This is a genomic window from Vibrio sp. bablab_jr001 (genome assembly GCF_016464285.1).
GTDB lineage: Bacteria > Pseudomonadota > Gammaproteobacteria > Enterobacterales > Vibrionaceae > Vibrio > Vibrio fluvialis.
Window position 1 is genome coordinate 1 of the sequence record NZ_JACDWZ010000102.1, and the last position, 57,671, is coordinate 57,671.

Sequence of the window (57,671 nt, forward strand, 5' to 3'; positions counted from 1 at the left end):
CACTAAAACGGCGATTGAGAACAGGGTCACTGCACAGCGTTGACAGCAGAGGCCTTGCCATAACATGCGCCGGGATCAATATGGTTAGATTGGGCAGCGCTGGGTCGGCGTGTTTTGTTGCCTTAACCGCAGAACAGGATAACTGATTAAAAGTGAGAGTTTGGGGCATGGTGAGTATTGGTGCTTGCAACCAAGCCATCAACCCAACGAACAAGATCAGGCCCATCAGGGTGTAACAGCGCGGCGCAGCTGGATGGTGCCAGAGCCGCGTCATGACGTCATTCATAACGGCGATACGTTCCTTCGTTTTGTGAAGAAACTACGCCAATGTTATGAAGTTAATATGACAATTTTGAACGATTACTGCTGTTCGGTGCATTTGACCACCTATTTAGCGATCATCGTTTTGCAGACATTTTACGACGCATTTGTCCCGGTGTTTCACCGAAAAAGCGCCGAAACGCATGCGTTAACGCGCTCTGGCTGGAAAATCCGACCTTTTCGGCAATTTCGATCAGCGGCAAGCGAGTATCACGAATCATCTGATGCGCACGTTTCATCCGCGCGGTAAACAGGTATTGCCCCGGCGTCATGCCTGCCGCTTCGCGAAACAGCTCATGGAAGTGCCCGGCGCTGACATTACTGACCGACGCTAAGCGCGAGGTTGGCAGCGCTTCATCAATGTGCTGCTGAATGTATTCGTCGATCGCAACCAAATCGAGACGGCCACGATGAAGGTAATTGACTTCCTGCTTGTGGAACATGCGTTGATGCAGGCTGGATAAAAAGGTGGTGGTGATCCCCTCCGCCGCCTCCGGATAGCTGTCCCACACTTTGTTTTCCCGGTGCATGTAGGCCAGCAGATAACGCAGGCCGGAATCGATATCAAAATACTGCGCCGATTCGAACAGACGCTCAACCTTAAAACCGACATTCTCAGTCGGAATATCGAGGATAATGTGGCTATTATCGCCGATCCCCTGATAAAAGTGGACATCTCCACCTGGTACCAAACAACCATGAAACGGGTCAACCTGACCGCCTCTGCCCTGCACTTCAAACGCTGCGCCGCCACGATACGCAATCACAATCTGATGGTAATCGTGGTCATGATGTAAGCAACTATTTTGCAGAGTTTGTGTTCGAATTCGAATACCCATGATGAGTGTGGAAACATGTCCGACCAGGTTAATAAGAATTATTCTCTTATAACAAAGGTGTCATTAAAAACACAAGCAATATTTCAAAAGCGTTTCAAATGTTAAACAAGTGCTGCAATTTGCGCAAAAAATCAGGAGTTTTAAACAAGAATCCAACATGAGTAGCTGCTTAAATGCAAAACAACGCAAGGACACCATGCGGCAAACACAGCTCTCAATCAGGAAGAAAAATAACAATGACAGCAACGATCACTTTTATTGGTGCGGGAAACATGGCCAGCGCAATTGTCGGCGGCTTGGTCAGTCAGGGATACCCAGCCGATAGTATTACCGCAACGTCGCCGGACACAGCCATGCTTGACGCCGTCAGCACGCGCTTCGGTATTCAGGTCACCAGCGACAACTGCTCCGCCATCGCACAAGCCGACATTGTGGTACTGGCCGTCAAACCGCAGATTCTGCGTGTGGTATGTGAGGAACTACGCCCTAGCTTAGATGCTCGCGAGGTGCCCCCACTGGTACTTTCCATCGCCGCGGGGATTCCGCTCGGTTCGTTACAAGTCTGGTTGGGTGAGCACGTACCTGTGGTGCGCGCCATGCCAAATACGCCAGCCATGATCGGCTGTGGAGCCACTGCGCTTAAAGCGAATACTCTGGTCAGCGAAGCCCAATGTCAGCAGATCGAAAAACTGCTATCGAGTACCGGCATTGTCGAATGGCTGGCTGATGAAGAGCTGATGGATGCCACCACTGCCGTCGCGGGCAGCGCACCTGCATATTTCTTTCTGTTTTTCAAAGCGATGGAAGATGCCGCCGTGGCACAAGGACTTCCCCGCTCCACAGCACGCAAACTGGCGCTGCAAACCGGCTTTGGCGCCGCATCCATGGCACTAACCGGTGAGGATGAACCGGAGCAACTGATGCGCAATGTGATGTCTCCACAAGGTTCAACCGAGCGTGCCATTGCCTCATTCGAAGCCGCCGGGCTTCGCAACATCGTTGCACAGGCCATGCAGGACTGTGCCGATCGCGCCCGAGAGATGCAGTCACTCTTTGGCGAAAAATAACGAAATAGCTCACAGCACAATATTCCAATAACCGACGTACCCGACCCAGTCGGAAGGCGGTCATCCGTTGCGCCCGCGCGTAGTGGCGTTGTATGCGCGTGGGTGGATGCCGCCTGAATACGGCGACCTCAGGTAACCGAGGTAAACCTACAACCCGTAAAAGGACTCAGTAAAGATGAAAGGAAATCTTCGTAAAATCATGAAAACCGCCGCTCTGGCTGCGTGTGTTTCACTGGCAACGTCAGCCGCTCAAGCCGATGAATGGCGCATGGCCACCCCTTGGTCTGGTGGCCCTTGGCTGGAACGCGACGCCAAGTTTTTTGCCGACAACGTCAGCGAACTGACTCACGGTGACATCAGCGTGAAAGTGTTTCCGGGTGGTACACTCGGCAGCGCGCTGAAAGTTACGGACACCGTAAAATCGGGCGTGGCGACGGTCAGCCATAACTACATCAACTACGACTACGGTAAAGATCCAACGACCGCGCTGCTGGCCGGTCACTCAAGCGGTCTGACACCGGAAGAGTTCATGCTGTGGATGTACAAAGGCGGCGGTATCGAACTGTACGAACAGTACCGTAAAGAGAAATTCGGTGTGGTCGCTTTCCCTTGTTCCATTCTTGGCACCGAAATTTTCCTTCATTCCAACAAGCCCGTTCGCACGCTGGAAGACTTCAAAGGTTTGCGCATCCGCACCTCTGGCGCATGGGCAGAAATCGCCTCTCGTCTTGGCGCGTCAACCGTGGTGATGGCGGGTAGCGATATCTACTCCGCGCTGGAACGTGGCGTGATTGACGCAGCCGAATGGGGCAGCCCGGAAATGAACCGTCCAACCGGTTTTCAGGAAGTGGCGAAATACGTGATTCTACCGGGGATTCACCAGTCGGGTGGCGTACTGGAGTGTCAGGTGAACCAAAAAGCGTGGAACAAACTGCCTGCCGAAGAACAAACCCTGGTTCGCCAAGCCGCCAAACTGTCTCTGTTTGATTCATGGCTGGCTTCTTCTTATGCCGACTTAGATGCTTACAAAGAGCTGGTCAACGGCAGCAACGAAATCGTTCGTTTGGATCCGACATTCATCAGCCAGATCATGGCAGAAACTAAGAAGTGGGAAGATGAACACGCGGCAGACAACGCTTGGTTCAAGCGCGTGCTGACCTCTCAGCGCGAGTTCAAAGAGAAGATCAAACTGTGGCCGGAATACCGTCTGCAAATCGGCGCGACCGAAGGCTAATCTTCTTTGCCACAGCCGCCGCAAGGCGGCTGTCTGGTCTCTTTTCCGATCGTAATTAGGTTAACACTATGAAGTTGATTACCAGTATCGAGGCCATTACCCGCTTTGCCGGGCTGATCGCCGCTCTGTTGGTATTGCCGCTGATCGGTGCACTTGTCACCGAAGTTTTCAGCCGCTATATGTTTGATTCCCCGACCCTATGGGCTTTTGAAATCAGTTATATGGTCATGGGCGCCATTTTCATGCTTGGCCTCGCCAATGCACTGCGTCTTGGCCAGCACGTCAGTGTCGATGTGATGACTCTGAAACTCAAACCGCGCGTCAACGCAACGGTGCGCAGCCTTTGCTATCTGATGTTCCTGCCTATCGTGTGTTGGATCAGTCTGGATTTGTACCACTACTTCTACGAAGCGTTTGAAAGTGGTGAACGCTCCGGCCGTTCGGCATGGAACCCGGTGATGTGGCCAATCTATGGCGTCTGGTTTATTGGCCTGGCGGCTCTGAGCCTGCAAATTCTGGCAGAACTGCTGAAATCGGCGCAAATCGCCCTTGGCCGCGAGGTGAATGTATGAGTGATTATTTATCCCTGTTGATGTTCCCGCTATTGATCTTGTTTATCTTTGCGGGATTTCAGGTCGCATTCTCCATGATTCTGGTCGCGACCATTTTCGGCCTGATGCAGTTTGGCGACGTGACCGCTTATCAATTGCTGAGCAAAATTGAAGAAACCGCCACCAACTCGATACTTGCCGCCGTCCCGCTGTTCATTTTCATGGGGGCGATGTTGGAGAAATCCGGTATCGCCGAGCGGCTGTTTAAAGCCATCCATATGTGGACGCACGGCATGCCCGGCGGACTTGGCGTCGGCGCCATTCTGCTCGGCACCATTTTCGCTGCCGCGAGCGGCGTGGTCGGCGCAACCGAAGCGGTGATTGGCATGCTCGCCATTCCAATCATGATGAAACACGCTTACGACAAACGCCTGCTGTCCGGCGTGATCTGCGCCAGTGGCTCGCTCGGTACCGCGATTCCGCCTTCGATTACCGTGATTGTACTTGGTCCGGTGGCGGGCGTGTCGGTCGGTCAGCTATTCAGTGGCTTGCTGCTGCCGGGCCTGATGATGGCGACGCTGTTTATTTTGTACGTGATTGTGCTCTCGTGGCTGAAACCGGCGGTGGCACCTCGCCAGGTTGAAGATGGCGAAGGCTACAGCCTGAAAGAGCGACTGGTCGCGACGTTCACTGCGCTGCTGCCAGCGGCTATTCTGATTTTTGCCGTGCTGGGCACCATCCTGATGGGTTTAGCCACACCGACCGAAGCCGCCGCCTGTGGTGCACTTGGCTCCATCATTCTGGCCGCCTGTTACCGTAACCTGAAACTGCAGGTGATGTGGAGCTCGCTGATGAGCACCGTCAACATCTCTGCCATGATCTTACTGATTGTGCTCGGCGGGAACATGTTTGCGGGCGTATTCTTTGCCGCAGGTGGTATGGCGACCGTGCAATCGGTACTACTCGGCACTGGCCTTGAAGCGTGGGCAATTCTGGCGCTGATCCTCATCATCGCATTTCTGGCAGGGTTTGTGCTCGACATGATGTCAGTGGTATTGATCGTGATTCCGGTTGCAATGCCCGTAGTGCGCATTCTCGGCTTTGATGAAGTGTGGTTCTGCGTGGCGTTCCTGGTGGTACTGCAAACCAGCTACCTGACTCCGCCGCTGGCACCGTCGATTTTCTATCTGCGTGCCATTACGCCGCCGGATATTTCGCTACGTCATATGTATGCGGGCGTGGTGCCGTTTATTGTAATTCAGCTTCTGGTGCTGACGGCAGTGCTCGCCTTCCCCGAAACCGCGTTGTGGTTACCCGATGTGATGGGTGGCCCGGCCTGGGAATAATAGTGACTCCGACTGGCGGCACTGGCTGCCAGTCTTGCAAACTCTGTGAGGTTTTATGAAGTTTCTCTCAGCCGACGTTGTTGCCCGCCATCTGCCTTGGACAACGCTCATCGACAAACTGGACGATACCTTTCGCACGGGTGTGAATGCCCCCGCGCGTCACCACCACACCATTGAACGCCCAGACGGCGAAGCCACCATGCTGCTGATGCCCGCATGGGAGCAACATGGCTATATTGGCATGAAAATGCTCAACGTATTTCCGCAGAACTCGTCCGTGGGCTTACCTGCGATTTCCGGCCTGTATCTGTTATCGGAAGGCCAACATGGCCAAACGCTGGCGTGCATTGCCGGCAACGAACTGACTCGTCGTCGCACCGCCGCAGCCTCTGCGCTGGCCGCGCGTTATCTGGCTAAAACAAATGCGCAGACGCTACTTATCGTCGGCACCGGACAGGTGGCGCCGATGCTAATTGAAGCGCACGCCGCTGTGCGGCCGATTCAGCGCGTGCTGGTCTGGGGGCGTAATCCCGACAAAGTGAAAGCAATGGTTGATGAGTATCAGGATTATCAAGGCGCCTTTACCACCATCACGCAGATTGAAGCCGTCAGCGATCTGGCCAAAGCCTGCGCTCAGGCCGACATCATCAGTTGCGCGACGCTCTCCAAAGAACCCATTGTGCGGGGTGAATGGTTACAACCCGGCTGCCACCTCGATTTGGTCGGGGCGTTTCGCAAAGATATGCGCGAATGTGATGGTGAAGCCGTTGCACGCAGTCAGGTGTTTGTCGATACCTGGGCAGGCGCAAAAGGCGAAGCAGGCGATCTACATCAGGCGATGGCCGAAGGTCAGTTTTCAATGGAAGACATTCATGGCGACTTGGAACAGCTGACTCGCCACGAGGTGTTTGGCCGCCGCTCCGATGACGACATCACGCTGTTTAAATCGGTCGGCGCATCGCTGGAAGATCTCGCCGCCGCAATTGTACTGTGGGAAGGTTTACCCCAAGACTGATTATCCTTCCGTCTCTTTCCTCACATGCGCCGACGTACATGTCTGTTGTGACACTTTTTGCTCAGGTCAGGTTTGCACTCACCTAACCTGAACACCCTGGTTTAGTAATCTTTTGTGCCTTGCAGCACATTTGTAATACCATAGCCCTCCTCCGTATGGTACCTAGACTGGGAGACAACTTATGGACAACAGAAAAAACAGGTATCGTCAGGCGCATCGTGAGGCTTTTTTAGCCATTGCGCTGGCAGTGGGCTACTTCATCTGGTGGTACGTTTCCGCCTATGGGTTTTCGGCACCGCCGCAAGACACCAGCATGCCTGAACTCTATTTCGGCATGCCGCTCTGGTTCCTGCTTTCGTGTGTGATTGGCCCGATCATTTTCACTGTGCTGTGCGCGGTGATGGTGAAAGTGTTTTATCGCGATATTCCCTTAGATGTAAATCCTGACGAATCCAATGAATAGTCAACTTCTCATACCTTTAGTTATTTATCTGATTGGCGTATTCGCGGTCGCTTTTCTGACTCGCCGCCACTACAAAAACGGCAGTTTCCTCAGCGAATACTTCGTGGGTAGCCGCAGCATGGGTGGCTTCGTATTAGCCATGACGTTGGCCGCCACGTATGCCAGCGCCAGTAGCTTTATCGGCGGCCCCGGAGCGGCATACAAAATGGGCCTCGGATGGGTATTGCTGGCCATGATCCAGTTACCGGCGACCTGGCTGACACTGGGGGTTCTGGGTAAAAAGTTTGCGATTGAAGCGCGCAAACATAACGCCCTGACACTCAATGACATTTTGTATGCACGCTTTAAAAGTCGCGCGGTCGTCATTCTGGCTTCGTTCTCCTTGCTGCTCGCCTTTTTCGGCACCATGGTTGTGCAGTTTGTCGGCGGCGCACGCCTGCTGCAAACCGTCACCGGATTGCCGTATGAACAGGGCTTGTTGCTGTTTGCCTGCACCGTCGGTTTGTATACCACCATCGGCGGTTTTCGCGCTGTGGTTCTGACCGACACCATTCAGGGCATCATGATGCTCATCGGCACCATTATTCTGTTGGTTGGCGTGGTGCACGCGGGCGGCAGCGTCGGTGAACTGATCACCAGCTTGCATGCGATTGATCCCGCGTTGGTCACTCCGTATGGACCAAATCACTTCCTCAGCCAACCGTTTATTCTCAGTTTCTGGGTGTTGGTCTGTTTCGGCGTGATTGGTCTGCCGCATGCGGCGGTGCGTTGTATGTCGTACAAAGACAGTCCTTCGCTGCACAAAGGCATGGTGATCAGCACCATCATGATGGCGCTGCTGATGTTTGGTACCCACATGGCAGGCGCATTGGGGCGCGCGATTGTGCCGGATGTTGGCAGCCCGGATCAGATCATGCCGACCCTGATGATGACGGTACTGCCACCCATGGTGGCCGGCATCTTTCTCGCAGGCCCGATGGCAGCCATCATGTCGACCATCGACTCACAGCTGATTCAGGCGTCAGCAACGCTGCTGAAAGATCTCTACATCAACTACATCAATCCGGGTGTGGTCAAAGAGGACAACGCGGAGAGTAAACTCAATCGCATGTCACTGTGGATCACCGGCATCTTTGCCCTATTGGTCTTCTTTGCTGCCACCAACCCACCAGACATGATTGTGTGGCTGAATCTGATTGCCCTCGGCGGCCTGCAAGCCGTGTTCTTGTGGCCGTTAGTACTTGGTTTGTACTGGGAAAAGGCATCGGCCACGGGGGCGTTGTGCTCCATGGTTTCCGGGCTGACCGTCTATATCGGCCTGATGTGGATAAAGCCAGACATGGGCGGCGTGCATCCGATTGTGCCGACACTGGTGGTTGGCCTGCTGTCATTTATCTCCGGCAGTTGGTTAAAACCCAAACCGCAGCCAGCGGCGATCCATTCCTGACAGAACCCGATTTGAACGAGACAAGAGCGGCCATCAGCCGCTCTTTTTGATTCTGACCAGCGACATAAATCTTCTCAATCCCGTTGCCTTTGGCATCATCTCTCCATAAGCTTGCTGTAAATTCATGAAAATTATCAGGATAGCGAATGGACAGGCTGCAATGCGACCGAATGTTTGTCGCGGTAATGGAACTCGGCAGTTTCGCCAAAGCCGCTGAGCGCTTGGCAATCAGCAGCGGTCAGGCCTCCAAACTGATTTCACGCCTTGAGCAAGAGCTCGGCGTACAACTGTTCAAACGCTCGACCCGCTCACTCGCCGCGACAGATGTCGGTCAGGCTTATTACGAGCGCATCAAACGCGTGTTGGACGATCTTGATGAGCTCGACGATTCGATTCGTAACGCCTCGCGCCTGCCGTCCGGCCGGCTGCGGATTTCCGCACCCGTCACGTTTGGCCAAAGCCAACTAGCCCCCAGCCTGATTGCCTTCTCCAGACAGTTTCCCGATATCGATCTCGACGTGAAATTCTCGGATCGCAGCGTCAATATTGTCGATGAAGGCTTTGATTTGGCGCTACGCATCGGCAAGTTAGACGACAGCAGTCTGATTGCCCGTAAACTGTGTGAAGTCCGCGTCGTGACCCTGGCTTCGCCGGAGTATCTGCAGCAGCACGGCATGCCCATTCACACTCGCGAACTTTCGCAGCACCATTGCATTATCGATACGAATTTTCGCGATCCCTACCACTGGCCGTATCTCAATGAGCAAGGCAAAGTACAGGATCTTGCCGTCAATGGCCGACTCAAATTTTCCAATGCCGATGTGTGTTTGGAAGCCGCGTGTGCCGGGCTCGGCATCGCGCGACTGCCAACGTTTGTTGCCGCTCAGGCACTGCAACAAAAACGGGTTATCGCGTTGCTGCAAGAGTACGAAGTACCGCCGCTCGGGCTCTATGCGCTCTACCCGCCTGCCAAACATCTCGCTCAGTCATCCCGAGCCTTCATCGATTTTCTGGTTAACCGTTTTGCCAACGGCGCAGATTGGGAATAGCGATCGGTCATGCGCGCTATTTCTTCCATATTGGAAGGAAATAACTTCACTCTCGCCATCTAATCATTCATTTGGAAGTAAGTTAAAGTTTCTTCATCGCAATCAAACAGAGATTCTGAGGTGAAACATGCTGGTTAATGGTCAATGGACAAAAGAGTGGCACCCTGTGCAGGCAACCGACGAGAAAGGTGGTTTTGTCCGCCAGACATCAAGTTTTCGTGATTGGGTGGTTGCTCCCGAATCACTGGCAGCAGGCGAAAGCGCCAAGTTTATCGCCGAATCAGGTCGTTACCATCTGTATGTAGCGCTGATCTGTCCGTGGGCCTCACGCACGCTGATTGCTCGTAAACTCAAAGGATTGGAAGACGTCGTGAGCGTTTCTGTGGTCGAACCTAAACTGCTTGATGAGGGCTGGCATTTTGGCGATTACCCGGGTGCCGACCGTGACGAACTGAACGGTTTTGAGTGGATGCATCAACTCTACACCCATGCCGATCCGCACTTTACTGGCCGTGCGACCGTGCCTGTCCTGTGGGATAAGAAAACCCGCACCATCGTCAACAACGAGTCAGCAGACATCGTACGCATGTTCAACAGCGGCTTTGGTGAGCTGGCCAATCAGGACTTTGACCTTTATCCGTCGTTGCTGCGTGAAGAGATTGATGCCCTGAATGCGGCGATCTATCCAAAGCTCAATAACGGTGTCTACCGCGCTGGTTTTGCTACCACGCAGGAAAGTTACGAAGAAGCATTCCATGACGTATTCACTATGCTGGACACTTTAGAAAATCGTTTGAGCGATGGACGTGATTACCTTTCCGGTCAACAAGTTACCGAGGCTGATATTCGTCTGTTCGTCACGTTAATTCGCTTCGACCCTGCGTATCATGGCATTTTTAAATGTAACTTACGCCAGCTGCGTGACTACCCTTACTTAAATGGGTACGTCAAACGCCTGCTGAATTTGCCGGGCGTGCGCAGCACCGTCAGCCTTGAGCACATCAAACAAGGCTATTATTCAATTAAAGCTCTGAATCCGAACGGGATTGTGCCGGTAGGTCCGGACATGTCGGATTATGGTTTGTAAGTACTGCGTGAACACGTGGTTCAGTAAGGAACGATGATGACAAAGAAAATTGTAATTCTGCTGCACGGAGTCGGCAGTTCTGGTGACGATCTGGAACGTCTGGGTGATTACTGGGCGCCATCAATGCCGGGCGTGAAGTTCCTCTCGCCGAATGCACCTTTTCCGTTTGATCACGGTGGCGGTTACCAATGGTTCAGCCTTGATGGCATTAATGAGATTAACCGCCCGAGCCGGGTTCAGGATGCACGTGTCGCGATGGATCAAACCATCACTGATATACTGCTGCAACATGGCGGCTCTTGGCAGACCGACGACATCATTCTGGTCGGCTTTTCCCAAGGCACAATCATGTCGATGGATGTACTGGCGAGCAGCCGCTTGCCCGTAAGAGCGATTGTGGGTTTCTCCGGCCGCCTTTCATCACCGCAACCTTACCATATCGACAACCAGATACCTGTGCTGCTGATTCACGGCAAAGGTGACCCTGTCATTCCTTATTCGGAAACCGAAAAGGCCGCCATTGCACTACAAGCAGCCGGCGTGGACGTCACCACTTTCCTTGAGCCTGGCATTCCGCACACGATTTCTCAGGCTGGTGCCGATAAAGCCGCAGAGTTTATTCGCCGCCAGTTTAATCTCGCCTGATCATCGTCAGCACTCAAAAACAGAACGGGCCTGAAATCTTCAGGCCCGTCGTTGTTGTTACTCTCTCATTGCGATTAGCTCAGACTGGCGAGTCGCGCAGCAAATCCCATGAAAAACATGCCGAGTAAGCCATTACCCAGCTGCGACAAACGTTTGTTGTTTTTAAACATTTGCGTCAGTGATGTGCCTAAGAAAATCAGCGCACTCAGGTAAACGATGCTGAAAATCTCCAGAATCGTGGCCAGGATCAGGTAAGAAATCCAGGTGTGATCGTAGGTGTAGTCGATAAACTGAATGAAAAATGATACGTAGAAAAGAATCGCTTTCGGATTGGTCAGACTCAGCGACAGTGATTTCGCAAACACGTTTTCGCTTTTCTTCGGACGCTCCACGCCCGACTCGTCATCCCCGCCTTTACGCAGCAGAGAATGAATGATCTTCAGGCCGAGATACAGCAGATACGCCGCGCCCAGATAACGAATGATGGTAAACAGCACAGGTGAAGTCTGAATCAAAGACGCCACGCCGAGGTAAGACAGCAGAATCAATACCGCATCGCCAATCAGCACGCCCGATGCCGCTTTATAGCCCGCTTTGACACCAAACGACGAACTGGATTTCAGTACATACAAAGAGTTCGGCCCGGGAGCGAGAATGATCATGGTCAGCCCGACCATATAGGTCCAAATATTAATGACACCAAAACTCTCTAACATGCTGTCCCTCGCTATACCCAAGCTCATTCTACGACTAAGGAGATCGTGTATAACGCAAATACTCAATGAAGTCGAGAACAGAAAATAACCGATCTGAAAAAACACCTTCCCGTAAGATGATTGTCTGGTCTTTGAAGACTGATGCAGAAAGAGGCTGCCTGTGAGCGAGGGGTTATGCAGAGATTTATCCTATCTTACGATTCAAAGCCAAGTAAACGTTTGCATTGCTACGCAAAGCAACAGAATCATATCTTGTGTTGCCTTTTTTAGAACAAATCGTTGGTTTTATATCATTAGTTCCAACAATTTATTTATGGTTAAATCATTGAGCACGGTTTTACTATGGAAATAAAAAATCAAATAAGGAAGCAAGCTATGGATAGTTTAAAAGGCCAGCTGGGAAACTGGCGGCTACATCTGACCGTCGTGGCAATATCGGTGGTTGCCGAACTGATCGGAATAATTAAAGTGCCACTGGGAAGCAGCAGCGTAGTGTTATTACCGCTGTTCTATGCTTTTATTTTTGGTCTGTTGCTCAACCCGAACGTGGTTAAAAAGGCCAAAGCGGTCATGAGTACAAAAGCCGCTGAAAAAGCCACGCCAATTATCATTATTTCCGTTTTACCTTTTCTGGCTAAATTCGGCACATTGATTGGACCATCACTGAATAAAATATTAGAAATTGGTCCAGCGATGATATTTCAGGAACTGGGAAACCTTGGCACGATATTAATTGCGATGCCGGTTGCGATTCTGGTATTGAAGATGGGACGTGAATCGGTCGGTGCCTGTTTCTCGATTGCCCGTGAACCGAATATCGCCCTGATTTCGGATAAATATGGCCTCAAAAGCCCGGAAGGTATCGGCGTCATGGGCGTCTATGTGATGGGTACCATGTTCGGCACGCTCTATTTTGGTCTGCTGGCTTCCTTGCTTGCTTCGACCAACTGGTTTGATCCGCGCGCCCTTGCCATGGCATGTGGGGTTGGCAGTGGCAGTATGACCGCCGCTTGCTCCGCCGCACTCGGTGCTTCTATTCCTGAAATGAAAGATGAAATCTTAGCACTGGCGGGAGCCAGTAACTTGCTGACCAATGCGACGGGTCTGTTTGTCGGCTTGTTTATCGCACTGCCGCTGACCGAGAAAATGTACCGTCTTCTGACCAAGAATCAGCCAGTCCGTTCATCCGCAGCTCAAGGGAGTGACCTCAATGTCTAATGCAGCTACCGCAAAAAACGTTAACGCAAACATCAACCTGATTGATTACGCGATGGTACTGGTCATTGTGTGTATTATCGCCCTGATCAGTAACTGGACCGGAACCGGAATTACACCACTCTCCGCCTTACCCGGTATGATCATTATATTTGGCATGGTTATGGCTGGTTTATTTCTGGCCAAAGTGATGCCGTTTTATTTACCATCGGTCGCCTGGTTGTCATTGGTCAGTGTAATACTGACCATGCCAGCCTCTCCGGTATCTGAATTTATTCTGACCTACGTAAAAGAAATTAATTTCTTAAGTTTGGTCAGCCCGGTATTAGCATACGCTGGTTTAGCCATCAGCAAACAAGAAGTCACGACGTTTAAGTCGGCCGGCGGTAAAGTCGTTATTATCGCTCTGCTAGTCTTTACCGGGACGTATTTAGGCTCCGCTATCATTGCGAATTTAGCTCTATAATTGATTATTCATCACCATGCTCAACGATTTGGCGCTGCAGTGCGATGGCGAATAAAAATAGCCAACGCCCTGCAACGTCAAATAAACAATCTATTTCAATACGTCAGCCACTGATCGAAGTGCACATAATCAAGATGTGAAAAATGATGACTCAATATATTGATCAGAACTCAAAAGAACACCAACAACTGATTGCCTGGAGACGCGATCTCCATGCCCACCCAGAAACGGCTTATGAAGAGTTTCGTACGTCCGATACCATCGCCTCCATCCTGAGCGAACTCGGTTTGCAAATCGAACGCAGGCTCGGAGGCACAGGTATTGTCGCGACACTGCATGGCAATCAAGGCGACGGTCCGACCATCGGCCTGAGAGCGGATATGGATGCGCTCGATGTCGTAGAAATGAATGCCTTTGATCACTGCTCTAAGCATCACGGCAAAATGCACGCGTGCGGTCATGACGGTCACACGACCATGCTGCTGGGTGCAGCCGTCTCCTTGTCCAAAAATCCCGATTTCAAAGGTACTGTCCACTTCATTTTCCAACCGGCGGAAGAGAATGAAGCAGGCGCTAAAGCGATGATTGAAGATGGCTTATTCGAACGTTTCCCGATGCAGGAAGTGTATGGCCTGCACAACTGGCCTGCACTGCCAGCGGGTCAGGCCGCGGTGCATTATGGCGCGGTGATGGCCGCTTTCGATACGTTTGATATCACCATTAAAGGCGTAGGCGGACATGGCGCCATGCCGCATGATACGGTCGATCCTGTTTACACTGCCAGCCTGATTATCAACGCGCTGCAAGGCATCATCAGCCGCAATCTTGACCCGCAAAAGTCCGGTGTGATCAGCGTGACTCAGGTTCATGGAGGCCACGCTTACAACGTGATTCCGGAAGAAGTGACTTTGAAAGGCACAACACGCTCTTTCTGCCCGAAGGTGCGAGACTTGATTGAAACACGCATGTTGGACGTCGTCAGAGGCATCGCAAAAGCGCAAGGCTGTAAAGCTGATATTCTCTATTCACGTCGCTACCCGGCGACCATCAATACTCAGCCGGAAGCGGAGAAATGTCAGCGCGTGCTTGAATCCATGCCTGAGATTCAGCAGGTCCATGTAAACCCACCCGCGAGCATGGGCGGCGAAGATTTTGCCTTTATGCTGGAAAAACTGCCCGGCGCTTACATTTGGCTCGGCAACGGCAGCGACAACCATTCGCACAATCTGCACAGCCCGAATTACGACTTTAATGATGAGGTACTACCTATCGGTGCCAACTTCTGGGTTAAACTGGTTCAACATTTGTTAGCCGATTAATCGTACTCAGCGAAGGAACGTATGGACGAAAGAGCACTGAAATATTTTGAAGTGGTCGCAAAAACGAAAAGTATTCGTGCAGCCTCAGAAGTGCTGCACGTTTCACCTTCTGCGATCAGTCGAAAAGTGTCGCAGCTTGAAGCTCAGCTTAACGTCCGTCTGATGGATCGGATTGGCCGTGGCGTCAATCTCACTCAGTCCGGCCTTCGCTTAGCCGAGTACATTCAGGACATCAACCAACGGAAAAATGATCTGGTGTCCGACCTGTCTGAAATCGAGCATCTGCAAACCGGAACGCTGCGCCTTTCTGTGGGAGGCGGTTTTATTCCGGACCTCATCAATCATGCCATCGCACAATTTTCTCACCGCCATCCGGGCGTCAAACTGATCCTGCAGGTCGGTGGCGGAGATGACGTCATTGAAGGGATTAAGAGTGAGGAAGCCGATATCGGCATTCTGCTGAACGCGCCTCAGGATACCAAGGTGGATGTCCTGTTCTCCTGTCCGTTTCAGGAGCTGAGCCTGCTTGTACCGCCGCAGAGTCCATGGGCAAACATTCAGCTCTGCTCGCCTGCACAGCTCGCGGAGATCCCGCTCGCGCTGCTCAATGAAAGTTTCAGTATAAGACGTGCCATCAATCTTTATGAGGCGCGGCAGGAAATTCGCCTCAAAGAGATTCTGCTGTGTAACTCGTTTGAAGCGCTCAAAAGCTACGTCGAAGCCGGGCTTGGCGGAACGTTACTGCCGAAAGTCTGTGTGACGAAAGAGCTGAAAAATCAGTCCTTTGTGGCTATCGATATTGAAGGTATGCACACTCTGGACACCTCCGTTGATCTGGTGATTCGAAAAGGCAGGCCGCTCAGTGCCTCCATTCGAGAGATGAGAGATTGTATCGTCACCAGTATGAGCGCGTTTAATGCCGGCCTATGAGCCTGCGTTAAACGCAAACTCACGCCAGTTCCGGCTCCGATCCCTGCTGCTTGCTGACCTGAACATACAGCCCGATACCGGACAACGCGCCGAGCACGGCGAAGGTCAGCCACAACCAACCGGATGGAAACTGCGGTAAATCCAGCAACCAACCCGCTCCCCAGTTTCCCGCAAATGCAAAAAAGCCGCCGATACAAGAATAGAGGCCGTAATAACTGGCCAATTTGGACGGCGTAGCGAAGCGTGGCACGTAGGCACCAATCAGCGGATAAACCATCATTGAACCGGAGCTGAGCAGTATCGCGCACAGCACAAACGGCAATGGTGGCCACGGCGCAAAGTGCAGATTCAGCGCCAGAAATGCACTGCCCATCAACGCCATGCCAATCCCCATCCCTTTGGCGATACCAAGCTGTTTGTCCACCCAGTGACTGACCGGCAGTTGCAACAACACGCCCATCAATGACGACACCATAAATACCCAAGTGATCACCGACGGATCGCCAGTCTGAACCCGAGCCTGATGCGGAATAGACAGGTACAACTGATGAAACAGGATTTGATAGACGCACGCAGCGAACACAAAACGCATGAAGGGTTTGTTTTTCAGCATCGCCCACCAATCTAGCAGGAACAGTTGTTTTTCTGTCGCCGCCGGGGCGTGAACGTCTTTCGGCAGGTAATACCATTGCAGCAGAAGCAGAATGAAGAACACGCCTGCCGCCGAGAGTCCGACCCACATAAAGCATACCGAGAACAACGTCAGACCAATCAGTGGGCCCAGCAACATCCCCGCTTCACTGGCCAGATTCTGCAAAGCAAACACTCGGTTACGCTCGCGAGCGTTCGGGTATTCCGAGGACAAATACGCCTGACTGCTGGGCGTAAACAGCGCGCCAGCAAAGCCGGTGCAGAACGCGCCAACAAGAATCGCCGCAAAGCTGTCGCTGATCCCAAGTAAAAAGAACCCCACAATGCGAACGGCGCAGCCACACAGGATCATCGGTTTATAGCCGAACTTGTCACCCAGCGTGCCGCCAATCAGAAACAACCCCTGCTGACTAAGCACACGCAGGCCGATGATTAAACCGATATACCAACCGCTAAAACCAAGGTTTTGCAAATGCTCGGCCAGATAAGGCAACAACATGTAAAACCCGAGGTTGAAACTGAAACTGTTAAACACCAGCACCCGGCCAGCGGCAGAGAGCAATCGCCAGTCCTTGACGAAATGATGCAGCTTCATTTACGCGACCTTTTTCGAACGCAGCGTACGCACAAAAGGCACACCGTGTTCATCGGTGATGACTTGCGCTTCGACGTTATAAATATCTTGCACCAGCTCAGAAGTCAGCACCTGCTTGGGATGCCCGCAGGTCACCAGCTCTCCCTGTTTCAGCACCAGCAGATTATCAGCATACTGCGCCGCCAGGTTGAGATCGTGCAGCACCATCAGCGTGATGTATTGCTGCTCGCGGGTTTGTGTCACCAGATGATCCAGCAGCACGTGCTGGTGATGAAGATCCAGCGCGCTGACCGGTTCGTCGAGCATCAGAATTTGTGGGTCACGCATCAGCGCCTGCGCAAACAGAATCATCTGACACTGACCACCACTGAGCGTGCGCACATCGCGGTTCGCCAGATGAGACAAGCCCATGCTTTCCAGAATTTCCAGCGCGCCGCGCAGCATGGTGTCGTCCACTCGCAGGCTCAGGGCATCCAACTTGCCCAGCAGCACCACTTCAATCACGGTGAGGTTGATGTCGAGGTGAATATCCTGCGGCATGTAGCCAAAACGCGAGCGCCAGTGCGGCAGTGATTTGATGCTCAGTTGATCGTGTTGATGCGAAATCGTGCCACTGTTGAGTTTGATATCGCCAAACAGCGTTTTCAGCAGTGTACTTTTACCCGTGCCATTCGGACCAAGGATCGCCGTCACCTGCCCCGGTTGCAACGTAAAGCTCATGTCACGCGCCAGCGTCAGCGAGCCAATCTGAATATTGAGTGTGTCAGCCTTCAGCATGATTAACCTCGCTTCGCCACGATCAGCCAGAAGAAGAATGGCACGCCGATAATTGCCGTCACGATCCCGATGGGAAACAGCGCGCCCGGCACAATCACTTTTGACAACACAGAAGCCGTTGAAAGCAAAAATGCACCGATTAGGAATGAAAGTGGCAGGAAGAAGCGTTGGTCTTCGCCCACCAGAATTTTAGCGATGTTGGGTGCCACAATGCCGATAAAGCCAATAATGCCGACAAAACTGGTTACGGTTGCCGTCATTACCGCCACGATAAACAGAATTTTAAGGCGCAGGCGCTGCACGTTCACACCGACGCTTTTTGCGCGCTCTTCGCCCAACCGCAGCGCCGTCAGTTTCCACGAATCCCGCATCAGCAGAGCAAAACCGCCCATCACCACCACAGCGGTGATGGTTAAGTTGCTCCACGTCGCTTTCGACAGACTGCCAAACAGCCAGAACAGAATTTGTTGGCTCAGCTCCGGTGAGGAGATGAACTGCACCAGCGACAACAGCGACTGAAACAGAAACAGCAACGCAATCCCCGCCAGAATCAACTGGCCTGAGGTAATGTGACGCATGGAGGCCAAAGCAAACAGAAAACAGGCCGACAACATACAACACAGGAATGCGCCCAGCGGCACCGCATAATGGCTGTCCATGCCCAGCGAACCGATGTAGAGCATCAGCGCCGCACCAAAGCCTGCCGCCGCAGCCATGCCCAGTGTGTACGGACTGGCCATCGGGTTATTGAGCAGCGTCTGCATTTCTGCGCCGCCAACCCCGAGCGAGCCACCGACAATGATCGCCATCAGCGCAATTGGCAAACGCAGGTTGGTAACAATCACGCGGGTTGAACCATCAACCTGAAATGGCAGGCCGATAAATTCCAGCAGCGCATTCAGCACGCGCGATGCATCCAGCATCGATGGGCCAGTCATGATATCGAGCACAAAGGAAGCCAATAAAATGGTGCCAAAAGCACAAAGCACCACCCAGCGGCGGCGCTCACTCTTTCGTTGTTGTTCAATCGCTTGTAAAAGTATCGCGGATTGCATGTCACATTACCTGATTACACAAAGAGCAAGCGGCACATGAAAGTGCCGCTAAGAATTATTCAGAAAGAGAAACCGCAAAGGTGCCGGTTGGTGTCACCGGTAGGTACTCTTTATAGAAGTTGATGTATTCCGCTTCCGGGTCGAGATCATTGAACAGATCCGGGTAGAGCGCTTTGGCGATGAACTGAATCATCGGGCCATCGAGAATACTGCGGCACGCACCGTGGTAGATACTGATCATGCGGTTGTTTTTCACCGCAGGCAGGCTATCCCATCCCAGGCGCTGTTTGTAACCTTTCAGGCGAGCCAGCGAGGTCGCGCGGTCAACGTCCTGACCAATCACCATCGCATCATCAGCACCGCCAAATTCATAGCCGGTGATCAGCAGTACATCCGGCTGAGCAGCCAGAACCTGCTCTGGGTTGAGGTGACCCCACCACTCGACAAACGGTTTAGAGATGTTTTCACCGCCTGCCATTTCCGACATCGCACCCCACATGTTTTTACCGAAGGTGTAGCCGTACTCTTTGGTGCCAGGAAAACCAAATTCTGCGTAAATGGTTGGTTTAGGCAGGTTCGCTTTGGCCAGACGATCCGCCACCAGCTGAACCATGTCCTGATATTGTTTCGCGATTTTCTCCGCGCGCGCTTCCTGACCGGTGATCTGGCCGATGATCAGGGTGCTTTGTACGTGACGTTCAACGGTCTGTGCGTTGTAGTCAATCACAATCACCGGAATGCCAGCGTCTTCAATGCGGTTGACATCGTTGCCAAGGCCTTTGAACTGCCAGTCAGCCAGGACCAGCAAATCCGGATTGAGGCTAATCACCTTCTCTACCGAGAACGTTTGTGTGTCCACTTTGCCAACGTCTGGCAGTGTTTCCAATGACGGACGGTGCGCAACATACATCGCCCAGTTAGCAGGACGCCACTTCTCCCAAATCCCTTTCGACATACCCACCACGTTATCAAAGGATTTTTCGGTACCGATCGCCATGTAGTCTTCCCCGTAGAAGCCCAGCACAACGCGTTTTGCCGGAAGATCCAGCGTCACTTGACGATCAAGGACGTCAGTCACCGTCGTCACTTGAGCAAATACCTGCGGTGCAAACGAAATCAGCAACAGGGTCAGCAGCCGTTTTATCATTGTTATTTCCTTATCAACGAAGAGGGTCAGAAAGTAGTCTGGAAGCTATCTTATTTATATTTCCAACAATATCAATAAAAATGAATTCGACAATCATTCTCATTTAACTAATCGTACAAATAACTAGCAATCTGAATCCTCTAGCCCAAATTCCACTGCCCTTTTTCACCTATATGGATGACCAAATTAAGGGCGAATGCAGAATTCTCGGCACACCTGAATGTAATTTAATTACAATAAAACGGCTATTCACCGTATTTCACTTCTGTTTTGATGGAAAATTACGCAAATTTATTGATCCACATCATAAACAGGAGTAAAGTGTGACCAAAATCTCATTTAGTTATGTCGATTAAGGTGACGTTATGTATGATAAAAAACAATCTTGGTCTATCAACCTTCGCGAGTTATTCGGCATGCTGGCAATGTTTTCAGCCACTTCATTGGTGGTTCTGATGCTGAGCCTGACCTGGGTTAATTTCTAAACCCGGGTGTAACGCGCAAAGAAAAGGCACTGCTGAGCAGTGCCTTTTTCGTTTCGGGTTTATGCCACCGTTTAGTGGATAGACTGAATCTGATCCAGTAGCGGAACCAAATCCGGGTTGTCCGTTTTGAACTTGTCGTACACAGGTTGCACCGCCGCCTGGAACTTAGCGATATCGCTTTCCACAAACGTGACGTTGTGCTGCTTCAGATCCTGCGTTGCTTTCTCAACGTATTTCGCCCAATTGTCTTCCTGCACTTTCACCGTTTCTTTCGCGGCTTTACGCACGCCTTCACGCTGCTCGTCAGTCAGTGAGTCCCATACGCTGGTTGAAATTACCAGTACGTCCGGCACCATAGTATGGTTGTCGCGCGAGAACACATTCTTCACTTCGTAGTGACGTGATGAATAATATGACGGCACGTTGTTCTCTGCCCCATCTACCACGCCTTGTTGCATCGCAGAATATAGCTCGCCGTATGGCAGTGGCACCGGTGTACCACCGAGCGCTTTGATGGTATCGATGGACAGTGCCGAGTTCTGCACGCGAATCTTCAAGCCTTTCAAATCGTCCGGCGTTTTGATGGGTTTGCTGGTGTAGAAGCTGCGTGAACCTGCATCCAGGAACGCAAGGCCGATAAAGCCAGCATCACGTGATGAGGCAAGAATCTCTTCGCCAATCGGGCCATTGAGCACCGCATCATATTGCGCGCGGTCTTTATACAGGTATGGCAGCGACAGCAGTTTGTAGTCAGGCGCAAAGGTGTTCAGCGTCGCCGCACTGGCTTTCGTGAACGCCACTGTACCGTTTTGCACCATCTGCAAGCCTTCAGACTCATCGCCCAACGTACCGTTCGGGTACACTTTCACGCGTAGATTGGCCTCTTTTTTCACCTGATCCGCAAAGTACTCCAGCGATTGGTGAACCGGGTGTTCGGTTGGCAGCGCATGTGACAATTTCAGGGTGGCAGCATACACGTTGCTGCCCAGCAAGGTTGATACCGTGCACGCCAAAAGTAGTTTGTTCATCGTTTTCATTTCACAGTCCTATATTGGTTTTAATAGTTATATCCAGCCAGATGCGGCAACCACAAAGATAGAGAAGGGATCAACGTAACAATCGCTAACGTAATGATCATAATGAAGAACAGTGGAATCAGTTTCGGTACCACTTGTCCTAATTTCGTGTCATACACACTACAACCGACGAACAGCGCCGTGCCGACCGGAGGCGTACAGATACCGATACACAGGTTGAACACCATGATGATGCCAAAGTGAATCGGGTCGATGCCCATCTGCGTTGCGATAGGCAGGAAGATCGGCGTAAAAATCAGCACCGCCGGTGTCATGTCCATAAAGGTGCCGATGATGAGCAGAATGACGTTCATCAGCAGAATGATCATGATTGGGTTATTCGACGCTTCCAGAATGAAATCGGAAATGAACGTCGGGATATCCGCATTCGCCATTGACCACGACATCGCCGATGACGTCGCCACCATCAGCAGTACGATGGAAGTCGTCACCACGCTGTCGACCAGAATCGGGAAGATGTCACCAGTTTTCAGCTCTTTATACGCAAAACCAAGTAGCAAGCTGTACACCACCGCAATCGCCGAGGCTTCCGTCGCGGTAAAAATACCCGCCAGAATACCCCCCATGATGATCACCACCAGACCAAGGCTTGGCAGCGCATCCAAAATGACTTTGCTGGCTTTTTCGTTGAACTCGTATTTTTCGCGCGGAATGTTGTACTTCGACCCGAGCAGGAAAATGCCCACCATGATGCCGAGCCCCATCAAAATGCCCGGCAGATAACCCGCAATAAACAGGTACTGCACCGAGGTCGAGCTGACCAAGGCGTACAGAATAAGAATGTTGGATGGCGGAATCAGCAAACCCGCCGGGCACGACGACACGTTAATCGCGGTCGAGAAGTCTGCCGGATATTTGTGCTTATCCTGCAACGGACGCATGATGCCACCGACGGCCGCAGCAGAAGCGGTAGCCGAGCCTGAAAGCGCACCAAACATCATGTTGGCAATCACGTTCACGTGCGACAGCGCCCCCGGCAGGCGGCCACCAAATAACATCGCAAAGTTGATCAGGCGGCTGGCCAGCCCTCCCCGGTTCATCAGGTTGCCGGCGACAATAAAGAACGGCAGCGCTAACAAACCAAAGTTGTTGAGGCCATTGGCCAGCTTTTGCGAAATCAGGATGGAGGTTTTGTCGATCGGGAAATCAACAAACACGGTCAGAAACGCTGCCAGGCCGATTGAGAAAGCAATCGGCACGCCAAGCACCAGCAATACCGCCAACGTTCCGAACAGAACGATCACCGGGAAAATATCGTAAAACATATCCGGCGCGTTCATCAGGAATTCTTGTGAAAATAACAAATCCGTTAATGTCATGATGTCTGTTCCTAACGCGAGACTTTATACGCGGTGATGACTGCGATTTTGGGTCAAAAAATAAATCGCTCTGAAAATATCCAGAACACCAAAATAGGTGATCAGCGCCCCGGAAATAGGCACGACCAAATACACGTAGCCAATTAATAAGTGTTTTCCGCCAATCACAATGCCCGGAGATATTTGTCCGTTTGCAATCGTTGAGCTCACCAACAAATAACCGCCGTAGATAAAGGCTATCGTTGATAACATCACCACAATCAGGTTGGTCAGAATGGATAGAACGTTTCTTCCTTTTTCACCGTATCTTGAGGAAAGAAGCTCCAGCGCCAGATGGCGTCGGATTGAGAAGGTATACGCCCCCCCCAGTACCCCAATCCAAATAAGCAGATAACGTGACAGTTCATCGGTGAAATTGGCCGGGTCATTTAACACAAAACGGGTAAAGACTTGCCAAACCACAGCGATGATCATCACAGCCATAAATAGAGTCAGCAGCAGGCGAAGCCCTCTGTTTATATACTCATTGATTAACTCAATTATCATTGCGTTTCTCTTCTGATAACGGCCACACAATATTTATTACTCAAACCAGGGTCTTATCTTTTTTCATTTGTGGGGCCATCATTCTCGTCCTGAAATGCCCTTAATTGGTCTGACTAATTGCAAGACATATATTACATGTCGAAAATAGAAAAAACCAAAACGAGATCAAAAAACACTACTTTTTGTATAACAACTTTCGAAAATCAGATCTCACCGACAAAAACACAATAAGCAACGCCAATAACGTGACTCAAGACACACAATATAGCTCTATAGCCTCGCTAGACTCTTGAACAAGTCGACATCTGATGTATCTTTAAAACCAAATTGGTATAACAACTGAGATTAAGGACATGACCACTTTCCTCTCTGAGAATTTTCTGTTGCATAACGAGTTTGCGCGTCGCCTGTATCACGACGTCGCCGCGGACATGCCTATCATTGATTACCACTGCCACCTACCACCGCAGCAAGTGGCCGACGACTATCGTTTTCAGAACCTGACCGATATCTGGCTACGTGGCGACCATTACAAATGGCGCGCGATGCGCAGTAACGGTGTGGACGAACGTCTGTGTACTGGTGACGCATCAGACAAAGACAAATTCATGGCCTTTGCCCGCACGGTGCCGTTTACCATCGGTAACCCGATTTACCACTGGACGCACCTCGAATTGCGTCGTCCGTTTGGTATAACAGGCATGGTATTGAATGAAGAGAGCGCCCCGCGCGTTTGGGATCAGTGCAATGAAATGCTGGCCAGCCCAGAGTTCAGTGCGCGCGCGATCATGCAGAAGATGAACGTGGAAATGGTCGGTACCACCGACGATCCGATTGACGATTTGAGCGCGCACAAACGTGTCGCTGAAGATAAAGACTTCCCGGTACAAATGCTGCCAAGCTGGCGCCCGGACAAAGCGTTTAACATCCACCTCGACACCTTCGCCGATTACATGGCAGCGCTGGCCGAAGTGGCAGACGTTGAGATTCGCCGCTTTGCCGATTTGTGCCAGGCGCTGGACAAACGCTTGCAACATTTCGCCGATCACGGCTGCTGCGTGACTGACCATGCGCTCGATACGGTGAGCTACGAAGACGCAACCGAGCAAGAGCTCGATGCCATCTTAGCCAAACGCCTTGCAGGCGGCGCAGTGACGCCCTTTGAAACCGCGCAATTCAAAACCGCCGTGCTGGTTTATCTGGGGAAAGAGTACGCCAAACGCGGATGGGTGCAGCAGTATCACATCGGAGCACTGCGCAACAACAACCAACGCATGTTCAATCTGCTTGGCCCGGACACGGGTTTCGATTCCATTAATGACGGCGAAGTGGCCCTGCCGCTGGCGCGGCTGCTGAACGCGCAGGACCGCGACGACGCTCTGCCTAAAACCATTCTTTATTGCTTGAACCCACGCGATAACGAAGTCATTGCGACCATGTGTGGCAACTTCCAGGGCGGCGGCGTGGAAGGCAAGATTCAGTTCGGCTCGGGTTGGTGGTTCAACGATCAGAAAGATGGAATGGAACGTCAGATGACGCAGCTCGCGCAACTAGGCTTGCTGAGCCGTTTTGTCGGCATGCTGACCGACAGCCGCAGCTTCCTTTCTTATACCCGCCACGAATATTTCCGCCGCATTCTGTGCCAGATGATTGGCCAATGGGTGGAAAACGGCGAAGCGCCAGCTGACTTTGATCTGCTGAGCCGCATGGTGTCGGACATCTGCTACCACAACGCAAAAAACTATTTTGGTATCACGCACAAGTGATCCACTTTTGCCACGTTTAAACGCCCGAGATTCGCTGCCCGCCACAAGGTTGGGCAGCCCCAACAGGTACTTATGATGAAACAGCTTAATCGCGATACTTTTCCCGGCCCGTCTTATCCGACCAAAATCATTCAGTTTGGTGAGGGCAACTTTCTGCGCGCATTCTTGGACTGGCAAATTGACCAGTTGAACCAACACACCGACTTCAAGGCCGGCGTCAGTGTCATTCGCCCAATTGGCGGCGAGTTTCCACCCAGTCTCAATACGCAACATGGCTTGTACACCACGCTGATTCGTGGTCTGGATGAGTCCGGCGAAGCGGTGTCTCAGTCACGCATCATCTATTCAGTCAACGAAGAGCTGTCGGCGTACCGCGAATTCGAAGCGATTCTGGAGCGCGCGAAAAACCCGGACATTGAGTTTGTCTTCTCCAATACCACCGAAGCGGGCATTGCGTTTGTCGACAGCGATCAACTGGGCGATTTGCCGCCAAGCAGTTACCCCGCCAAACTGACCCGCATGTTGTGGGAGCGCTTCAATCACTTCAACGGCGCCCAAGACAAAGGTTGGACCCTCATTCCTTGTGAGCTGATTGACTACAACGGCGAAGCGCTTAAAGCCATCGTATTGCGTTACATCGACCTCTGGGATCTACCTGCGGCGTTTCGTAACTGGGTGGAAAGTGCCAATACGTTCTGCTCCACCTTGGTGGATCGCATTGTCACTGGCTATCCGAAAGATGAAGTGGCCGCTTTGGAAGCCGAACTCAACTACCGCGACACCTTTATGGTCAGCGCAGAGAACTTTTACCTGTTCGTGATTCAAGGCCCGCAATGGCTGAACCAAGCCCTGTGTCTTGATCAACTGAGCGACGAACAGGCACTGAACATCAAAATCGTCGATGACATCAAGCCATACAAAGAGCGTAAAGTCGCCATTTTGAATGGTGCGCACACCGCGTTAGTGCCGGTGGCGTTTCAGGCCGGCATCGATACGGTGGGCGACAGCATGCAAGACGAGCAGATCGCCGCGTACCTCAAAGCGGTGATGTTTGACGAAATCATTCCGACCTTGTCGTTGCCAAAAGATGAACTGCACGCCTTTGCGCGCGATGTCGTATATCGCTTCAAAAACCCGTACATCAAGCATTTGTTATTGTCGATTGCGCTCAACAGCATGACCAAGTTCAAAACGCGTATTCTGCCGCAGTTGCTCACCTACCAGCAGACACAAGGTCAACTGCCGCGTTACCTGAGCTTTGCGCTGGCAGCTCTCATCACCTTCTATCGCGGGCAACGCGCCGAGGGCGAATATGCCCTCGCTGATGACCAGCCTTGGCTCGATTTCTTTGCCAGCGCATGGCCAAAAGTCGAACGGGGCGAAAGCAGCCACCGCGAACTGGTTGACGGCGTACTCAGCAATGCCGCGCACTGGGAAACCGACCTCACCCGCGTTCCGGGGCTGGCAGAATGCGTGACGGCGCACGTTGAACGCATTTGCGCGCAAGGCATGCGAGACGCACTCAGCCGTTGTTAAGGGGAAGCTTGTGAATCCATTACTCAAAATTCATCCGAGCGATAACGTCGCCGTGGCACTACGCGATTTGGACGCTGGGTTGACCGTGGAACTCGATGGTCAAATCCTGACGTTGCTGGAAGCCATTCCACAAGCGCACAAAGTAGCACTGAAGGATTTCGCGCCAAACGATCGGGTGATCAAATACGGCGCGCCGATTGGCCATGCTTTGGCGCCGATTGCCATCGGGCAGCGAGTGTATCAAGACAACATTCGCACCAACCTTAGCGACCTGAATGACTACGACTACCAGCCCGATTTTCAGTCGGTCAGCAGTTCACTGGCCAATACGCCGGTGTCGATTTATCGCCGCGCCAATGGCAACGTGGGCATTCGCAACGAACTGTGGATCATTCCGACCGTGGGTTGTGTCAATGCCATGGCCAAGATAATGAAAAAGCAGGTCGAAGCAGAGATGGATCTGTCCCACATCGACGGCATTCAGGTCTTCACCCATCAATATGGCTGCTCGCAACTGGGCGATGACCACAACAATACGAAGTTGCTGTTGCAGAATCTGGTCAAACATCCCAACGCGGGCGGGGTTCTGGTGGTTGGCCTTGGCTGTGAAAACAACCAAGTGAATGCGTTTCGTGACTCGCTGGGCGACTTCGACCCGGAGCGGGTGGAATTCATGATCTGCCAAAAACACGATGATGAAGTAGAAACCGGCGTTGCGCTGATGAAGAAACTGCTCGACAAAATGGCAAGCGATCAACGTGAGCCGGGCTATCTGAGCGAAGTGCGCTTTGGCTTGGAATGTGGCGGGTCGGATGGATTTTCAGGCATCACCGCCAACCCATTGCTGGGGCGTTTCTCCGATTACTTGGTGACGCATGGCGGCACCACGGTACTGACCGAAGTGCCAGAGATGTTTGGCGCCGAACACATTCTCATGAGCCGCTGCGCCGACAAAACCACCTTCGAGCAGACGGTGAAGATGATCAACGATTTCAAACAGTATTTCATCGATCACAAACAGCCGATTTACGAGAACCCGTCACCGGGCAACAAAGCGGGCGGCATTTCCACGCTGGAAGAGAAATCACTCGGCTGCACGCAAAAAGCCGGCCGCAGCCAAGTGATGGATGTACTGCGCTATGGCGAGCGGTTGTCGAAACCGGGGCTCAACTTACTCAGCGCGCCCGGCAACGATGCGATTGCCACCTCCGCCTTAGCAATGGCCGGTTGTCACATGGTGCTGTTCAGTACCGGACGCGGCACCCCGTACGGCGGCCCGGTGCCGACCTTGAAACTCGCGACCAACAGCGATTTGGCAAGACGCAAACCACACTGGATTGATTTCAACGCTGGTGCATTGGTTGAAGGCACCTCGATGGACTTACTGCTGGAACAATTTGTCGCCAAAGTCGCCGATTTCGTCAATGGCGAGCCGACCCGCAATGAGCTGAACGACTTTCGCGAAATCGCGGTGTTCAAGAGTGGCGTGACGTTGTAACTCGACCAGTATAATAAAACCAATCGAAAGACACAGATGCCAATCAGGCGACTCTCGGGTCGCCTGATTTTTTATTGCCGGCACGTTAGTCACCAAATTTTGAGCAATAAAAAGCGAAGCACTTGGCTTCGCTTGAAATCATCAAAATGTCGAAAGCGGGCTTTCGGCAAACAGGAAACGATCGTAATCATCGCTCGAACCATCAAACAGCATCTGCTTGGTGTTTTCGATGTGCTGCCACACCGCCTGACGCGCCGCCTGTGGGTCGCGCTTGATCAACGCTTTGACGATTTCATCGTGCTCGCTGCACCAACTGCGAATCTTGTTGTCTTCGATGTGTTCGTGCAGCTTCTTCCAGTACGGGTTGTTCTCGCGATGTTTGCACAGCATCTCTGCCACATGCACAACCGCCGAGTTCTGCGTACAACGGGCAAGCTGAATGTGAAATTCGCTGTCCCAGTAGGAATCGCGGCTGAAATCATCAGATTTGGCTTGCTCTTGGATTTTCATCAGCGCGACCAAATCTTGCTTGGTCGCTTGCGTAGCCGCAAACTCGGCAATGTTGCTTTCAAACAGCTGACGCGCTTGCAACAGCTCAAATGGGCCGCAGGTGAGCATGAAGCTGGCGTCGCCCAATGCCGCACTTGCCTCTGCAATCGGCGTTTCGATAGTGGTGTTGATGACACGAATCCCCGAGCCTTTACGCACTTCGACGTAACCTTCCACTTCCAGCATGATCATCGCTTCGCGAATCACCGTGCGGCTTACTTCCATCTGCTCGGCGATCAAACGCTCGGCTGGCAGCATATCGCCCACCTGGTATACCCCATTGGCAATGTCGGTTTTGAAGCGGTTAGCAATCTTCTGATAAAGCTTAACGTTCGGTTCCATATCTATCCCACAGCAACTTGTTATACCAATTAGTCTAACATACAGGATAACTGCAAGGCTAAACAAAACTCGGATCGCATTAAATCAATTTTAAACCGCTGGCACATATTGTTTGCTCAACGAATAACCAACCCGTGCCGAACGTAAAACGCTCTGTTAGACTGTTGTTTCTCAAAACAAAAAAGTGGCGCTTCACATGACAATGGAAAAGTTTCAATCAATCTATCAACGTGCCGCCGAGCGCAAAGGCGGAGAAGACCAACTTGAGAGCCTGCTGAAAAAGCCGCTCAGCAAAGCCGAGTTAGCCGCAGTTCCTGAAGATCGCTGGTTATCGGCGTTCAGCATGAAGGTATTTCAGAGTGGCATTTCATGGGATGTGGTGCGTAAGAAGTGGCCCAACTTTGAAGAGCTGTTTTTCCAGTTTCGCATCGAACCTCTGCTGATGCTGTCTGATGAAGTGTGGGAACAGAAAGCCCAAGATCCGAAAATCATTCGCCACTTGGCCAAAGTGATGTCGATTCCCAAGAACGCGCGCATGATCTATGAAGCACGTCAGGAGCACGGTTCATTCAGTGAGATGGTCGCCAACTGGCCGATTGAACGCATCACCGAATTGTGGGAATACCTGAAAAAGCACGGTGATCGTTTAGGTGGTAACACGGGGCCGTACACGCTGCGCCAAATGGGCGCCGATACCTTTATTCTGTCCGGTGATGTGGAAGCCTACCTGCGCAACACCGGTATTATCGAAGGCGGCAAGAACACCAAACGCTCTATGCAAGCCGCCAACGAAGCGTTTTGCCAATGGCAGCAGGAATCCGGCCGCAGCATCAGTGAAATCAGCCAGATCATTGCCTTCAGCACTGGTGATAACCGCGTGATATAACCTTCCAATAAGCCAGAGTGGACGCAAATTGGCTCTGGCTTTCTCTTCTTGTGCATTTATCTCTCATCCATCGACACCTTGCTTTGTTACCCATAATTGTTCAGTCACATTTCTTTCTTAAGTTTCTCTTAAGTGTCTGGAGTCATAGTAGCTCTCAGACAACATCGACAACGTTAAGGAGAAGCTATGTCTGTCATTACACCTCTGCGCACCGGATTACTTGTTGCCGCTATGGCCGTTTCATCTGCGGCGTTTGCAGACCCAACCTGTACCACTGAGCCAGAATCAAGCTGGATGCCTTTTGATCAGGCGAAGCAGCAAGTTTTGGACATGGGCTACAAAATCAAGAAATTCAAAACCACCAAAACCAGCTGTTATGAGTTGTATGGCTACGATGCTGAAAATAAACGCGTCGAAATTTACTTCAACCCTGTCGACATGAGCAAAGTAAAAGAGGAGAAAGATGACTAAACCTTACGTTTGGGACGGCGTCGTGCGTCTCACCCACTGGGTCGTTGCGGCGCTTTTCCTGTCGAACTACTTTCTCACCGAAGCAGGTAGTGAAACGCACGAATGGGTAGGATATTTTGTCCTGGCTGCACTCTCAGTGCGGCTGACCTGGGGGATCATCACCGATTCCCCGGCGAGCCTTTCGGCATTTAAACCGTCAGTGAATAAGGCGCTATCACACTTAAAAGAAGTCTTGGCAACCAAAGAAGACGAACACATTGGCCATAACCCGGCAGGTGCGGTGATGATTTGGGTCATGTGGCTGGCATTGATTGCAACGGCGTTAACCGGCTGGGCAACCCAGTGGGATATGTTCTGGGGTGAGGACGCGATGAAAGCAGTGCACGAATTCTTCGCCAACCTGACGATGTTTGCTGTCGCTACGCACATTGGTGCCGTGATCTTTATGACCCATTGGGTGAAACGCCCTTACGTCAAAAGCATGCTGCCTCAGCGTGGCCGTGAGAAATAAAATACCGAGAAAAGAGAAAGCAAATGGCTTTCTCTTTTTCATTTTCCCCTGCCAACACAAATTTTTTGTTCCCCATATTTGTGCAAAATTTGATTCCAACATAGTGAATCTTTTCAGAGTTTCCGACCAAGCAACTCAAAAACTGGCATTTTCTGCTACTTTTGGGCGAGTGTAAGCTTTCCTTTACTCTCATCCTCCCATCAATTTCATGCGAATTTTAACAATTTAGTTACACTTACCTTATCCGGTTATACCAAGATTCATCACTAGATAAATGTGGTATTAACAGCAAGATAAAACGCCGTTATCGGAATTCGCAGGACACTATTTCAAAACTGTCCATCACGCTGCCACCTGCGCATTCCTCTCCACATTGCTCTCGGTATCACCTTTGACGTAACGATGTGAATTGCTGCCATCTTCGATGCGTAGCGTCAAAAGGAGCTTGAGATGAACGTTCAGGCATTACCCATGGAACGATTTATCGATCACCATGGCAATCTGGTTAAGCCGCTTCCCGATTGGGCAGATGTGTCAACGCTGACCGGTTTTTATCGCGATATGCTACTGACCCGAACCTACGATCACAAAGCGGTTGCGCTGCAACGCACCGGCAAACTCGGTACCTATCCGTCCCATTTGGGTGCAGAAGCCATCGGTATTGCCGTTGGCCGGGCGCTCAAAGTGGACGATGTGTTTGTTCCCTATTATCGCGATATGCCAGCCATGTGGGCGCGCGGCATCGGCATGGAAAAGAACCTGCAATACTGGGGCGGCGATGAGCGCGGCAGTGATTTCACCCCTGATGAACATTTGCATTGTCGCGACCTGCCGTTTTGCGTGCCGATCGCGACCCAATGCACGCACGCCGTGGGCGTCGCTTCAGCGCTGAAAATTCAGGGCAATCATCAGGCGGCGTTAGTGATGTGTGGTGACGGCGGGACATCGAAAGGCGATTTCCTTGAAGCCATCAACTGCGCGGGCGCGTGGCACATTCCGGTGGTGTTTGTGGTCAACAACAACCAGTGGGCGATTTCCGTCCCGCGCCATCTGCAATGTGCGGCAGATTTCTTGTCTCAGAAAGCGTTGGGCGCCGGGATTCCGGGCCTGACCGTCGATGGCAACGACATTGTGGCCATGTACGATGCGGTGCGCACCAGCCTTGACCGGGCGCGCAAAGGCAAAGGCGCAACCTTAATTGAAGCGGTCAGTTATCGTTTAAGCGACCACACCACCGCCGATGATGCGAGCCGTTATCGCAGTGACGATGAACTGCAGCAGGCGTGGCAATTTGAACCGGTTGCCCGGTTGAAAACCTATCTGATGAACAGCGGCGCGTGGACCGAGCAGGACGAAGAGCAGTGGCTCACTCACTGCAAGGAAGTGGTGGAACACGCGGTGCAGTGCTATCTCGATATCACCCCGCAACCGCCTGAAGCCGCGTTCGATTTTCTCTACGAATCGCTCACGCCGGATCTCCACGCGCAGCGTGACGAACTGATCAACAAAGCAATGCGCATGCAGGGAGGCAAACATGGCTGAAATGACCTTAGTTGAAGCTGTCAACCTGGCTTTGCAGTATGAGATGGAACACGATCCGAACGTGATTGTGCTCGGCGAAGACGTCGGCGACAACGGCGGTGTATTTCGCGCCACCGTCGGTCTCAAAGACAAATTTGGTTTTAAACGCGTGATAGACACGCCGCTCGCTGAAGCGCTGATTGGCGGTGTGGCCGTGGGCATGGCCACCCAAGGCTTGCGTCCGGTGGCCGAGTTTCAGTTCCAGGGCTTTGTGTTTCCGGCGATGGAGCATTTGATGTGCCATGCCGCGCGCATACGCAATCGCACCCGTGGCCGCCTGACCTGCCCGGCCGTCTTCCGCGCGCCATTTGGCGGCGGGATACATGCGCCTGAGCACCACTCTGAAAGTGTGGAAGCCCTGTTTGCGCACGTGCCCGGTTTTAAAGTGGTCGTCCCATCTTCCCCTCAGCGTGCCTACGGTTTGCTGCTGGCTGCGATTCGCAGCAACGATCCGGTGATGTTCTTTGAACCGAAACGCATCTATCGCACCGTCAAATCCGATGTCACCAACAACGGTGAAGCCCTGCCACTCGATACCTGCTTTACCCTGCGTAAAGGCCGCGATGTCACGTTGGTCACTTGGGGCGCCTGCGTCGTAGAATCATTACAGGCAGCCAAAACCTTGTCCGCGCAAGGCATTGAAGTTGAGGTGGTCGATTTGGCCAGCATCAAACCACTCGACATGAACACCATCTTGCGCTCGCTGGAGAAAACCGGGCGTTTGCTGGTGGTGCATGAAGCCAGCAAAACCTGCGGCGTCGGCTCGGAAATTCTGGCGCGCGTGGCGGAACAGGCGATGTGTCTGCTCAAAGCGCCACCCAAACGTGTCACCGGTATGGACACCATCATGCCCTACTACAAAAATGAAGAGTATTTCATGATTCAGGAACAGGACATCGTGCTGGCTGCGCGAGAGTTAGTGGAGGGTTGGAAATGAAGTCATTTATGTTACCCGACCTCGGTGAGGGGTTAGCCGAATCAGAAATCGTCGAATGGCATGTCAACGTCGGCGATGTGGTCAAAGTCGATCAGGTCGTGCTGACGGTGGAAACCGCCAAAGCCACCGTTGAAGTGCCCGCACCTTACGCGGGTAAAATCGTCAGTCGCCACGGCAATGAAGGCGATGTGATCAACATCGGCAGTTTGCTTCTGGAAATTGAAGAGCTCGACAGCGCCGGCAACGCCATATCCAGTACCAAGAAAAAGCAGGACGCGGCGACCGTGGTCGGCAATGTGTCCCACCAGTCACACAATGTGGATGTGGATGACTTCTGGGTGGGCAGCAGCGAGCATGCCAATCCGGCGAAGAAATCACTCTCCGCCCTGCCCTCGGCCCGCCTGCTGGCGCAGCGTCTTGGAGTGGATTTACAGCGTTTACAAGGCACCGGGCCTGATGGTTTGATTGTCGATAGTGATGTGCAGAATGCTGCCGACCAACAGATCCCCGGCACAGAAGTGCTCAAAGGCGCGCGGAGAACCATGGTCAACACCATGACCGAATCGCACCTGCAAGTCGCGGCGGTCACCATCACCGAAGAAGCACTGCTGACCGAGTGGAAACCGGGTGAAGATATCTCGATTCGCCTCATTCAGGCGATTGTCTACGCCTGCCAGCAAGAGCCGGCGATGAATGCCTGGTTTGATGCCGAAACCATGACCCGCTGCGTGCACAGCACCGTCAATATCGGGATTGCGGTCGACAGCACGCATGGCCTGTATGTGCCGGTCCTCCGCCGCGCGGATGAGTTTGAACCACAAGCCATGCGTGAATGGCTCGATACCACCGTGCAAGGGATTCGCGAACGCAAAATTGGCCGCGAACAGTTGCAACACGCCACCATCACGTTATCCAACTTCGGTGCAATTGCCGGGATCTTTGCGACGCCAGTCGTCTCACCGCCTCAGGTCACCATTGTTGGTGCCGGTCGCATCATCGAAAAAGTGATGATCAAAGACGAGCAATTGATGAACGTGAAAGCGATGCCGCTGTCGATTACCTTTGACCACCGCGCCTGTACAGGTGGTGAAGCAGCCCGCTTTGCCCGCGCGCTGGTGCAGGATCTGCAACGTCCAAGCGCAACTTAAGCAACAGCGAATCTGCTTAACCAAAAACCACCTCTTTCGGAGGTGGTTTTCTTTTGCAGCAACTCATGTGCATGCACAGCCAACATCGACATACAAATCAAGGGAAAACTCACGCCTAAAACAGACAAATCAGTCAAAAATCACACTGCATGATAAAAACTTGAAAATTCCGGAATTTCACCAATAAAACCCATCAACATTAGGTCAATTTAGCCTAACAATACTGCAATTTCTTTTGAAAGAGTTTGTATTTTGACCATACTTAACATCAAACCTCAATGTTGAGGTGTGCTCGTTAAGGAGCGGTTATGTTTACCAAAATACTTATGCTCGCTACTTGTCTAAGTTTCAGTTTTTTTAGCGGTAGCGTCTTGTCTGAAGACCGCGCTGGCAATAGCGCAACAGGCCCAATCGTCATGTGCGAGTTACCAGACGGTACAACGAAGCAATTGCCGATAGTGATATGCCAGCACAATAAATAAACGTAAAAAAGGGAGCGCAATACGCTCCCTTTCTTTTGCCAACCGAACAAACAATCCGGTCGTGACTTTTGCAAAACTATCAAAAATCACAACTACAACTTGATTACTAAGATAAACACAAGAAATATTAAGTTATTAACCACACCCTGAATTGCGACTAACAGGGAAAATTATCCATAACTATCACACCGCTGTCTCATCATATCTTCCGGCGCAATGACTGCATGACCTTAACTCTGAAGTGATCGTTATCCAGTACGATTCCAGTAGATTCAGGCTTTCCAATGTCTCTCGCAGATTGATTCTCAAATTGAAGGTTCACGTTTTTCATTTTGAAACCGTTGACTAAACAAATGTTAACCATTTGAATTTACAACATTATTTTTCTGGCACGCTATCTGTATTGTTCCTGTCATCCAGCCAAGTGAACGCTATCCAATTCAAGGAGAATGATGATGGGACTGCATACCAATAGTTTTAATGACACAACATTAACGCTTCTGTTTTCCGGCAATCTCGATGCTGATGGCAGCCAGAAAGCACTGCCTCTACTCGACAAAGTTATCTCCAATCCGGAGTTCTGCGAAATTGAAGTCGATTTGGCAAACGTAACGTTTCTCGACTCGTCTGGCATCGGCGCGATTGTTTATCTCTACAAGCGCCTCGTCGCCAACAACCGTCGCATGCGAATCGAAAACGTCAGCGGCCAGCCACTGGAAATCTTTACTCTGCTTAGAATTGAACACGCAATACCAGTCAATTCTAAACAGCTTACTCGTAAGGCAAGTTGAAATCAGGTCATCCACCCAAATCAAGATGGGAGAGCTGCTCCATGAATAGACCATTCGCAACTTTACTTCTGGCCAATTCAGTTTTGCTTTTTGCTGGTTGCAGCAGTTATCCCCCACACGGTCAGGGTGGCATGGCTGAACAGACGCTGAGCAGTGACTTTTCGCCAGTTATGCCAGACGAACCTCTTGGGCCAGAACATGGGCTGCGTTTCGACTGGCAACTAACGAAACTCCATCTCGATATGTTGATCCAAGAAGGTGCCAAATGGTGCTTTCCTGCGTCGGTGCTGCAACTGAACATTCGCCAGCAGCGTATCGCTCGCGAGTTGGAAGGAGGACTTCAGCTCGATGCGGCGAATGATATTGCCATTCAGCGTAAATCGCTGGCCAAGTTGGAACAGCAACTTGATTACGTCACTCAGCAAACGGAATGTCTGCCTCCTGACCGTCAGGACAGCGGTCGGATTACGCAGATCGAAGCCATCACCTCTGTGGTCGAATTACTTAATGCGGACAACCAGTTTGCTCACAACTCTGCTGAGATTAATCCTAAATACATGGGACACCTCGCGCAGGCCGCCCTGATTTTAAAACAGCATCCGGATTTAACGCTGGCCGTCACTGGCCATACCGATGCCGACGGCCCATTGGCTTTCAACGAAAAGTTGGCACTGGACAGGGCCAATCAGGTCAAACGTTACCTGATTATCTTCGGGTTACAACCAGAGCGGATCGTTACCCATTCTCTAGGTGAGCGTCTGCCACTCTTTGAAGGCAGCAGTCCGGGGATCATGCTCACCAACCGACGCGTCAGCATTGAGGTCAATGCCTTGGCGTCAAGTGCTAAACCCCACACCAACTCGGGGGATTTCCAATGAACCTTCTATCATTTAGACGTATGGTTTTGTTACTGTCATGCCTGACATTCAGCCTGATGGCGCTCGCAAGCAGCAAACAAAGTTATGTTGCCATCGGGGACATGATTCAAGTTAACCTGCCGGGTGAAACACAATTGAATCAGGCATTCTTAGTGGATCGCCGCGGTGCGATCAAGCTGCCAGAAATCGGTTCGATTTTTGTCGCTGGTTACAGCGAGGAGCAGCTGACAAACGAAGTAAAACTGCGACTGGGCGAAGTTTACCGCGACCTGACTAACGTTGAAGTGTTTATTGCTCAGAAACAGCTGATCATCAATGTGTTGGGTTATGTTGAGAACCCGGGAGAGAAGGTTCTTGACCAAGCGACAACCATTCAAGAAGCCTTCAGCGCCGCTGGCGGCATTCGGTCTGGTGCTCAGTTGGACAAGGTGCAACTGAAACGCGGAAAAACCGTCACAGTATTTGACTACAAACAGTTTCTTGAAACTGGCGAAGAAAGCGCCCTTCCATCCCTTCAATCCATGGATACCTTGTTTGTGCCGGCCTCGCCGCTGGTGGGCAATATCGAACAGGATTTCAACCCAACCGCGTTGGCCAATGCCGGCGACAGTGCCAGCAGCAATACGTCGATCAAAGTGTTTGGCGAAGTGAATGCACCAGGATCATTTTCATTCAAAGCGGACACCAGCCTTGTCGACATTCTCATGCGCTCTGGTGGCGTGACGCGCTACGCCAGTGTCGAACAGATTCGAATCATTTCGGACAATACCCCGACGCTGTTCAATCTCAAAAAATACTTAGACAGTGGTGATAGCGCCCTGCTGCCCATTTTAAAACCGGGCTCTACCGTGTTTGTTCCCAAACAGGAGGAAGAGATCAAAGCGGGTGCCAACGTTGTGTACGTCATGGGAGAAGTCGCCATTCCGGGCGCCTACGAAGGTAAACCTGGCGCCAGCTTTATGGATATTCTCGCTAATGCTGGCGGTCCAACTCGTTTTGCGGAATCCCGCCAGATTCGCATTATTAAAGCCAACGGTCAGGTCATTCGCTTCGACATGGTCGCCTATACCGAAGGCAGCGGCTCGTCACCATTGCCCGCCATTGTGTCCGGTGACGCTATCTTTGTGCCAGAGAAGCTGGATATGAACGAGAAATCGTGGTTAAAAGTCACGCCTGATCGCGCCGTCAATGTGTTTGGTGAGGTTACCCGTCCCGGTCGCATAGAGTGGTCTGATGAAATGGACCTGATGGATTTGCTCGCACATGTCGGCGGTCCGACACTTCGTGCGGACACGACTCGAATTGAAATTGTGCCGTCAGCGGGCAGCCAACGCATGCAACATTTTAATCTCGATGAATTTATCAAGAATGGCGCGCCGCGCCATACCTTACCCCGCATCAACGCTGGTGCCATCATTCGAGTGCACGATCTGCCACAAGATCCGTCCGACAACAAATCACAATGGGTTCGTCAAAGCTCAGACAGTTCGATTTACGTGTTTGGTCAGGTTAATGCGCCCGGTCGCTACCGTTTTACCGATGAAATGCATTTTCTCGACATTCTGTCGGCGGCTGATGGCCCGACAGGTCAGGCTGACATCCACAATATTCGCATCACTCACAGAGACAAAAGCTACGCGCGCGTCAGCAAACTCAATCTATCCCAATACTTTGAAACGGGCGACGAAAGCCTGCTGCCTAAAGTAAAACGTGGCGACACCATTTATATTCCGGAAAAGGATCGCAACTGGCTTGAGCGCTCTAAAGAGAGCACCATCCGGGTGCTTGGTGCCGTCAACCAACCAGGACGCTACCAGTTTGATGACACCATGACGATTCTCGACCTGCTGGCCGAGGCCGGCGGCCCGAGCAAATCGGCATACTTAGAAAAAATCACCATCGTTAACATGTCATGTTGCCAGAATCAGGCGCGAACCTTCGATTTGGTTGAGTTCAGCAAAAGCGCCAGTATTCACAATCTGCCCGTACTGCGTGCCGGCGACACTGTTTATATCCCGGACGAAAGTGAAAGCCTGGCCGCCCAATTGCGCACGGGCATCAAAGACATTTTCCAAATGGCAGCGACCGTTGCCTTAATAGGAGCACTGTGATGACAATACCTGCCACCCATGCTGAAGTAGAACAGATCTACTTAAATGCTGAGCTGAATCAGTGCCGTTCTATTTGCCTGACCTCGTGTCAGTCCGGCGAAGGTGTCACTGCGCTAACCATGGCGCTGACAGAACGATACCTGTTGGCTGGCTACCACACCGCGCTGGTTGATCTGAATATGTTTCATCCCAGCTTTGTTACCGCAGAGCTGGGAAACATTCAACCCAATCTATTGCAACACAATCACTCGCTGCGTTGCTTTACCGGGATTACCGTTCCCAAAGACACCTCCGAACATCTGCTCTACAAAAGGCCTGATTTCCTGCAAAAAGCGATGCAGAGTTGGTTGGGTCAATATGAGCGTGTCGTCGTTGATACCTCACCACTGCTCAACGTGAACCGAAACAACATTCCCGCGCAGTGTATTGCCAGCGCCTGTGATGGCGTCATTCTGGTTGTGATGGCCGGTCACACCAGCACACTACAGGTCCAAGCTGCCATGGACTTACTAAAGCAATCAAACATCAGCTTACTGGGCACCATTCTCAACTGCCGAGATAAACCGACGCTGGCCAGCGAAATCTGTCGTGAGATAAACCGAATCCCGCTGCTGCCTGAGCGTTGGAGAGATCGAATCAAAGAACGGGTGATGAATAACGAATACCTCAATGCCACAACGTGATCCACTCGAATATTTCGTAGATAGGGCCATGGCAATTTAATAAACATCTCCTAGACTTGGAGAATACAACATGTTGAAAAGAAAGATATTAGTCACTATGTATGGTATCCATCGAATCGCTCATCACGCGTCATGTTTTTTACGTCGGTTAAGGAAACTGCTGTTGCTGGCTTTTCTGCTTAGCTCCACCGCGCTGGCCGCAGCTCCCTTAACGTTTGGTGTGGTACCACAGCAATCAGCCAGCCGTCTGGCAAAGCAATGGGGGCCGATAATGGAAGCAATGGGCGAATACGTCGGTCAGGAAATTCTCTTTGTTACCGCACCTGATATCCCGACCTTTGAAACCCGATTAAAAGCCGGAGAGTACAGCTTTGCGTATATGAATCCGTATCACTTTACGGTCTTCAACCAAAACCCGGGCTATCAAGCGTTAGCTCATGCCAGAAATAAACGCATTCAGGGCATTATCGTCGTGCGAAAAGACAGTGGCATTACCGAACTGAAACAGTTGTCAGGTCAGGATATTGCGTTTCCCTCACCAGCGGCCTTTGCGGCGAGCATTCTGACTCGCAGTCATTTACATGATAACGGCGTGGATTTCACCCCTGTCTATGTCTCTTCGCATGATTCGGTTTACCTTTCCGTGGCTCGCGGGATTTATCCGGCCGGAGGCGGTGTGATGAGGACTTTCAATGCGATGCCCGCCGACATCAAAGAACAACTGGTACCACTCTGGAAGACCAAGGGATTTACTCCGCACGCCATTGCCGTGAATCCGAAGGTCGACAAACAATTGGCCCATAAAGTGCAGGAATACTTGGTGCAGATGGAAAGCAATCCGCGCGACAGTGCATTAATTGCTCCCCTGCAGATAGAAGGATTTATTGCGGCGGACAATGCCGCGTGGGATGACGTGCGCGCGCTGAAGATTGACCTGCTTTCGCATGAATAACGCTAAAAAACCGTGGATATAGACGCCTATGTTGAAATTTCGCGCGAAAACCATCATCGGAATAGCCCTGATAGAGATCGTCTTGTTAGTGCTGCTCGTTGCCAGTGCCCTGAATTATCTTGATGAATCCAATCGCCGCCAATTGACTCAAAAAGCTCATGCGACCGCGACCATGTTTGCTCGCGCAGTAACCGATGCCGTGATATCAACCGATTTGGCCACACTTGATGATATGGTCAGTGAAATCATGTTGCTGGAAGATGTGGTATACGCCAAGGTAGTGAGGCGCAATCAATTATTGGCCTCCGGCGGAGACGTACAGCAAGCCGAACCATCGGCAACGAATCAGGAACCGTTGAACCACGAAATCATTAACACCATTGTTAACATAGACATTGACGGCATCAGTTTCGGATACATCGAACTCGGCTTTACCACGACAGCCATTCACAGCATGCTGAATCAAGCAAGGCGAGCCATCATCGGTATTGCTTCACTGGAAGTATAACTGGTCGCCATGTTCTCCTTCTTCCTAGGCACTTATCTCACTCGAAACTTAGTACGCCTGCGGGATGCAGCCAAAACGGTAAAGACCAAAGGCCCGGGGTTTCAGATAAACCTGCAACAAAACGATGAGCTCGGCCAAGTCGCCAGCGCTTTTGACAGTATGTCGAAAAGTCTTCAAGAGAGTTATCAGCAGCTACATCAGGCACGCGAAGAGGCTGAGCATGCAAACCAAGCGAAATCCCGCTTTCTCGCCTCAATGTCTCATGAGATTCGCACGCCGATGAACGGTGTATTGGGGTTACTGACCGCGCTAAAACAAACCAAACTCAGCGAAGAACAACAAGTGCTGGTCAATACCGCACGTGAATCCGGCAACCTGATGCTGGCGCTCATCAACAACATTCTCGATTTCTCACGCATGGAAGCCAACAACCTTGAAATAGAGCGTGAAGCATTCGATCTCAAACAAGCCACCAGCACCGTCATCAATAGCCTGCGCCCCATCGCTGACCAATCCGGCATCTCACTCGTCACTCATATTGACGCTATCCCACCATACGTCGTAGGAGACCGTAATCGCTACAAGCAGATTCTGCTTAATCTGGTCGGCAATGCGATTAAGTTTACCAAACGTGGCAGTGTGACCATCGACGCTCGCACACAACAACTGGAAGGCAATCACGTCATTTTACAGTGCAAGATCACCGACACTGGCATCGGTATAAAAAAAGAGGACCAGCCGTACCTGTTTGATGAATTTACTATGGCCGATCATAGTTTTACCCGCGCCCATGGCGGTTCAGGGTTAGGGCTGGCTATTTGTAAGCGGTTGTTGGACATGATGGATGGTGAGATCAGCTTTGAGAGCGTCGAAGGACTGGGCAGTTGCTTTACCTTTACTCTTCCACTTGAGACATGCAGTGAAAGTGAATTCAATTCAAGTAATCAACAACAGCCCGTGCTGTCTCCATGCTGCAAGGCAGCTCGCGTTCTCGTCGCCGAGGATAACAAGGCAAACCAAATGGTGGTTCGCAACCTGTTTCGTTCTATCACCCCGTATACAGACATTGTCACCAACGGGCTCGAAGCGCTGAACAAAGTGAAAGAGCAGGACTACGACATCGTGTTTATGGATGTTTCGATGCCAACTATGGATGGGCTAACCGCTTGTGCTGCAATTCGCGACCTACCCGAACCGCATAAATCAGAGTTACCCGTTATCGCTTTCACCGCCCATGCACTCACAGGCGATAAAGAGAAATTCTTAAAAGCGGGCATGACAGATTATCTCGCGAAACCCGTTAGCCTAGCGAAACTCATAGAGATGCTGAACCGTTACATACCGTGTGACGTCAGTTCAGAGGAAACAGTATCCACTTCTCAAAAAGTGGACCATGCTCAATCAGAGATGGCGACATCTCCAGCCGCGGCGAAACGGACCATCGAAACGGGCCAACGTAAACCTCAACTCTTGGATGAATCCACACTTCAACAAATAATCAAAGATACTAATGCAGAACTGTTGCCTTTACTCATCGACCATTATGTAGAGGAAACTCGAGGGCATCAGGAGAATATCCGCTCTGCGACGGCTCAAGAGGCACTCGATGAGTTAAAGTTTGAGGTGCATAAACTCATTAGTTCATCGCTCGCACTAGGCAATACTGCGTTGTCGAACTTAGCCAGAGCGATTGAACTTGAATGCCGAAATGGAGAAGCCGAACAAGCTTATACATTGGCACGAGAATTGGATGAGTTAATAAACGACTCTTTACAGGCGTTATTAGAACGCAAAGCGCTGGGGTTTCAAGCTCCGGCAACCGCATAATAGGTTAGGCGAAAACAATAACAAATAAAGGGACAAAATATGCAGCCGAAAGTATTGTTAGTCGAAGACGCAACGTCGCTGGCCATCCTATACCAACAGTACGTTAAGGATGAACCCTTTGAATTTTTCCATGTGGAAACCGGTGCCGAAGCCAAAAAATTTATTCAACGTTACTTGCCCCACGTGGTCATCTTAGACCTCAACTTGCCAGACATCGAAGGTCAGGAAATTCTTGATTGGATAAAAGAAAATGAATTCCCTACTTCAGTCCTGATTGCGACCGCACATGGTTCCGTAGATATCGCCGTCGATTTATTGCGTCGCGGAGCAGACGACTTTCTTGAGAAACCGATTGTCGCCGAACGCCTTAAAGCTTCCATTCATGTCCATCTCAAAAAAATCAAACTGGAACATATGGTTGAGGATCTCAAGTCAACCATCGAACGCCCTCGCTTTCATGGCTTTATTGGCACAAGCCAGACAATGCAGAAAGTGTATAAGACTATCGAGGCCGTTGCCCCGACCAACGCCAGCGTCTTTATTGTGGGTGAAAGTGGTACGGGCAAAGAAGTTTGCGCCGAAGCCATTCACAAACAGAGTGAACGCCGGGATAAACCATTTGTCGCCATTAACTGTGGTGCCATTCCGAAAGATCTGATGGAAAGCGAAATTTTCGGCCATATCAAAGGCGCCTATACTGGCGCAACGACGGACCGACGTGGCGCAGCCATGCAAGCAGATGGCGGTACTCTGTTTCTCGACGAGCTGTGTGAAATGGACTTAGACCTGCAGAAAAAGCTGCTGCGATTTTTGCAAACCAGTACGTTTACCCCGCTGGGTGACAGTCGGGAGCGTAAAGTGGATGTGCGTATAATCTGTGCCACCAACCGCGACCCAATGCAAGAAGTGAACGAAGGACGTTTTCGCGAGGACTTGTTCTACCGAGTACATGTCATCCCTGTCGTTATGCCACCTTTACGTGAACGAGATCAGGACATCGTGACACTCGCCAATCACTTCATCAAAACCTTCGCGCGTCAGGATCACAAGGCGTTCATTGCTTTGGATAAAGAAACTGAACGCGTTTTCAAACGCTATTCGTGGCCGGGTAATGTGCGTCAGTTGCAAAACGTTATCCGCAATATTGTGGTGCTGAATGATGGCAAGTACGTGACGGCGGAACAGGTGCCGGAACTGTTGCACCAAGCCTCAACAAACAAACCTTCCTTAAAAGCCGCGGGAATGCCAATGGCACATATCGAACCGCAACACTCAGTAGCAGAGCCAACTCCCATCGTTCCGATTCATGCTCCGTCGGCAGTCGACAATGACGTAACTGACACTGCCAATTTGACCATCAGACCCATGTGGCAGGTCGAACGCGAAACTATACAACAGGCTATCGATTTCTGTGACGGCAACGTCCTCAATGCTGCAGTGTTGCTGGAACTGAGTCCATCGACTGTTTATCGCAAAAAGCAGGCCTGGGAAAATGAAGACCAACAGTATGAACGGGCTTGACGATCAAGAAATCGCTGCAGGCGAGATTTGGTTGCTGATAGACACGCTGAATTTTGGCGGCATCGAAACTCATGTGCGTGAATTGGCGAATGGTCTGAATACTTTCAAGCAACCAGTCCGGGTTGTGGTGCTAAAAAAATACGCTCGCCCCCAGTTGCTGCAACAGAGTCTGCAGCAATTGGGACTACCCTGTACGTTTTTATCCGAATTGCTTCCGGAACCTGTTGCCAGCGGTAAAACGATACTGACTCAGCTCTATTTGTCCGTTCGCCAACATCGACCCCACATTCTTCACGCTCATGGTTACAAAGCCAGTATCTGTTCACGCGTCATTAAACTGCTGACCGGAGTCCGCCAGATTTCTACCTATCATGCTGGCGAAACACCACGCGGGAAGGTGTGGTTTTATGACTGGTTGGACAGATACACCAGTTTTTTTTCCACGCAAGCAATCAGTGTCAGCAGCGCGATAGCGGCGAAACTTCCCGTCAAAAGTATCACGATGAACAACTTTATTACCCAGCCACCGCCAAGTGAGCGCAAAGGCAAACAGATCGCCTTTATTGGCCGTCTGAGCCGAGAAAAAGCCCCGGAACGGTTTGTCAAATTGGCACGACAATTCCCCATGGAAGACTTTCATCTGTATGGCGATGGTCCTTTGTTTGATGAAATAACCCAAAGCGCGCCCCCCAACTTGTCGCTACACGGCCATGTGAGTGACATGCAATCGCACTGGCCTGAGATCGATTTGGTTGTGATTCCATCCCGATTCGAAGGCCTGCCTATGGTGAGTCTTGAAGCGATGGGACGAAGCATCCCGGTCATCGCGACCAACGTTGGCGCACTAGACACACTGATTGAACATGGTGTAAACGGGTGGCTGGCAAACAGTGCGCAAGAACTACCATTGTTGTTTGCCAACTGGCAGCAGATGACGCCCAATGAGCGACACCAAATCGGCCAGGCAGCTCGCCAAACCATCCATGCCCACTACACCGATCAAGCCGTCATCCCTCAATTAATCGCTCTCTATCAACATTCCTGAGATTCCCATGCCTTTGGCAAAGGCGTACTCCGTTCCCCTCAAACTGTCGCCCAAATTGATTCTCAATTTGAGAAAAACCAATCACCCTATAAAATTATTAACTATTTCAATTGGTTAATTTCAGTTTTTTATGGCACCACATTTGCTCAGCTTCCTTATCGATTCTTCGCTTGCCAAAACAACGATAAGGAATTCGCAATGTCACGATCAGCCTCGCCGAAATCCAACGGTCACTTTCTGATTTTTGATCCGGTCCCTTTTCATGGCGGTTCAAAAATGGCCAGTTTTGAAATTGTACGTCAGAGTGTTCCATCCGGTTGCGTTTTTACCGTTTTAACCTGTGATCCTGAAAGTTGGCGTACCGCCTGGTCAAAAGAAACCTTACCTTTCACTCTGGTCACATTTCTGCGTCCTGGCGCATTGGCTCAAGCGACGTCAGGATGGAAATACTGGATCAAGCACTTCTATTTCATGATAGTGATAGTGAAGTGCCTGCTCATGCATCCGCGTATCCATAGCCTGATTGGCATTTCAGGGCCCGGCGTCGATATGGCACTTTATGGTTGCCAAAAAATAGTGAAGCGGCGCTTGTTGCAATTTATCCATGGCCCTGTTCCCTGTTCCCGCTCCGTTGGCTATTGCCTGACCCGCGCGGATCGCGTCTATTATCTGACCAGCGCTTTGCCTTCGATACAAAGGGCGATAAGTCATTACTGCAACAGCTGGTTACCCAGCGACCCAGATATTGTACTTTCACAACAGATTCTCTCTAGCGACGCTTTTCACTCCTTCAGCAACGGTCTCGGTCGCAACCAATGGCCAACCCCAACCCGCTATGCGACTTACGATGTATTTTGGGCAGCGTCTCTGTTGAAATGGAAAGGGCTTGATACTCTGGTTGCAGCGCTTAGGTTGTTACCCGATGCTACGGCGCTGAAGAGCCATATTTGCTTTATTCGCCCACACCACATTAGTTTGCCTCAAAGCCAGGCTCCGGTGAGTCTTGCTGGGGTCACTTGGTATGAGCAACCTGACCACTTAGATAGCATTCGCGCTAGTTGCGGGATATTCGTATCGACAAGTGAACTAGAGCCATTCGGGCTTTCGATTCTGGAGGCACTAGCAGCAGGCCTTTGCGTCGTTATTCCTCAGGATGGTGCGTATTGGGATCAGCAGTTACGTCATAACGTCAACTGCGTCAAGTATCCTCCCAATTGCTCTGTTTCCCTTGCCCGCACGTTAAAACAGTTGGTGTCGCACCCTGTTGTTGTTCGCTCTATCGGTCATGCTGGTCGCCGTTATGCAGAGCGCTATCGTGCTGAAATCTGCTATCTGCCGATTGTGCAAGATCTCGCACCGGACAATGCCAAAGCATCGCTGAACGACACAGGAGAAGACTATGCCTAGTATCTCCCTTTCTTCGGCGTTGAGCCGCCCAGTCGCCTATGCCTTTGGCCTGTTTGCGACCAAAGGCATTGCGCTCATCATGCTGCCTGTGCTCGCTAACCATTTGTCCGTGCAGCAAATTGGCCAACTGGAGCTCTACACCACCAGCGGCGTCTTTATCGGCATGATTTTAGGGTTGGCTCTGCACGAGTCTCTCTATCGTTTTGCCGGCCACGAAACCTGTCCGCATCGCCAACGCACGATTGCAGGTACCATCTACACGCTGGCTTGCATGGTAGCGTTGATTTCCCTTTGCATCCTGATTCTGACCATTCACGGAGTCGCCCGTCACGTAACTGCACTTCCAGCCACCGAAATGACCTTACTGGCTATCGGAGTTTCGACCGAAGGGGTAATCGGTCTACAGTTAGCTTGGCTGCGCATGCAAGACAAGGCGAAACACTTTCTGCTGGTGACGGTATGCTGCTGTCTGCTGCAAGTGACGCTGGTCGTAATGTCGTTATCTTGGATGCCGAGTATCACTAGCATTCTGGCAGCCTCCGTGATGACTCATCTGGTTCAGGTTATCTGGTTACAGCGCTTGTGTCGTCTTCCGTTGATCCAGCCCAAAGCGGCTCAAATATTGGACTTCATTCTCTACAGCATCCCAATCGCCCTATCAGGCATGGTGGCTTTCTTGATGAATGGCGCAGAGCGTTGGGTCATCGCAACCACCGATACCATTGAGTCTTTAGCTTTTTATGCTATCGCCGCGAAATTCGCCCTAGCGCTGTGCATCTTGGTTCAACCTTTTGGCATGTGGTGGATGCCAAAACGTTTTTCTGTCTACCTGCGCGAAGGCGCAAAACAGGCTGCGCGAATCACCCAGTTTGGTTTGGTCTGGATTGCCATGTTGGCTGCGGGCATCGCCTACTTCGCTCCGATGTTTATCACGCTCGCGTTACCCGCCAGCTATGCGCCCGCCGTGCAGATGGTGTTGCTGTGTCTGGCCGCCGCCCTGTTCAAAGAGCTGTCTGAGCTATTTAACCTGGGGTTGCTGATCGCCAAACAAACCGGACTTTTGTTGCGTTTTAATCTTATGGCGGTCATGGTCAGTGCCCTGCTGATTGCCACGATGGTCTCGTGGGGCATTGTAGGGATCATCGCCGGATTGATAGGCGGGCAATTTACCAAGTTGATTCTGGTCTATCGTGCCAGTCAGCGTGCTTGTTTCTTACCCTACACACTCCGCCGCAGTACCGTTATCTTGCTCATCGCATTCATTCATCTGTTGCTTGCATCTCATGTGCATCCATGGCCATTGCAGCTACTGATGTCTGTACTGGCACCATTGAGTGTATTCGCTGTTGCCCTGTTACTCGGCATCGTATCCGCCCAGTCGATCCTACATCCAACCGTCTCTTCTCAGGCAAGTCGCCTATGAATCATGCCATCGGCCACCACCGTGAACACAAAGCCAATAAAGGAACCATGCTGGCATTGATTTATTGCCTGACCATGGCACTGGCTTGGCAGTTCAGCGGTTCACCGATTGCGGCGCTCGCTCTGGCGTTACTGCCGGCAGGTCTGGTGTTGGTGGTTACGGGTCATTTCTGGTTTGTGACCCTGTTTATTCTGTTCTCGTTCTTCCGTATTCATGAAGTCGTGCCTCAGCTTTATTCGCTTAAGATTCCGTTGCTGCTGTCCATGGCCGCCTTGGGTGGTATTGTGTGGCATCTGGTGATAAGCCGGAAACTGACACCATTCTGGCACCCCTCCATGGCCTGGTTGCTGCTGTTCTGGGGACTAGTCGTGATCGGAATTGTTTTTGCGTCCAATCGCGGCATCGCCATTACCTATTTCAAAGGCATGTACTGGAAAATCATCGTCATGAGTCTGGCTATCATGTGGATAGTGAATGATGCGCGCCAACTCAATAAAATGTCCGTTCTGATTGCTCTGTCCGGCCTATTGGTGGGGTGCACGGCGCTTTACAACAGCGCAAACGGCATCGGTCTGGTAGAAGGAACACGTGTCACCATCGGCCGCGATATCGGTTCCATGTTGGGAGACCCTAACGATCTGGCGCTGGTACTGATGTTTCCGTTCGCCTTTTCACTCAGTTTACTACTCATGCCAGGCAGCCATCTCCTGATACGGATGGTGTGTTTGATGACTTGCGTTATTTTACTGATGGCCGTCATCGCCACCCAAAGTCGTGGCGGCCTGCTGGGAGTGCTCGCGGTAACCGGGATCTTCGCATTGCATTTTGTTCGTAATAAAAGCCTGCTGTTTTTTTTGGCGGCCTGCGGCGGAGCGTTACTTTATCTGGCCAGCGGGATATCGGATCGCAGCTCAGGTGGCGCCGCTGAAGAAGGCATCGATGCCTCGGCAATGGGTAGGCTTTATGCCTGGGAAGCCGCGTTCTATATGGCGTTAGACAACCCTTTCACTGGTGTAGGGCTCGATAATTTCTACTTCAACTACTTTTACTACAGCCAGCACTGGGACGGGCTCAATCACGCCGTGCACAGTACGTGGTTCGGTGTATTGGCAGAAACCGGCATTTTGGGTCTGGTGGTCTTTATCTGCTGTATCGTCTCGCTGATCAAAACGGCACGCCATACCATTCAACGCATAGAAAAGCATCGGGAACGGTATGAGCCTCCGGTTCGTATTGTTGCGCACGCGGTCTACGCAGGTTTGGTCGGCACAGTCGTATCGGGAACCTTTCTCACCCAAGGCTTTAACTGGCCCATCTATTTATTGGCTGCGCTCATCATTGCCGTCGCTCAAATTGCTAGTCAAATTGAGAATACATATAAGAACCAAATCTAAGCATTTGAATTAATAGAATATAATATCTGGCACGAACTGTGTAACCCCTTGAACAGCAACACAACGAAACGAGGGGCACGTTATGCTGACCATCCGACTCTACCAATGGAAAAGCTGGTTACAAAACCATCCTAATCCCGGCTATCAGACGTTATTTCGTATTCTGAAATTCGTCCGCAATCCGGATATCCCGACACCGCAGATCTACAACCGAGCACTTTACGCACTCTACACCCTTAGCCGGGATACCATTGAAACCCTGAGCAGAATTCTGATTTGTACTCCGGCATTCAAAGGTCGTCTCGCGGCCTGCGGTCGGCAGCTCAACCTCTACAGTGGGATGCCTTACATATCCGGCCCGTTACATATTGAAGTGGGTGATCGTTGCCGTATTTCGGGGCAAACCACCTTCAGTGGCCGCACCGCGAGTGAATCCCCTCGTCTTCTGATTGGCAACAACGTGGGGATTGGCTGGCAAACCACCATTGCCGTCGGAACCCAAGTGATTATTGAAGATGATGTTCGCATTGCCGGACGTGCCTTTTTGTTCGGCTATCCCGGCCATCCCATGAATGAGCGAGACAGAGCCAAAGGTTTACCGGATCACGAGGACCAGGTTGGCGATATCCATCTGGAGAGAGGCGTTTGGTTGGGTAGCAACGTCAGCGTCAAAGGTGGCGTAACCATCGGCGAAGGCACCGTGGTGTGTACTGGCAGCGTCGTGACCAAAAGCTTACCCCCTTACGTGCTGGCGGGAGGAAACCCAGCCAAAGTGATCTGTTCAATCCGTGAATTGCAGTGAACCTGACATCAGACTACCCCGATAGCAAATGGAGTCGCCAGACCAATACTCGTGCGGCTGAGGAGAACAACGATGCGTGATTTGATTGTATTTGGTGAAGATTTTGGCGGCCTGCCATCCAGTACCCAACACCTGATCAAACGCCTGGCGGATGATCGTCAGGTACTTTGGGTCAACTCCATCGGTTTACGCCAGCCTAAGTTCACCACCAAAGACTTAAGCCGGGTGTGGCACAAACTGTGTAAGCCTATGCGCAGACCAGCGGCGAAATCACTACAGAGCCAGTCAATGGCAGAATGCTACGCTGCTAGTGTGCACAGCAATATCACTCAAGTGGATTTGCTCACGCTCCCCGCACCAAGTTCGCAGTTGGCCAGAGATGTCGCGCGCAGAATGATGCTCATGCAGTTGAAACCACGAATTGAACAACTTGGGCTGAACCGCCCGATATTGTGGAGTTCCTTACCGACAGCCGCAGACTTATGTCACCACATCGACCACAGCGGCGTTGTTTATTATTGCGGGGATGACTTCGCTTCTCTGGCAGGGGTCGACCACGACGTCGTATGCCGCCACGAGCAAAGTCTGGTCGAAAACGCCAATCTGATTCTGGTTGCCAGTGACCAGCTCAAACACAAGTTTCCTGCGCGTAAAACGCATTTGTTGCCGCATGGCGTAGACAGCGAGCTGTTTACCAAACCAACCCCACGCGCGGTCGACTTACCCGTCGGTAAAGGCCCGATAGCGGGTTTCTATGGCAGCTTATCGGACTGGATCGATTATGACCTGATTGACTATAGCGCGCAGGCACTGCCTGACTGGAATTTCGTCTTTATCGGACCACAGTGTGTCGATGCGCAGCGCCTGCCTCAACATGCCAATATCCATTATCTGGGTTCGCGTCCGCATCATATGCTGCCAGCGTACTCACAGCATTGGGATGTCAGTATGTTGCCTTTTTTACGCAACCCGCAAATTGATGCCTGTAATCCTTTAAAATTGCTCGAATATCTGGCGGCCGGGCAACCCATTGTATCGGTCGACTTTCCTGCCCTATCCCCTTTTCGTCGTTATTTGCACACAGCGGTCACACCGGATGACTTTGTTCACGCATTGCAGGCCGCCCAAACAGACGAGCGAATTTCACCAACGGCCATTAGTGGCCACAGTTGGAATGATCGCAGCCTGTTTCTCAACTGGATGCTGGAGCTACTATGAAAGACCTTAAGTCTCATCTGTTTCTGGCTCTGACCGCAGCCTGGCGCCGCCGCTACATCATCGCGATCCCCTTGTTGGTGATGCCCTTACTGGCACTCGGTATCGGTCAGCTGACGCCGGATATCTATCGTTCACACACCAGCATGCTGATCCAGGAATCGGCCAAAATGAACCCTTTCCTGCATGATATCGCGGTGGAGACCCAATTCACTGAGCGGATCAACGCGCTCAGAACGCTGCTCAAAAGTCGCCATGTGCTCAGTACCGTCGCAAGAGAACGAGGCTTGATTGATGACAAGACATCCGACGCACAGAGCGAGCGCATTATCGGGCAACTGGCCGCCAGTTTAACCGTCAGCCAGACGGGGAAAGACTTTGTGACCATCAGCCTCTCTTCCAGCAAACCAGCTGGAATGAAAGAACTGCTTGAGTCGGTCAGCCATCACTTCATCGAACAGTTGCTGGCTCCTGAGCGTTCCTCCATCGACGATTCTTCGCGATTTCTCGCCATGCACATCAATAAACGCTTGGAGGAGTTACAAATCGCTGAACAGGCATTAGCAGATTTTCAGAATCAGAACCCAACCACCACGCCTGAATTTCTCAATGAAAACCTCAGTCGTCTGGCGATGTTGAAACAAAACTTAGCTGAGAAAGAAGCGTTGTTGGCGGGTGCAAACAAAGGGCTTGGCAGCTTGGACCAACAACTGTCGAGAACTAATCCTGTCCTCGGGCGCATCGAAGAAAAAATCATTGAATACCGCAGTGAACTGACGCTCCTCACCGCGCGATACACCGACAACCACAGCGCGGTTATCGCGGTAAAACGAGAGCTTGAACGACTGGAAAGCGAGCGGGAACATTTGCTGAAAGAAGGCCATGAAAGCCTCTCCAGCGACGTGCTTTGGGACATTGCCAGCAGTAAGACGACTGGCGACCAAAACTCAGTCCGCCCTTTACTGATCACTCAACTTGAAAACCTGCAGGTGGCACGCAGCCAGTTTGAATCGCTGAAAGAAGAAACCAAAGCGATAAAAGGCATGATTGAGTCACTGGAGAAACAAAATAGCCGTTACGGTGATGTCTCCAAAACCCTGACCACGCTTAAACGAGAAGTAGAGTTTAAACGCCGACTGTACGACGAACTGGTCGACCGCTATGAGATGGCCAAGCTGACTGGTTCATTGGGCGCTTTCGAACACAGCAAACGGGTCAAAATCATCGACTTGCCCTATACACCGAGTGCGAAAGCCAATATGCCCAAAATCCTGTATGCGGTGATTGGTTTAATTGCAGGCATCGCTGTCGGGCTTGGCCTTACTGTCTTGCTCGAACTGACGGACACCCGGATTTATCAGCCACAAACTCTGGCGACGCTATGTGCGGCTCCTGTCCTTAGCGTGATTCCGCGTATTCATGGTAACCCTGAACGAGGATTGTGAATCTCAATTTCATTCTCAAATTCGTAAAGCCATCCGGGCAACAAAGAAAAATAAATATATCACTGATTTTATTAAATAATTTTATTGGCACGTTTAATGCCAACAAGGATGTACCACCGTAAAACACGCGCTGAAAAAGGCTCTACCGTAAGGATACTTCTATGAATAGCAAGACCGTCAAAACTGGAAAAAAGATTATTCATGTCGTTCAGCACCTTGCGCCAGGCGGGATTGAAAGCCTGACACTAGAAATGCTGCGCTTTGCCAACCCGGAAGACCAGTTGCTGATAGTCAGTTTGGAAGGCAACAAAAAGGACGCATTAGAAATTTGGCCGCGATTAAGGGAATATCACAAGCAGATGATATTTATGGATAAAGCCCCGGGCGTTCAGCCGCGAGTTGTGCTCAATCTGCTGAGAACGTTTCAATGCCTGCGTCCGGATGTGGTTCACACTCATCACTTAGGCCCGCTGATTTACGCCGGCGTTGCGGCCAAACTGGCTGACATTAACGTCCATATTCACACCGAGCACGATACCTGGCATCTGACCAACAATAAACATAAACGCTTACAGCGCTGGCTGATGAAGCTCACTCAACCCGTGATGGTTGCAGATGCCATGCTGGTTAAGCAGCAACTGGATAATCTCTTCCGCTATCACCGCACTGTCGTGATCAAAAACGGGATTGATTGCAATAAGTTTTATCCTGCGTCTCAAACCCTTGCCCGTGTCCACTTTGATTTACCGATTGATAGACGAATCATTGGCTGTGCTGGCCGACTGGAGAAAGTAAAAGATCAGAAAACAGCCATCAAAGCGATGAAATTTTTACCGGAAGATACACTGCTGGTCATTGCTGGCGACGGTTCACAGCGCACCGCTCTGACTCATCTTGTTCAGTTTCTCGATTTACAACATCGCGTGATCTTTATTGGCCAGACTGACCAAATGACGCTCTTTTATCAGGCGCTTGATGTCTTCTGTATGCCCTCATTGATGGAAGGATTACCTCTGTCACTGCTTGAGGCTCAAGCCTGCAATATTCCTGTCGTCACCACAGACGTCGGCGCCTCGTCCGAAGCGGTGTGTCCACACACCGGAAAATTCATCAAAGTCGGCGATGTCCCCGGCCTTGCGGCCACATTGTTACAAACTCTGAACCAAAGCCGCGTCAAACAACCTCGAGAATTTGTACTGAAAAATTTTGAGATCAGAGACATGGCAAAGGCGTATCACACACTTGCTCTCGGAGACCAGCTATGACTGAGATGATGACAAACTTGCTTCTGCTGATTTGCTCCGGCCTAATCGTTTACCATCACGTTGGCTATCCGTTATTTTTGCGTTGGTATGCCCATTTGCACCCGGCAAAACAGACTCAGCCAGGCTCAAGAGGATATCTGCCCAATGCGGACGATAACCTCTTACCCAGCGTCACGGTATTGATGCCTGCCTACAATGAAGCAGGTTATATCAGCGAAAAGATTCGTAACCTTGCCAGCATCGATTACCCAAGAAACAAACTCAAAGTGTTGATCATCTGCGATGGTTGCAGCGACGAAACCGCCCAGATTGCCCGAGCCACAATGCAAGAAGCGATTTGCGCCGATACCTTTTATGAGGTGATCGAGAATCAAACCAACCGAGGAAAAGTGGCGTGTCTGAACGAATACATTCCCCAGTTATCCACTGACCTGTGTGTGTTGTCTGATGTGTCGGCTTTGATATCAGTCGATGCGCTACTGATCGCGGCACGCCACATGGCAAATCCGGCGGTTGGTGTCGTCGCAGCAAGCTATCACCTGCTAAACCAACAGTTTGCCGGCGAGAGTAGCTATTGGCGGTATCAGCAACGCATTAAACTGACCGAATCCAATTTGGGCTCCGTTCTGGGATGCCATGGTGCATTTTACCTGTTCCGCACAGAGCTGTTTGAACCACTGGACAGCGATACGATCAACGATGACTTCATTCTGCCAATGCGCATCATCGAAAAGCGGTTTAAAGCCGTGTACGAACCCGCCATGCTCGCTATCGAACTGGAGCCAACCGACCAACCCGCAGATTTTCGCCGTCGGCTGCGCATTTCAGCAGGCAACATGCAGCAGATCTTACGTTTATGGCGCTTGTTCTCTCCGCAACACAGCAAAGTCGCGTTCACCTTTTTTTCCGGTAAAGCGCTCAGACTGCTCACACCTTACCTGCTGCTTATCTTGCTGATACTGCCTTTTGCACATCTCGATCAGAGAGCCTATCAACTGCTCATCGCCAGTCAGGGACTGTTTTACCTCACTGCACTTGCAGGTTGGACAATACCGTTTTGCCGACGAAACAAAATCACCAGTCTCGTCACCTACTTCGTTGTTGGTCATAGCGCCAGCCTAATCGGCGGCTGGCAATACCTGCTGACAGGTAACGGATGGCGGAAAAAAACGTCACAGCTTTAGGATAGTAACGGCTTTGTTAAGGAGATCATCATGTTAAACAATACCAAAGGACAAATGGGCATTTCACTTGCGAAACGCACATTCGATTTCATTGTTGCCTCGTTGCTGCTTATCGCGGTGTCACCACTTTTCCCGCTGATTGCGCTGGCAATAAAGCTGAACTCGCGAGGCCCAGTGTTTTATACCCAACTGCGTGTTGGGCACTACACGCAAGAGCGAGCCCAGCTGTTTTACATCATCAAATTCAGGACCATGTATCAGGATTGCGAAAAACGCAGCGGCGCATGTTGGGCAACCGAGAACGACCCACGAATTACCTCTGTCGGTCGATTTATGCGCAAGACCCGTCTCGATGAGTTGCCACAACTGATTAATGTGGTGAAGGGGGAAATGTCATTGGTCGGCCCACGCCCTGAGCGCCCCTGTTTCTACGACAAACTTGAAAGCGCCATTCCTTTCTTTGCGGAACGAACCTACGGCCTGCTGCCCGGAATTACAGGGTTGGCGCAAGTAAGCCAAGGGTACGACACCTGTATTGAAGATGTTCGCCGTAAGGTCGGGTTTGATCACGGTTATGCGCTTGCTCTCGGATCATTCAAAACTTGGTTGACCATGGATCTGCTGATCTTATTTAAGACCGTATCCGTTATGTTGATGGGGAGAGGACAATAATGATTAAACTTCTCTACGTCCATTATGGTGATAATTGGCTTCGCGGCAGCGAAATCTGCCTGCTGAATCTGCTCAAGAGCTTAGACACCCGACGCTTCAAAGCGATACTTTGGACGAATAACCGTATGCTTCATCAAAAAGCCCAAGAGCTTGGCATTACGTCAGAATTGGATGCTTTCGGCATATTGATGGGCTGGCGAGAACAACGCATCACTTTAACGCAGTTTTTTTCGCAAATTGCGCGGGCGAAAACGCTGATACGCCAGTACCGAATTCAATTGGTGCATGTCAACAGTGGCGCTGCGTGCCAATGGATGTGGATAGCAGCCAGAATTTGCCGAGTGCCGATGCTGACGCAACTGCACAGCGATTACACCTTACGTGATCGGTTTCGGTTGTGCCTGCATTTGTCTCCTCATGTAATCACGGTCAGCAAAGCAATCAGTATCAGGCTTTCGCAAGAAGGTTATCCGTTACAGAACCTGAGCGTCGTGCACAACGGTATTGATATCGAAACACTCACTGAGCACCCCATTCAGTGCGTCCGGCAATCATTGGGAATAAACAAAAGCAGTACGGTGATCGCCAGCGTGGGTTCACTGATTCATCGCAAAGGGATGGATCGTCTTATTCAAGCCGTCGCAAGCCTTAATCGGCCTGATTTGCATCTGCTCATCATTGGTGAGGGGCCAGAAAAGCCGGCACTAAAACAGTTGGCTGCAGAACTGAAAATCGCAGAGCAGATACATTTTGTCGGCGAACAGAGCGAAGTGTTTGGCTGGCTTCGCGGCGGTGTGGACTTGTTTGTGAGTGGCGCCCGAGATGAGGCCTTCGGACTGGTGTTGGCAGAAGCCGCAGCCGCTGGCTTACCCGTGATCGCTCCCAACGTTGGTGGCATTCCAGAAGTACTGCAACATCAGGAATCAGCGCTGCTCTACGACCCAGAGAGCCCGGAACAGTTACCACAATACATTGCAGACCTGCTGTCTGATGCGAAGCTGGCGACAAAACTGCGCCAAGCCGCCCTTGAGCGAGTCAACGCACGATTTTCATTGCAGGCGAACACGGCAGCGCTGACGAGTCTTTACTCACAACTTCTTGCCCGGTTCCCCCATCGACAAGCGCCAAGCATGTTCAGTTGTCTTAAGCCGCTGAAAGCGCTGTCGTTCAGCCATTTACACCGTTAAACAGTGTGCAGAAGTCATTATCAAGAATCATGATAATTAGTGAGCAATACGGAAACTAGCGCGTCCAATGGCATTCAATGTCGGGGAGACCTTCTTCGTTGTCCCTGTTACCGACCTTAAAAGTGAAACCATGTGACTGATTAAAATCTTTTGCTCGTTGATTGACGTCAAATGTCCTCAAGACAAGAGAACCTTAAGACTGCTTTTTCGTCAGATTGACCAAACAGGATCCGATATGCAGGCCCTGACAAGTGGATGAGACATACAGCTGG

Annotated in this window: 53 protein-coding genes and 1 pseudogene (1 of these 54 running past the window's edge); 42 read left to right on the top strand and 12 right to left on the bottom strand. The window is 51.2% G+C overall.

Annotation, left to right across the window (positions count from 1 at the left end; all coding sequences use genetic code 11):
• Positions 1 to 286, bottom strand: a pseudogene (locus JIG40_RS22785) (hypothetical protein); the annotation flags it as partial.
• Positions 287 to 398: 112 nt separating this feature from the next.
• Positions 399 to 1,160: an AraC family transcriptional regulator gene (locus JIG40_RS18090; protein WP_206769421.1), complete on the bottom strand. Its 762-nt coding sequence runs from the start codon at positions 1,158 to 1,160 to the stop codon at positions 399 to 401.
• Between the two features lie 236 nt (positions 1,161 to 1,396).
• Between JIG40_RS18090 and proC the strand changes: the two genes are divergently transcribed.
• The 10 genes from proC to JIG40_RS18140 all read left to right on the top strand — a co-directional run bounded on the left by proC (position 1,397) and on the right by JIG40_RS18140 (position 11,064).
• Positions 1,397 to 2,227 (top strand): pyrroline-5-carboxylate reductase, encoded by an 831-nt coding sequence (gene proC, locus JIG40_RS18095; RefSeq protein ID WP_199465783.1) that lies wholly within the window; start codon positions 1,397 to 1,399, stop codon positions 2,225 to 2,227.
• 175 nt (positions 2,228 to 2,402) lie between these two features.
• The gene (gene dctP, locus JIG40_RS18100) at positions 2,403 to 3,461 is read left to right on the top strand and encodes a TRAP transporter substrate-binding protein DctP (RefSeq protein ID WP_143683273.1); all 1,059 of its coding nucleotides are present in this window, start codon (positions 2,403 to 2,405) and stop codon (positions 3,459 to 3,461) included.
• 68 nt (positions 3,462 to 3,529) lie between these two features.
• The gene (locus tag JIG40_RS18105) at positions 3,530 to 4,033 is read left to right on the top strand and encodes a TRAP transporter small permease subunit (protein WP_020328313.1); all 504 of its coding nucleotides are present in this window, start codon (positions 3,530 to 3,532) and stop codon (positions 4,031 to 4,033) included.
• Complete coding sequence (locus JIG40_RS18110; protein ID WP_199465784.1) at positions 4,030 to 5,358, top strand: TRAP transporter large permease subunit; 1,329 nt, start codon at positions 4,030 to 4,032, stop codon at positions 5,356 to 5,358. The genes JIG40_RS18105 and JIG40_RS18110 overlap by 4 nt, the downstream gene beginning before the upstream one ends.
• A 55-nt stretch (positions 5,359 to 5,413) precedes the next feature.
• Entirely contained in the window at positions 5,414 to 6,373 is a 960-nt protein-coding gene (locus tag JIG40_RS18115) for an ornithine cyclodeaminase family protein (RefSeq protein ID WP_047460797.1), read from the top strand.
• A 181-nt stretch (positions 6,374 to 6,554) separates the two neighbouring features.
• A complete protein-coding gene (locus tag JIG40_RS18120; RefSeq protein WP_199465785.1) occupies positions 6,555 to 6,836 on the top strand; it encodes a YhdT family protein in 282 nt (93 codons plus the stop codon).
• A complete protein-coding gene (panF, locus tag JIG40_RS18125) occupies positions 6,829 to 8,283 on the top strand; it encodes a sodium/pantothenate symporter (RefSeq protein ID WP_020328308.1) in 1,455 nt (484 codons plus the stop codon). The genes JIG40_RS18120 and panF overlap by 8 nt, the downstream gene beginning before the upstream one ends.
• Before the next feature lie 146 nt (positions 8,284 to 8,429).
• A complete protein-coding gene (locus tag JIG40_RS18130; protein WP_038127320.1) occupies positions 8,430 to 9,332 on the top strand; it encodes a LysR family transcriptional regulator in 903 nt (300 codons plus the stop codon).
• A gap of 127 nt (positions 9,333 to 9,459) precedes the next feature.
• Positions 9,460 to 10,419, top strand: a complete 960-nt coding sequence (locus JIG40_RS18135) for a glutathione S-transferase family protein (protein ID WP_199465786.1) — start codon at positions 9,460 to 9,462, stop codon at positions 10,417 to 10,419.
• A gap of 36 nt (positions 10,420 to 10,455) precedes the next feature.
• Positions 10,456 to 11,064: a dienelactone hydrolase family protein gene (locus tag JIG40_RS18140; protein WP_143683269.1), complete on the top strand. Its 609-nt coding sequence runs from the start codon at positions 10,456 to 10,458 to the stop codon at positions 11,062 to 11,064.
• Positions 11,065 to 11,138: 74 nt separating this feature from the next.
• Here the strand turns inward: JIG40_RS18140 and leuE are convergent, their stop codons facing one another.
• Positions 11,139 to 11,780: a leucine efflux protein LeuE gene (leuE, locus tag JIG40_RS18145; protein WP_020328304.1), complete on the bottom strand. Its 642-nt coding sequence runs from the start codon at positions 11,778 to 11,780 to the stop codon at positions 11,139 to 11,141.
• A gap of 375 nt (positions 11,781 to 12,155) precedes the next feature.
• On the opposite strand from leuE, the gene JIG40_RS18150 reads away from it, so the two are divergent.
• From JIG40_RS18150 to JIG40_RS18165, 4 genes are all read left to right on the top strand, one after another.
• Positions 12,156 to 12,998, top strand: coding sequence for a DUF3100 domain-containing protein (locus JIG40_RS18150; protein WP_047460777.1), 843 nt, complete (start codon positions 12,156 to 12,158; stop codon positions 12,996 to 12,998).
• Entirely contained in the window at positions 12,991 to 13,461 is a 471-nt protein-coding gene (locus JIG40_RS18155) for a hypothetical protein (protein WP_020328301.1), read from the top strand. The genes JIG40_RS18150 and JIG40_RS18155 overlap by 8 nt, the downstream gene beginning before the upstream one ends.
• A 143-nt stretch (positions 13,462 to 13,604) precedes the next feature.
• Positions 13,605 to 14,780, top strand: a complete 1,176-nt coding sequence (locus JIG40_RS18160) for a M20 aminoacylase family protein (RefSeq protein ID WP_199465787.1) — start codon at positions 13,605 to 13,607, stop codon at positions 14,778 to 14,780.
• Between the two features lie 21 nt (positions 14,781 to 14,801).
• Positions 14,802 to 15,710, top strand: a complete 909-nt coding sequence (locus tag JIG40_RS18165; protein WP_020328299.1) for a LysR family transcriptional regulator — start codon at positions 14,802 to 14,804, stop codon at positions 15,708 to 15,710.
• 19 nt (positions 15,711 to 15,729) lie between these two features.
• Here JIG40_RS18165 and JIG40_RS18170 read toward each other — a convergent pair whose 3' ends face one another.
• The 7 genes from JIG40_RS18170 to JIG40_RS18200 form a co-directional block, all read right to left on the bottom strand.
• Complete coding sequence (locus JIG40_RS18170) at positions 15,730 to 16,956, bottom strand: MFS transporter (protein WP_199465788.1); 1,227 nt, start codon at positions 16,954 to 16,956, stop codon at positions 15,730 to 15,732.
• Complete coding sequence (locus tag JIG40_RS18175; RefSeq protein WP_199465789.1) at positions 16,957 to 17,733, bottom strand: ABC transporter ATP-binding protein; 777 nt, start codon at positions 17,731 to 17,733, stop codon at positions 16,957 to 16,959.
• 2 nt (positions 17,734 to 17,735) lie between these two features.
• Positions 17,736 to 18,788: an iron ABC transporter permease gene (locus JIG40_RS18180; RefSeq protein WP_199465790.1), complete on the bottom strand. Its 1,053-nt coding sequence runs from the start codon at positions 18,786 to 18,788 to the stop codon at positions 17,736 to 17,738.
• 55 nt (positions 18,789 to 18,843) lie between these two features.
• A complete protein-coding gene (locus JIG40_RS18185) occupies positions 18,844 to 19,935 on the bottom strand; it encodes an ABC transporter substrate-binding protein (protein ID WP_199465791.1) in 1,092 nt (363 codons plus the stop codon).
• Positions 19,936 to 20,491: 556 nt separating this feature from the next.
• Positions 20,492 to 21,457 (bottom strand): TRAP transporter substrate-binding protein, encoded by a 966-nt coding sequence (locus JIG40_RS18190; protein ID WP_055453176.1) that lies wholly within the window; start codon positions 21,455 to 21,457, stop codon positions 20,492 to 20,494.
• Positions 21,458 to 21,477: 20 nt separating this feature from the next.
• The gene (locus JIG40_RS18195; RefSeq protein WP_032082101.1) at positions 21,478 to 22,782 is read right to left on the bottom strand and encodes a TRAP transporter large permease; all 1,305 of its coding nucleotides are present in this window, start codon (positions 22,780 to 22,782) and stop codon (positions 21,478 to 21,480) included.
• Positions 22,783 to 22,860: 78 nt separating this feature from the next.
• Positions 22,861 to 23,382, bottom strand: a complete 522-nt coding sequence (locus tag JIG40_RS18200) for a TRAP transporter small permease (RefSeq protein ID WP_020328290.1) — start codon at positions 23,380 to 23,382, stop codon at positions 22,861 to 22,863.
• Positions 23,383 to 23,735: 353 nt separating this feature from the next.
• Between JIG40_RS18200 and uxaC the strand changes: the two genes are divergently transcribed.
• The 3 genes from uxaC (at position 23,736) to JIG40_RS18215 (ending at position 28,182) form a co-directional block, all read left to right on the top strand.
• Positions 23,736 to 25,148 carry a glucuronate isomerase gene (gene uxaC / locus JIG40_RS18205; protein WP_199465792.1) on the top strand — a complete coding sequence of 471 codons (1,413 nt, stop codon included), beginning with the start codon at positions 23,736 to 23,738 and terminating at the stop codon, positions 25,146 to 25,148.
• Between the two features lie 72 nt (positions 25,149 to 25,220).
• Positions 25,221 to 26,684, top strand: coding sequence for a tagaturonate reductase (locus tag JIG40_RS18210; protein ID WP_348541343.1), 1,464 nt, complete (start codon positions 25,221 to 25,223; stop codon positions 26,682 to 26,684).
• Positions 26,685 to 26,694: 10 nt separating this feature from the next.
• On the top strand, positions 26,695 to 28,182 hold the full coding sequence (locus tag JIG40_RS18215; protein WP_199465794.1) for an altronate dehydratase family protein: 1,488 nt from the start codon (positions 26,695 to 26,697) through the stop codon (positions 28,180 to 28,182).
• A gap of 141 nt (positions 28,183 to 28,323) precedes the next feature.
• On the opposite strand, the gene JIG40_RS18220 is transcribed toward JIG40_RS18215, so the two are convergent.
• Positions 28,324 to 29,073, bottom strand: coding sequence for a GntR family transcriptional regulator (locus JIG40_RS18220; RefSeq protein WP_199465795.1), 750 nt, complete (start codon positions 29,071 to 29,073; stop codon positions 28,324 to 28,326).
• Between the two features lie 196 nt (positions 29,074 to 29,269).
• Here JIG40_RS18220 and JIG40_RS18225 point away from each other — a divergent pair, with 196 nt between their 5' ends.
• The 25 genes from JIG40_RS18225 to JIG40_RS18340 all read left to right on the top strand — a co-directional run bounded on the left by JIG40_RS18225 (position 29,270) and on the right by JIG40_RS18340 (position 57,399).
• Entirely contained in the window at positions 29,270 to 29,959 is a 690-nt protein-coding gene (locus JIG40_RS18225; RefSeq protein ID WP_047460746.1) for a DNA-3-methyladenine glycosylase I, read from the top strand.
• 186 nt (positions 29,960 to 30,145) lie between these two features.
• Complete coding sequence (locus tag JIG40_RS18230; RefSeq protein ID WP_020328279.1) at positions 30,146 to 30,430, top strand: PepSY domain-containing protein; 285 nt, start codon at positions 30,146 to 30,148, stop codon at positions 30,428 to 30,430.
• Positions 30,423 to 30,941, top strand: a complete 519-nt coding sequence (locus tag JIG40_RS18235; RefSeq protein ID WP_020328277.1) for a cytochrome b/b6 domain-containing protein — start codon at positions 30,423 to 30,425, stop codon at positions 30,939 to 30,941. Before JIG40_RS18230 ends, JIG40_RS18235 begins: the two co-directional genes overlap by 8 nt.
• 450 nt (positions 30,942 to 31,391) lie before the next feature.
• The gene (gene pdhA, locus JIG40_RS18240) at positions 31,392 to 32,483 is read left to right on the top strand and encodes a pyruvate dehydrogenase (acetyl-transferring) E1 component subunit alpha (protein ID WP_199465796.1); all 1,092 of its coding nucleotides are present in this window, start codon (positions 31,392 to 31,394) and stop codon (positions 32,481 to 32,483) included.
• Entirely contained in the window at positions 32,476 to 33,459 is a 984-nt protein-coding gene (locus JIG40_RS18245) for an alpha-ketoacid dehydrogenase subunit beta (protein WP_158129093.1), read from the top strand. The genes pdhA and JIG40_RS18245 overlap by 8 nt, the downstream gene beginning before the upstream one ends.
• Positions 33,456 to 34,607, top strand: a complete 1,152-nt coding sequence (locus JIG40_RS18250; RefSeq protein ID WP_172559321.1) for a dihydrolipoamide acetyltransferase family protein — start codon at positions 33,456 to 33,458, stop codon at positions 34,605 to 34,607. Before JIG40_RS18245 ends, JIG40_RS18250 begins: the two co-directional genes overlap by 4 nt.
• A 937-nt stretch (positions 34,608 to 35,544) precedes the next feature.
• Complete coding sequence (locus JIG40_RS18255; RefSeq protein WP_154183534.1) at positions 35,545 to 35,880, top strand: STAS domain-containing protein; 336 nt, start codon at positions 35,545 to 35,547, stop codon at positions 35,878 to 35,880.
• A gap of 41 nt (positions 35,881 to 35,921) precedes the next feature.
• Positions 35,922 to 36,758 (top strand): OmpA family protein, encoded by an 837-nt coding sequence (locus JIG40_RS18260; protein ID WP_154182475.1) that lies wholly within the window; start codon positions 35,922 to 35,924, stop codon positions 36,756 to 36,758.
• The gene (locus JIG40_RS18265; protein WP_199465797.1) at positions 36,755 to 38,869 is read left to right on the top strand and encodes an SLBB domain-containing protein; all 2,115 of its coding nucleotides are present in this window, start codon (positions 36,755 to 36,757) and stop codon (positions 38,867 to 38,869) included. The genes JIG40_RS18260 and JIG40_RS18265 overlap by 4 nt, the downstream gene beginning before the upstream one ends.
• Positions 38,869 to 39,552: an AAA family ATPase gene (locus JIG40_RS18270; RefSeq protein WP_199465798.1), complete on the top strand. Its 684-nt coding sequence runs from the start codon at positions 38,869 to 38,871 to the stop codon at positions 39,550 to 39,552. The genes JIG40_RS18265 and JIG40_RS18270 overlap by 1 nt, the downstream gene beginning before the upstream one ends.
• A gap of 163 nt (positions 39,553 to 39,715) precedes the next feature.
• The gene (locus tag JIG40_RS18275; protein ID WP_229601550.1) at positions 39,716 to 40,504 is read left to right on the top strand and encodes a phosphate/phosphite/phosphonate ABC transporter substrate-binding protein; all 789 of its coding nucleotides are present in this window, start codon (positions 39,716 to 39,718) and stop codon (positions 40,502 to 40,504) included.
• A gap of 28 nt (positions 40,505 to 40,532) precedes the next feature.
• Positions 40,533 to 41,012, top strand: a complete 480-nt coding sequence (locus tag JIG40_RS22900) for a hypothetical protein (RefSeq protein WP_244662692.1) — start codon at positions 40,533 to 40,535, stop codon at positions 41,010 to 41,012.
• Between the two features lie 9 nt (positions 41,013 to 41,021).
• Complete coding sequence (locus JIG40_RS18280) at positions 41,022 to 42,839, top strand: ATP-binding protein (protein ID WP_280514087.1); 1,818 nt, start codon at positions 41,022 to 41,024, stop codon at positions 42,837 to 42,839.
• Positions 42,840 to 42,878: 39 nt separating this feature from the next.
• Positions 42,879 to 44,360: a sigma-54 dependent transcriptional regulator gene (locus JIG40_RS18285; RefSeq protein WP_199465799.1), complete on the top strand. Its 1,482-nt coding sequence runs from the start codon at positions 42,879 to 42,881 to the stop codon at positions 44,358 to 44,360.
• Entirely contained in the window at positions 44,332 to 45,405 is a 1,074-nt protein-coding gene (locus tag JIG40_RS18290) for a glycosyltransferase family 4 protein (protein ID WP_244662693.1), read from the top strand. Before JIG40_RS18285 ends, JIG40_RS18290 begins: the two co-directional genes overlap by 29 nt.
• A gap of 198 nt (positions 45,406 to 45,603) precedes the next feature.
• Positions 45,604 to 46,812 carry a glycosyltransferase family 4 protein gene (locus JIG40_RS18295; protein ID WP_199465800.1) on the top strand — a complete coding sequence of 403 codons (1,209 nt, stop codon included), beginning with the start codon at positions 45,604 to 45,606 and terminating at the stop codon, positions 46,810 to 46,812.
• Complete coding sequence (locus JIG40_RS18300) at positions 46,805 to 48,235, top strand: lipopolysaccharide biosynthesis protein (protein WP_199465801.1); 1,431 nt, start codon at positions 46,805 to 46,807, stop codon at positions 48,233 to 48,235. Before JIG40_RS18295 ends, JIG40_RS18300 begins: the two co-directional genes overlap by 8 nt.
• A gap of 47 nt (positions 48,236 to 48,282) precedes the next feature.
• Positions 48,283 to 49,629: an O-antigen ligase family protein gene (locus JIG40_RS18305; protein WP_154183543.1), complete on the top strand. Its 1,347-nt coding sequence runs from the start codon at positions 48,283 to 48,285 to the stop codon at positions 49,627 to 49,629.
• Positions 49,630 to 49,711: 82 nt separating this feature from the next.
• Positions 49,712 to 50,431, top strand: a complete 720-nt coding sequence (locus JIG40_RS18310) for an acyltransferase (protein ID WP_199465802.1) — start codon at positions 49,712 to 49,714, stop codon at positions 50,429 to 50,431.
• A gap of 72 nt (positions 50,432 to 50,503) precedes the next feature.
• Positions 50,504 to 51,649, top strand: coding sequence for a glycosyltransferase (locus JIG40_RS18315; protein WP_158148796.1), 1,146 nt, complete (start codon positions 50,504 to 50,506; stop codon positions 51,647 to 51,649).
• Complete coding sequence (locus JIG40_RS18320) at positions 51,646 to 53,091, top strand: chain-length determining protein (RefSeq protein ID WP_154182492.1); 1,446 nt, start codon at positions 51,646 to 51,648, stop codon at positions 53,089 to 53,091. Before JIG40_RS18315 ends, JIG40_RS18320 begins: the two co-directional genes overlap by 4 nt.
• Before the next feature lie 161 nt (positions 53,092 to 53,252).
• Positions 53,253 to 54,356 carry a glycosyltransferase gene (locus tag JIG40_RS18325; protein WP_199465803.1) on the top strand — a complete coding sequence of 368 codons (1,104 nt, stop codon included), beginning with the start codon at positions 53,253 to 53,255 and terminating at the stop codon, positions 54,354 to 54,356.
• Positions 54,353 to 55,540: a glycosyltransferase family 2 protein gene (locus JIG40_RS18330; RefSeq protein ID WP_244662694.1), complete on the top strand. Its 1,188-nt coding sequence runs from the start codon at positions 54,353 to 54,355 to the stop codon at positions 55,538 to 55,540. The genes JIG40_RS18325 and JIG40_RS18330 overlap by 4 nt, the downstream gene beginning before the upstream one ends.
• A gap of 30 nt (positions 55,541 to 55,570) precedes the next feature.
• Positions 55,571 to 56,212 (top strand): sugar transferase, encoded by a 642-nt coding sequence (locus JIG40_RS18335; RefSeq protein WP_154182498.1) that lies wholly within the window; start codon positions 55,571 to 55,573, stop codon positions 56,210 to 56,212.
• Positions 56,212 to 57,399 (top strand): glycosyltransferase, encoded by a 1,188-nt coding sequence (locus JIG40_RS18340; RefSeq protein ID WP_199465804.1) that lies wholly within the window; start codon positions 56,212 to 56,214, stop codon positions 57,397 to 57,399. The genes JIG40_RS18335 and JIG40_RS18340 overlap by 1 nt, the downstream gene beginning before the upstream one ends.
• Before the next feature lie 193 nt (positions 57,400 to 57,592).
• Here the strand turns inward: JIG40_RS18340 and JIG40_RS18345 are convergent, their stop codons facing one another.
• Positions 57,593 to 57,671: the end of a hypothetical protein gene (locus JIG40_RS18345; RefSeq protein WP_154182503.1), read on the bottom strand. 158 nt of this gene lie beyond the right edge of the window; 79 of the gene's 237 nt are visible here — the last part of the coding sequence; the start codon falls outside the window, past its right edge — the gene reads right to left on this strand; its stop codon occupies positions 57,593 to 57,595.

Bases quoted from the DNA above. Each gene is read 5' to 3' on its own strand.
- JIG40_RS18300 (WP_199465801.1), top strand. From the start codon at position 46,805: ATGCCTAGTATCTCCCTTTCTTCGGCGTTGAGCCGCCCAGTCGCCTAT.
- JIG40_RS18260 (WP_154182475.1), top strand. From the start codon at position 35,922: ATGAATAGACCATTCGCAACTTTACTTCTGGCCAATTCAGTTTTGCTT.
- JIG40_RS18130 (WP_038127320.1), top strand. From the start codon at position 8,430: ATGGACAGGCTGCAATGCGACCGAATGTTTGTCGCGGTAATGGAACTC.
- JIG40_RS18150 (WP_047460777.1), top strand. From the start codon at position 12,156: ATGGATAGTTTAAAAGGCCAGCTGGGAAACTGGCGGCTACATCTGACC.
- dctP (WP_143683273.1), top strand. From the start codon at position 2,403: ATGAAAGGAAATCTTCGTAAAATCATGAAAACCGCCGCTCTGGCTGCG.
- JIG40_RS18285 (WP_199465799.1), top strand. From the start codon at position 42,879: ATGCAGCCGAAAGTATTGTTAGTCGAAGACGCAACGTCGCTGGCCATC.
- JIG40_RS18295 (WP_199465800.1), top strand. From the start codon at position 45,604: ATGTCACGATCAGCCTCGCCGAAATCCAACGGTCACTTTCTGATTTTT.
- JIG40_RS18155 (WP_020328301.1), top strand. From the start codon at position 12,991: ATGTCTAATGCAGCTACCGCAAAAAACGTTAACGCAAACATCAACCTG.
- JIG40_RS18330 (WP_244662694.1), top strand. From the start codon at position 54,353: ATGACTGAGATGATGACAAACTTGCTTCTGCTGATTTGCTCCGGCCTA.
- JIG40_RS18315 (WP_158148796.1), top strand. From the start codon at position 50,504: ATGCGTGATTTGATTGTATTTGGTGAAGATTTTGGCGGCCTGCCATCC.
- JIG40_RS18245 (WP_158129093.1), top strand. From the start codon at position 32,476: ATGGCTGAAATGACCTTAGTTGAAGCTGTCAACCTGGCTTTGCAGTAT.
- proC (WP_199465783.1), top strand. From the start codon at position 1,397: ATGACAGCAACGATCACTTTTATTGGTGCGGGAAACATGGCCAGCGCA.
- JIG40_RS18110 (WP_199465784.1), top strand. From the start codon at position 4,030: ATGAGTGATTATTTATCCCTGTTGATGTTCCCGCTATTGATCTTGTTT.
- JIG40_RS18270 (WP_199465798.1), top strand. From the start codon at position 38,869: ATGACAATACCTGCCACCCATGCTGAAGTAGAACAGATCTACTTAAAT.
- JIG40_RS18250 (WP_172559321.1), top strand. From the start codon at position 33,456: ATGAAGTCATTTATGTTACCCGACCTCGGTGAGGGGTTAGCCGAATCA.
- JIG40_RS18265 (WP_199465797.1), top strand. From the start codon at position 36,755: ATGAACCTTCTATCATTTAGACGTATGGTTTTGTTACTGTCATGCCTG.
- JIG40_RS18180 (WP_199465790.1), bottom strand. From the start codon at position 18,788: ATGCAATCCGCGATACTTTTACAAGCGATTGAACAACAACGAAAGAGT.
- JIG40_RS18325 (WP_199465803.1), top strand. From the start codon at position 53,253: ATGAATAGCAAGACCGTCAAAACTGGAAAAAAGATTATTCATGTCGTT.
- JIG40_RS18175 (WP_199465789.1), bottom strand. From the start codon at position 17,733: ATGCTGAAGGCTGACACACTCAATATTCAGATTGGCTCGCTGACGCTG.
- JIG40_RS22900 (WP_244662692.1), top strand. From the start codon at position 40,533: ATGTTGAAATTTCGCGCGAAAACCATCATCGGAATAGCCCTGATAGAG.
- JIG40_RS18305 (WP_154183543.1), top strand. From the start codon at position 48,283: ATGCTGGCATTGATTTATTGCCTGACCATGGCACTGGCTTGGCAGTTC.
- JIG40_RS18190 (WP_055453176.1), bottom strand. From the start codon at position 21,457: ATGAAAACGATGAACAAACTACTTTTGGCGTGCACGGTATCAACCTTG.
- JIG40_RS18255 (WP_154183534.1), top strand. From the start codon at position 35,545: ATGGGACTGCATACCAATAGTTTTAATGACACAACATTAACGCTTCTG.
- JIG40_RS18340 (WP_199465804.1), top strand. From the start codon at position 56,212: ATGATTAAACTTCTCTACGTCCATTATGGTGATAATTGGCTTCGCGGC.
- JIG40_RS18115 (WP_047460797.1), top strand. From the start codon at position 5,414: ATGAAGTTTCTCTCAGCCGACGTTGTTGCCCGCCATCTGCCTTGGACA.
- JIG40_RS18105 (WP_020328313.1), top strand. From the start codon at position 3,530: ATGAAGTTGATTACCAGTATCGAGGCCATTACCCGCTTTGCCGGGCTG.
- JIG40_RS18135 (WP_199465786.1), top strand. From the start codon at position 9,460: ATGCTGGTTAATGGTCAATGGACAAAAGAGTGGCACCCTGTGCAGGCA.
- JIG40_RS18140 (WP_143683269.1), top strand. From the start codon at position 10,456: ATGACAAAGAAAATTGTAATTCTGCTGCACGGAGTCGGCAGTTCTGGT.
- leuE (WP_020328304.1), bottom strand. From the start codon at position 11,780: ATGTTAGAGAGTTTTGGTGTCATTAATATTTGGACCTATATGGTCGGG.
- JIG40_RS18290 (WP_244662693.1), top strand. From the start codon at position 44,332: ATGAAGACCAACAGTATGAACGGGCTTGACGATCAAGAAATCGCTGCA.
- JIG40_RS18335 (WP_154182498.1), top strand. From the start codon at position 55,571: ATGTTAAACAATACCAAAGGACAAATGGGCATTTCACTTGCGAAACGC.
- JIG40_RS18310 (WP_199465802.1), top strand. From the start codon at position 49,712: ATGCTGACCATCCGACTCTACCAATGGAAAAGCTGGTTACAAAACCAT.
- panF (WP_020328308.1), top strand. From the start codon at position 6,829: ATGAATAGTCAACTTCTCATACCTTTAGTTATTTATCTGATTGGCGTA.
- uxaC (WP_199465792.1), top strand. From the start codon at position 23,736: ATGACCACTTTCCTCTCTGAGAATTTTCTGTTGCATAACGAGTTTGCG.
- JIG40_RS18225 (WP_047460746.1), top strand. From the start codon at position 29,270: ATGACAATGGAAAAGTTTCAATCAATCTATCAACGTGCCGCCGAGCGC.
- JIG40_RS18235 (WP_020328277.1), top strand. From the start codon at position 30,423: ATGACTAAACCTTACGTTTGGGACGGCGTCGTGCGTCTCACCCACTGG.
- JIG40_RS18200 (WP_020328290.1), bottom strand. From the start codon at position 23,382: ATGATAATTGAGTTAATCAATGAGTATATAAACAGAGGGCTTCGCCTG.
- JIG40_RS18170 (WP_199465788.1), bottom strand. From the start codon at position 16,956: ATGAAGCTGCATCATTTCGTCAAGGACTGGCGATTGCTCTCTGCCGCT.
- JIG40_RS18165 (WP_020328299.1), top strand. From the start codon at position 14,802: ATGGACGAAAGAGCACTGAAATATTTTGAAGTGGTCGCAAAAACGAAA.
- pdhA (WP_199465796.1), top strand. From the start codon at position 31,392: ATGAACGTTCAGGCATTACCCATGGAACGATTTATCGATCACCATGGC.
- JIG40_RS18280 (WP_280514087.1), top strand. From the start codon at position 41,022: ATGTTCTCCTTCTTCCTAGGCACTTATCTCACTCGAAACTTAGTACGC.
- JIG40_RS18195 (WP_032082101.1), bottom strand. From the start codon at position 22,782: ATGTTTTACGATATTTTCCCGGTGATCGTTCTGTTCGGAACGTTGGCG.
- JIG40_RS18160 (WP_199465787.1), top strand. From the start codon at position 13,605: ATGATGACTCAATATATTGATCAGAACTCAAAAGAACACCAACAACTG.
- JIG40_RS18185 (WP_199465791.1), bottom strand. From the start codon at position 19,935: ATGATAAAACGGCTGCTGACCCTGTTGCTGATTTCGTTTGCACCGCAG.
- JIG40_RS18220 (WP_199465795.1), bottom strand. From the start codon at position 29,073: ATGGAACCGAACGTTAAGCTTTATCAGAAGATTGCTAACCGCTTCAAA.
- JIG40_RS18230 (WP_020328279.1), top strand. From the start codon at position 30,146: ATGTCTGTCATTACACCTCTGCGCACCGGATTACTTGTTGCCGCTATG.
- JIG40_RS18120 (WP_199465785.1), top strand. From the start codon at position 6,555: ATGGACAACAGAAAAAACAGGTATCGTCAGGCGCATCGTGAGGCTTTT.
- JIG40_RS18320 (WP_154182492.1), top strand. From the start codon at position 51,646: ATGAAAGACCTTAAGTCTCATCTGTTTCTGGCTCTGACCGCAGCCTGG.
- JIG40_RS18090 (WP_206769421.1), bottom strand. From the start codon at position 1,160: ATGGGTATTCGAATTCGAACACAAACTCTGCAAAATAGTTGCTTACAT.
- JIG40_RS18210 (WP_348541343.1), top strand. From the start codon at position 25,221: ATGATGAAACAGCTTAATCGCGATACTTTTCCCGGCCCGTCTTATCCG.